The organism is Demequina sp. (assembly GCF_049841215.1).
Classification (GTDB): domain Bacteria; phylum Actinomycetota; class Actinomycetes; order Actinomycetales; family Demequinaceae; genus Demequina.
In genome coordinates this window covers 1-54,195 of sequence record NZ_JASGEO010000023.1, presented here as the reverse complement: position 1 = coordinate 54,195, position 54,195 = coordinate 1, and the positions used below count along the sequence as shown (strand labels likewise).

Genomic DNA, 54,195 nt, shown 5'->3' with positions numbered 1-54,195 from the left:
CCGCGCCGCCCGCGCCGCCCGCGCCCGACCCGTCCGGGTGCGCCCGGCCCGCGCCGCGCGGCTTACCTCCAGCGGTCGGCTGCGTTCCCTGAGTACCTGAGTGCCGGATATGGGCTGGATCCAGCACACACGTACTCAGGGAGCGGCTTTTCGCAGGCAGCGGGGTTGCCGTTTCGGGGTGGCCGCGATGCGAATCGCAAGACCCCGGAGATGGCACCAGGTGCGGGGCGCTAACAATTGTCGGGTTCGTCACTCCGCCGTGCGTCAGCGCTCACCGCCGGATCCGGGGCCCTACCGCCCGGTCGGAGAGTCTTACCCCTGGTAAGGAGCGTGATTGGGACCGGTCACAGTCTCTCCCGGCCCCAGCGTCGGGCCGTTTTTGTTCACGCCAAACATGGCTCAGACCAGGCACTTTACTAACCGTAATCAAAGCGTGACCTGCTGTATTTGACTGAGAATGTGAACGCAAACATACTGACAAGTACTGGTACGCAGGGACGCGTGCCATCTCTCAAGGAGGAGAAATGAAGTCAAGGAAGTTCCTTGCGGCCGCAGCCGGTGCCCTCATGGCACTCACGCTCGCGGCATGCTCCGGCGGCGGAGCAGGCACCGACGACCCGTCGGACGCCCCCACTGGCGGCACCGCAACCGAGGGTGGCCTCGTTGGTGTCGCTATGCCCACGCAGACGTCCGAGCGCTGGATCGCTGACGGCGAAGCCGTCAAGGCCGGCCTTGAAGAGCTCGGCTTTGACGTTGACCTGCAGTACGCGAACGACGACATCCCCACGCAGTCGCAGCAGGTTGACCAGATGATCACGAACGGCGCCAAGGTGCTGATCATCGCCGCGATCGACGGCACCGCGCTGTCCTCTCAGCTGCAGTCCGCTGCGGACAAGGGCATCAAGGTCATCGCGTATGACCGCCTCATCCGTGACAGCGCGAACGTTGACTTCTACGTCACGTTCGACAACTACAAGGTTGGCGTCCAGCAGGCCACCTCGCTGCTCGTTGGCCTTGGCGTTCTCAACGCTGACGGCTCCGAGGGCACGGCCACCGGTCCGTTCAACATCGAGCTGTTCGCCGGTTCGCCCGACGACAACAACGCCGGATTCTTCTTCAACGGCGCGATGGACACGCTCCAGCCCTTCATCGACAGCGGCGTGCTCGTCGTGAAGTCGGGTCAGACGGACTTCGAGCAGGTTGCCATCCTTCGTTGGCAGCAGGACGTCGCTCAGAAGCGCATGGAGGACCTGCTTACCTCCACCTACACGGGTGGCGACAAGGTCCAGGGCGTGCTGTCGCCCTACGACGGTCTGTCTCGCGGCATCATCACCGCCCTGCAGAACGCTGGCTACCCCGCCACGATCTCCGACGGCTTCCCGATCGTTTCCGGTCAGGACGCCGAGATCGCCTCCGTCAAGCTGATCAACGACGACGTTCAGTTCGCCACGATCTTCAAGGACACCCGCAAGCTCGCCGCTCAGGCGATCACGAGCGCCGAGTCCCTGCTTGCTGGCGAGGAGCCCGAGGCGAACGACACGACCACGTACGACAACGGCGTGAAGGTTGTGCCGTCGTACCTCCTCGAGTCGGACATCGTCTACAAGGACAACATCCAGTCCCTGCTCATTGACTCGGGCTACTGGACCGCTGACGAGGTTGCGGCTGGCGTCGCCAGCTAGTCTCAGAAGCACAAGGAAGTCGGCCCCCCCCCGCTAGCGGGCGGGGGCCGACGACCCCGGTCGAGTCATCAACGGAGAAGGACCAATGGCCAGCAACATCCTGGAGATGCGCAGCATCACCAAGACTTTCCCTGGCGTGAAGGCACTGTCTGACGTAGACCTCGAGGTCCGTCAGGGCGAGATTCATGCCATCTGCGGCGAAAACGGCGCAGGAAAATCAACCCTCATGAAGGTGCTGTCGGGCGTGTACCCGCACGGCACCTACGAGGGCGAGATTCACTACAACGGTGAACTCGCGCAGTTCAGTAACATCAACGACTCTGAAGCCGCAGGCATCGTCATCATCCACCAGGAGCTCGCCCTGGTGCCCCACCTGACTGTCGCCGAGAACATCTTCCTGGGAAACGAGCGCCGCGGCTTCCTTGGGCTGATCGACTGGAATCAGGCCAACCACGAAGCGAACGAGCTCATGCACAGGGTGGGCCTCAACGAGAACTCAGCCACACCCGTCGGGCAGCTTGGTGTTGGCAAGCAGCAGCTCATCGAGATCGCGAAGGCGCTCTCCAAGGACGTGAAGCTGCTCATCCTCGACGAGCCAACCGCGGCCCTCAACGACAACGACTCCGAGCACCTGCTGAACCTCCTCAAGGGGCTCAAGGAGCACGGCATCACGTCGATCATGATTTCGCACAAGCTCAACGAGATTGAGTACGTCGCCGACCGCACCACGATCATCCGTGACGGCCGCACCATCGAGACCATCGACATGAGCGACCCCGCGTCCACCCAAGACCGCATCATCCGCGGCATGGTGGGCCGGGACCTCGAGCACCGCTACCCCGAGCGCATCGATCACACCATCGGCGATGAGATCTTCCGGGTCGAGAACTGGACGGTTCACCACCCCACCCAGCCAGAGCGGGTGGTGGTCGACAATGCGGAGCTGTTCGTCCGCGCGGGCGAAGTGGTCGGCATCGCCGGCCTCATGGGCGCCGGCCGCACGGAGCTCGCGATGAGCGTCTTCGGCCACACCTACGGCCGCGGCATCAGCGGCGAGGTCTACATGCACGGCGAGCAGATCAATACGAGTACCGTCTCGCGCGCGATCGACGCGGGCCTCGCCTATGCCACGGAAGACCGCAAGCGCTACGGCCTCAACCTCATCGAGGACGTCAAGCGCAACATCAGTGCCGCGGCGCTGGGCAAGCTGTCGAAGAACGGCTTTGTCAACGGCAACGAGGAAACGGTGGTCGCCGAGGAGTACCGCGCTGCGATGAACATCAAGACGCCTACTGTGCTGCAGAAGGCGGGCAACCTCTCTGGTGGAAACCAGCAGAAGGTGGTGCTCTCCAAGTGGCTGTACACGGACCCCGAGGTGATGATCCTCGATGAGCCCACGCGCGGTATCGACGTTGGTGCAAAGTTTGAGATCTACACGCTGATCAACAAGGTGGCGGCGGAGGGCAAGGCGATCATCCTGATCTCCTCAGAGTTGCCGGAACTGCTAGGCACGTGTGACCGCATCTACACCCTCGCCTTTGGGCGCATCACTGGCGTCATGGACGTCAAGGACGCGACGCCAGAGGCACTCATGACACTCATGACGCAAGAGCGTCGTACCTCCGCCTCGGCGGGAAGGGAAGGCACGGCCGCATGACCGGCATCGCAAACGTGAAGGAACTCTTCACTCGCAACCTCCGCCAGAGCGGAATCTTCATCGCCTTTGTCGCGATCGTGCTGCTCTTCACGATCCTCACGGACGGGAAGCTGCTCGGGCCCGAGAACCTGAACAACATCGTCCTGCAGTACTCCTACATCCTGGTCCTCGCCATCGGCATGGTGATCGTGATCATCGGCGGCCACATCGACCTGTCGGTGGGATCTGTTGCAGCGCTCGCGGGCGCGGTGTCCGCAGTGGTGGTCATCAAGGACCAGCATCCGTGGTGGCTTGGCGTCATTGCCGGCTTGGCTGTTGGCCTGCTGGTGGGCGCATGGCAGGGCTTCTGGGTGGCTTTCGTTGGCATTCCGGCGTTTATTGTCACGCTCGCCGGCATGCTCATCTTCCGTGGAGCGACGTGGCAGGTACTGAAGAACACCTCGCTGTCGAATTTCCCCGAGCAGTACCAGAGCCTGGCAAACGGCCATATCAACGGGTGGCTCGGCGGCGACGGCTACGACGTGTTCACACTCGTGGTCTTTGCACTCGGCGTCGCGGGCTACGTGTTCAGCCAGTTCCGAGCTCGCCGCAAGGCCATTCAGTACAAGCAGGTTGTGGCGGCGCTACCGCTTTTCATCATCAAGCTCGTCGCCATTGGCGCGGTGGTGATGTGGCTCGGATGGCGCTTGGCTAACTTCAAGGGTCTGCCGATCGTGCTCGTCATCCTAGGCGTCCTCGTGCTGGTCTACTCGGTGGTCACGGCGCGAACGGTGTTCGGCCGACACGTGTACGCGATCGGTGGCAACCTCACCGCCGCGACGCTCTCCGGCGTCAAGGTCAAGTGGGTCAACTTCGGCATCATGCTCAATATGGGCTTCCTCGCCGGTGTGGCGGGCATCCTGTTCTCGGCTCGCCTCAACAGTGCAACCCCTCAGGCTGGTAACTTCTTCGAGCTCGACGCCATTTCCGCGGCGTTCATCGGCGGAGCGGCCGTCACGGGTGGTGTGGGCAAGGTTTCCGGCGCGATCGTTGGTGGTCTGATCATGGCCACGATGTCGAACGGCATGCAGTTGCTCGGTTACCCGCAGCAGTGGCAGTACATCGTCAAGGGCCTCGTGCTGCTGCTCGCCGTGGCGTTCGACGTCTACAACAAGCGCAGGGCTGGCTCCCGCTAAGTCATTAACAAGGGCAACGGGCCCCGCTCAATTCGGTGGGCGGGGCCTTGTGCTGCCTTAGGGCAGCGTGAGGCCGGTGATGCGGTGGAGCTCCTCGACGAGTTCCGCTCGCGCGGCCACGTCGCGCACAACGGCGTTGGGTTCTTGGCTCTCGCGTCGCTTCACATAGCGGCCCGACGCTGTGGCCGCCTTCTCGTCTGACGTCACCAGCCACACTTGAGTCTCGGCGCCGTCTGCGACCTCGTCCCACGCGTTGGGCCCGCCAAGTTGCGTCTTGATCCAGCCCGGATCCACCGAGTTGACAATCGCCTCCGGGTGCCGAGCGGCGAGCTCGAACGCGAGCATCGAGTCGTGCAGTTTGGAGTCGCTGTAGGCTTGCATCCCGTCCCACTCGCGCCTGGCCCATTGCAGATCGTCCGGCCGCCATACGCCTTGGCCCTCAAGACCGGAGGTCAAGTAGACCATCCGCGGGCTCACGGGCATGAGCGCGGTGACCACGTAGGGACCAACCACGTTTGTGTGGAAAATGAGCTCGAGCCCGTCCTCGGTGAGCGTCCTCTCGCGCAGCCCGCCACCGATACCCGCGTTGTGAATCACGGCATCGAAGGGCCCCAGGGCGTTGGCCCGTTCAGCTACCGAGGTGGCGCCAGAGATCGAGGCGAGGTCGCCCGCTACGGCGCCCACAGCGTCGGGCAGGAGTGCGAGCGCCGCCGCGGCCCGCTCCTCATTGCGACCGTGGAGCACCACGTCGTGGCCCATATCTATGAGTTGGCGGGCGCTCTCTGCGCCGATGCCTTGGGCGGAGCCGGTGATGAAGATGCGAGACATGGGTCCATCCTCGCATCGGGCGGGCCCGTAGTCTTTCCCCATGGGAATTGCCGACGAGCTCATCGCGAACAACAAGGCTTACGCCGCGAAGTACACCCCGGACCGCCCACTCCCCCCAAGGAGGCAGCTCGCCGTGGTGAGCTGCATGGACTCTCGCCTCGACATCTTCGCTGCGCTCGGCCTTGAGGTTGGCGATGCCCACGTCATGCGCAACGCGGGCGGCGTGGTGACCGATGACGTCATCCGCTCGCTCACGATTTCCCAGCGCAAGCTCGGCACCCGTGAGGTCATCCTCATTCACCACACGGACTGCGGCGCGCTCACGTTCACCGACGATCAGTTGCGTAACCAACTGCTCGACGAGACGGGCCTCAAGCCCGCGTGGAGCCCGGAATCCTTCACGGACCTCGACGCGGATCTGCGCCAGTCGATGGAGCGCGTGCGCCGCTCACCATTCCTCGTCGACACCACCCAGGTGCGCGGCTTTGTGTTCGACGTCCACACGGGCGAGTTGCGCGAAGTGGTATAAACCCGGCAGGCTTCGTCACCAGAACCCCTTGGCACCACGCTGCGGGGGCGCCTGGGGAGGGCTTCCACGTGAGCGAGTTCGGTGTAGACCTGCGCGGGGTCATTGACCTGTTGTCGCGGCATATTTACTCCGGGCCAGAGGTCTACCTGCGCGAACTCCTGCAGAATTCGCGGGACGCGATCATCGCACGCGCGGACCACCACGAGCCCAATCCCGACTGGGCTATTCGCATCCGCCCGGCCACCGCGGACAACCCGTTCGTCATGATCGACGACGGCATCGGCCTCGCCGCCGACGAGGTCGCGGACCTGCTCGCAACGGTTGGCCGCTCCTCGAAGCGCGACATGCTCGACCTCCCCAACGAGGACTTCCTTGGCCACTTCGGCATCGGCCTGCTGAGCTGCTTCATGGTCGCGGACACGATCGAGATCCTCAGCCGCAAGGACGGCCGCCCCGCGTGCGTGTGGCGCGGCAGCGCGGACGGCACCTACGCCGTGGAAGAGCTGCCGGCACACCAAAGCGACGCCGTGCCCATCGGCACTCGCGTTACCCTGCGGCCGTCCTTTGACAGAGGTGAACTTCTTGGGCCCGACGCTGTGGCAAGGCTTGCTCGCATGTATGCCGAGTTCCTTCCAGTGCCCGTGGTGCTCGAGCGCGATGGCGAGAGCGAGCGCATCAGCGGTGATGCGCCCTTCTTGCTCAACGCTGTCACGCACCGCGCGCAGGTGCTCGCGTACGGCCACGAGCTCATCGGGCACGAGCCGCTTGACGCGATCCCCTTGCGCGTACCCGGCACCGCGACAACGGGAGTTGGGTACGTACTGCGTGGAGCGTCGGGCCTGAAAACGCGGGGCGCGCGCGTGTACGTGGGGCGCATGCTGCTAAGCCCTGACGAGCCGCAACTGGTGCCGGATTGGGCGTTCTTCTTGCGGCCGGTGGTGACGTCCGATGTGCTGACGCCAACGGCGAGCCGCGAGTCGTTGGTGCGCGACGACGCCCTTAAGGCCACGCGGGACGGCATTGCTGACGCCGTGCGCGCGTGGGTGCGGGACCTCGCGGAGCGCAACCAGCCGCGTCTGCGGGAGTTCCTGAGCGTCCACGACCTCGCGATTCGCGCGGCGTGCCGCGAGGACGAGGAACTGTTCCGCATCGTGGGGCCGTACCTCACATTTGAGACTGCTGCCGGGCCGCGTGAGCTCAGGGAGCTCGCGCAGGACGGCGACGTGCAGTTTGCGCCGTCGCTCGACGAGTTCCGCATGCTGAGCGGGCTCGGGACCACGGGCACGCTCGTCAATGGCTCGTACGTGCATCACGAGGAGCTGTTGACGATCGCGCCGCAGATCTTTGCCGGGCTGAACGTGTCCCGCGCGGATGTGGTGGCGTGGCTTGCGGAGCTCGACGAGCCCGCGGTGGAGGATCTCGCGAGGACGTCCGCGCTCGCTGCGCGCGCAACGGCGGCGCTCACGGACGTGGACGTGGAGGCCGTGGTGAAGGTGCTTCCCGGCGCCGAGGTGCCATCGCTGTACGTGGCAGACGCCCGAGTGCTGACGCGCGTGGATCTCACGCGCGCGAGCGAGATCGCCAAGGGCCCGTGGGCGGCCGTGTTGCGCACCGCGGCCACGCGCGTTGACGAAACCGCAGAGGCGCAAGGGCGCACGGCTACGCGCGCGCAGATCTGCCTCAACTGGGCATCGCCCCTGGTGCAGCGCCTCGCGTCGCTAGACGACGGCGCGGTGCTCGATCGCGGTGTGCGCCTGCTGTACGTGCAGGCGTTGCTTGCCGGAAGACGTCCGTTGACGGAGCGCGACCGCGCGCTCATGAGCCAATCGCTCGACGACCTCATCACCTTGAGCGTTGGGCTTAACAGGGAGGGAACCCATGACTGACGACACCACACAGATCGACCTCGACGAGCAGGCGGAGATGCTGCGCTACATGCCATGGGGGCCGGCGCACCGCGAGGCCGCCACCGCAGTGGTGGCGCAAGCGCAAGAAGTGGGAGACCTCGACGCGGAGTTCTCCGGCCGCATGCGCCTCACGGCGGAGGGCGTCATGAGCGGCATCAGCGATCTCGCGCTCGCGAACTTCGCGTGGTGTGCGGCAAAGCACGCCGAGGACCCCGCCCGGTTCGTCGGCCCCGCGGATGACTCGAGCGACACGATCTTCTGGCAGTACAAGTGGATGCCGGGACTGCTGATGGGTTCGCCCGCGTTCAGCGCCGAACAGGTCGATGCGGTGCTCGCCGACTTCGAGGCGACGTACCGCAACGCGGGTCTGCCACTGTCCGCCGTTGCTGGCGCCAAGTTTGAGACGGCGATTGGGCGCGGGCGCGTGGCCCAGGCAACCGAGTTGGGTGCCATCTCGGCCGCGACACCGCGCGACGACTTCTCCTCGTGCGCGGCGTGCACCCCGGCCAACTACGTCGACTTGGCCCTGCTCCAGGGCGACGAGGCGGAGGCGATCCGCGTTGCGATCAAGACCTGGCGCGACGGCGAAGGATGTGCCGAAGAGCCGGAGAGCATGCTCGCTCGCGTGCTGATCCCGCTGCTGCGCGCTGGCCGCTCCGACGAGGCAGTGGAGGCGTACGAGTTGGTGCTTGAGGCGTCTCGCGGCGAGGCAGAGCAGGTGGAGAATCAGAGCTTCGTCGCGCTCTTCGCGTCGCTCACCGGCAACCACGAGCTGGCTTTGAGCACCGTCGAGCGCCACCTCGCGGGCCTTGGCCACGGCGCGCTCCGCGAGCGGGATCAGCTCAAGGCAAGCCTGAACTTTGCGGTGGCGCTTGACCGCTTTGCCGCCGCGATTCGAGAGGATGCCGCCGTTCGCGCGTCCACGAACGCCGCACTAGCAGGCATCCTGCCCGAGGCCGAGCGCCCCCTTCGCGTCACGGAGGTGGCCGAGGTGCTGTGGGCCTTCGCCGATGATCTGGCGGCACGCTTCGACGAGCGCAACGGCAATGACTACTGGGCCGGCCGCGTTGCGGAAGCGCGCGCCCTGCGGGGCGAAGAGCACCCGCTCGAGCTGGACCAGGATCAGGACTTCGCCGCGATCATGGTGCTTCCGAACGAGCCGTCGACGCCCAGCGACTGGGTGTGGCGCGCCGTCGATTGCCTGTGGGCTGGTGACATTGACGCCGCGGAGTCTGCCGCCCGTACCGCGCTCGTCAGTGAAGCGCAGCTCACGCCGATTCTGCGGGTTCGTGCGTACGGCGCACTCACCCAGGCGGCAGAGATCACGGGTGACGTCGCTCGCCTCGACCAGGCCTTCGCCGCCTACGTCGACGCTCTCAACGAGCGCTACGGGCCAGACACCGCCGCCTTCGCGCGCGAGACTGGCCCCGACGCTACCCAGCCCCAGATCGAGGCGGCGCTTGCCGCCTACCCTGACGCGGCCGTCGGGCTGCGGCTGCGTTCCGCAGCGCTTGAGCTGCGCGCCCAACTGGGCGGCGAGGGAGAGCCGGATGGCGAGGTGCTCGCGGCGCTAGGCGATCGTTTCGCCGAGGGGATCGCGAAATTGGAGGCTGAGCTCGCAGGGCAGGGCGACGATGACGAGCGGTATGGCACCGCGCTGTCGCTTGCCTCCTCGCTACAGCAGTTGGGGCAGTTGCGCTTTGCCCAGCAGCAGCCGGAGGCCGCGGTGAATGCCGTTGCTGCGGGTGTTGAGGCGTCGCCGTCGCGAGTGATCCGCGCGTCGCTGCTCACGATGCAGGCGAACATGCTGGGCAGGCTGGGAGCCACGGACGCCGCGGCCGAACTGTTCGACGAGGCGGCAACGCTGTACTCGGCCGCTGGCTTTGTGCGCAGCGCCGTATTCGCGTCGCTCGACGCCGGCACCGCCTGGGCGAATGCGGGCAACCCGGGCGCCGCTGGTGTGCGCTTCGAGTATGCCCAGAGCCTGTTGCGCGGCGACGAGAGCCTGCCCATGGGCATTCAATGGACGTGGGCGCTCGCGCTCATCGACACGGGCGAGGCCGACCGCGCGGTGCCGATGCTCGAGGGCATCCTCGCGGTCGAGAGCGCGGATCCTGACACGCAGCCGGGCGCGCTCGCGCAGACGCACTTCCGGCTTGGGCGGGCCTACGACGACTCGTACGACCGCCGCGCCGGTGAGCACTATCGCGAGGCCGTCACCCAGTTCATCAGGGACGACGCTCCGCTCGCCGCCGCGCAGGCGGCCACGTATGCGGTGCGCGAGTTCCGCTTCCAGGAACGCTGGGACGCGGCGGTGGAGGCCGCGGAGGCCGGGCTTGGGCAGCTGGCCGCGAACCCGGAGCCTGCCCTCGAGTTTGAACTCACCAAGCAGCTCGCCACGGTGCTCGCCGAGATGGGCGTGGACTCGTGGCGCGCTCGCGCGGACCACCTCGTCGACGTCTCGCGTCAGATCGAGGATCCCGAGGCGTACGTCGACGCGATGGGCACCAGGGTTGCTCTCGAATACGACCACGGTGAGCCGCAGACGGTGGAGCCCCTTGCTCGCGACGCGCTCGCTGTTGCCCTCGCCGCGGAGAACTACGAGACGGCCGCGCCCTCGCTGTGGTACCTCGCCAACGCGTTGGTCTCGCTCGACAGGGCCGACGAAGCGATCGCCCTGCTTGAGACCTACCGCGACCGGGCCGGCGAGTTCGGCGAGCAGCGCGACCTGTTCGCGAGCCTCGCGATCGACGTCTTCCGCCGCCTCGAGCGCGACGACCTCATTGCCCAGTGGGAGGCGTTCTTCGACATCGCCTAGCGCCCTGGTGTTCCCTGAGTGCCTCAGTGCTACTTTCCTGCGCGGATCGACACTGAGGCACTCAGGGGATGTGGGCTAGGCGGGGGTTAGGTGCTTTTCCTGCCCGACGCTGCGGCTGGCTTCCGCGTGCGCGTCACCTTCCCCGTCAATATCGAGGTGGGGGAGGATCCGGTCGAGCCACGCTGGCATCCACCAGTTAGCGCGGCCAAGCAACCGCATGATCGCCGGGACGAGCACCACGCGCACCACGAACGCGTCGATGAACACCGCCACCGCCAGGCCAAGGCCAAGCAGCTTCATGATCCGCGACTCGGACGTCACGAACGATCCAAACACCACCACCATGATCGACGCTGCGGCGATGATCACGCGCGAGACCTCCGCGAGCCCGCGGCGTATGGCCACGGAGTTGGAGCGCCCGCCGTGGTACAGCTCGGCGATCCGGGACACGAGGAACACCTGGTAATCCATCGAGAGCCCAAAGAGCAGCGCGAACAGGATGAGGGGAACGAACGGCTCGATGGGGCCACCCTCTCCAACCCCGATGAGCTGGTGACCCCAGCCCCACTGGAACACCGCCACGATCACGCCGAACGCGGCAAGCGCGGACAGCAGGTTCATCGCCGCGCCCACAAGCGGTAGCACCACCGAGCGGAACGCGACCATGAGCACCAGCACGGACAGCCCAATCACGATCGCGAAGAACAGCGGTAGCGAGTCCGCGATCGCATCCGTGAAGTCGGCCTGGCTGGCCACGGACCCGCCCACGTGAGCGTCAACGCCAGCGTCCGGGATGTAGGTGTCGCGGATGCGTTCCACGAGCTGCTCGGTTTCCACCGCTTGCGGCGAGGTTGCGGGCACCACCACGAGCATCTGCGCCGTTCCGCCAGCGTTCGGAATAGGCCCGCGCACGGCCGCTACGTCGGCGTCCGACGCGATGGTGCCGGCGAGCGCGGTGGTATCCCCAGCGTCGGCCACTACTACCAAGGTGCCGTTGGCGCCCGGCCCAAAGCCCTCGGATACCAGGTCGTATGCCGTGCGCGTTGGCGAGCCGGCGGGGTCGTTGCCTTGGTCCGCGTTCCCCAGGCGCAGCGAGAACGCCGGGATGGCGACCACCGCGAGAAGGGCGAGCGCGGCGAGGCTCGTGATCAAGGGCCGACGCTCCACCAGGTTGGCGAACCGTCCTGGCTGGGGAACGGCGTTGGGGATGGCGCCGTGCTGGTCGAGGGCCGCGCGCTCGCGGCGGCTCAGCACGCGGTGACCGTAGAGCGTGAGCAGTGCGGGCACCAGAGTGATGGAGGCGGCGACGGAGAACACCACGGTGATGGCGGCGGCGATCGCGAGCGAGGACAAGAAGGCGATCTGCGGAACGAACATTCCGGCGAGCGAGATGAACACCGTGATTCCGGCGAACACCACCGCGCGGCCTGAGGTGGTGACGGACGCGCGGACGGACTCGCGCACCTCGCGGCCCGCCTTGAGGCCGAGGCGGTGGCGGTTGACGATGAACAGGGCGTAGTCGATGCCGATGCCGAGTCCAAGCAGCACCGCGAGCGTTGGCGCGGAGGTGGACGCAGGCGTGAGGTTGGAGAACAGGCTCAGCGCGGCGAGCGATCCCGTGAGCGCGATGATCGCGCTGATGAGCGGCACGGTTGTTGCCATGAGGGATCCGAAGGCGACGAACAGGATCACGGCGGCGATCGCGAGCCCAATGAGTTCACCCGCCCCCACCTCGGGGTTGCTAAGGCGGCTCGCGGCCTGGCCCGCCTGGCCAACGGTGAGGCTCTCGGAGTTTGCCGCGCCCACGATCTCGCCAACCTTCTCGATGTCGGCAAGCGGGAGGTTGTAGGCCTGGTCGTCGTACGTGACTGTCGCGAAGGCGATGGTGCCGTCGGGGGAGACTTGGCCGGCGCCGTCGGGCTGGAAGGGGCTGGTGATGGAGGTGACCGACGGCACGGCGGCGATCTCGTCGAGCACCTCGGTGATCTCGCCGCGCGCTCCCTCGACCGTCCCGGACGCCACCTTGAACGCGATCGTGTCCGAGTCGCCCGCGGTGCTGGGGAAGCGTTCCTCGAGGAGGTCATAGGCGGCTTGAGAGTCGCTGCCTTTGAGCGCGTAGGTGTCGCGCATGTCTTGGCCTACGGTCGCCACGAGCACTTGGAGGCCGATGACGAGGGCGATCCACCCCAGCAGCACGGCGAGCGGCCTGCGGGTGGAGAGTCGGGCGATGGCTTTCATGATTTTCTCCCCTTGGATGTTTTACTGAACGACCGTTAAGATGGTTGCAGGGCCGATACTGGCACGATAACTAAACGTTCGTCAAGCGAATTCTTGGTGACGTGCGATGGAGGATGAGGGCATGAGCACGGATACTTTCGCGGATGCTCGGCGAACCGACACGCGCGACCGCATCATCAGGGTGGCCGCGGGCCTATTCGCGGACCGCGGCTTCGCAGGCACGTCCATCCGCGACATCTCCGACGCTCTTGGAGTGACCAAGGCCGCGCTGTACTACCACTTCGCGTCGAAGGACGACATTCTCCGGGCCATCGTGGACCAGCCCATCACGAGTGTGCGCAGCGTCATGGACAAGCAACCCCCTCTCGCCAGTGAGAGCGACCGCAGGGCATTCGTGCGGGACATCATCGCGTCCATGGCCGAATGCGATCCCGAGTCCATCGCCGTGTTCAAGGACCCGCAAATCCAGGCCCTGGTCAGCGCGGAGATCTCCGCCTCCGGCATCACCAACGTGTTGGCGATCACGCTTGCGTCGGCCCTTTCGGGAACCACCGACCCCGCCCAGATTCAACCAGAGCATCTGGTACGAGCCACAGCGGCGGTCGCTGCTGGCCTCGCGGTCATCGACAGCTGGCACCTCGCCTTCCCCGATGAGCCCAAGTTCTCGCCAACCTCCATCGACTACATTGCGGATACGGTGTCAGCCGTCTTGGAGCGCTAACCCCAGCGCGGGGTTAACCTGGAAGCGCCAGATTCACCCCGGGAGGTACTCATGAGCTGGTGGAACTTCACTAAGGCCGTGTTCCACGGCGAGCACAAGTTGGCGCCCATGACGTGGGTGGCGGCCGTGGCCACGGTTGTCTACACGATCTCGCCGCTCGACTTCATCCCCGAACTGTTCCTTGGGCCGCTTGGCCTCGCGGACGATCTTGGCTTGTGGGCGGTGCTCATTGCTCTCGCCGCCAAAGAGAAGAGTCGGTACGAGGTGAGCGTCCACGGCGGCGAGTACGTCAAGGCGACGCGACTTTCCTAGTTTCCGCTAGTCCCGCGGGTCATACGCGGCCCCGCGCTTGATGAGTTCGGCGAGCAGTCTTCGCGACCGTCCCGCCTGCCCTTGATACGCAGTCTGCGCGGGCACCGCGGTCCCAGGCCGTTGCGCGAGCGCGCGGATTCGCACAATGCCCATGTTCGGGACCTCAAGTTCCACCCCATTGTGGGGAGGCGCGAAACGGCGCTTTCGCGTCCGCACGGTGAGCGATGCGATCGGCACCGCCCAGTCGTCACCTTCGCGCGGCACCCACCGCAGCCTGTCCGTCAGCTCCACGAAGCCCACGCGCTGGGGGTCGTCTCGCTGCAGCCCCATCCCGTGGTCGCCAAGGTCTAGCCTCGCCCACGTCTCCCAACGGCTCACCGTCCCAGCATGGCACGGCCCGACGCTGCGTGCCCTAGCGCTTGCCCCAGGCTTTGGGGGTGGTGAGGTTGAGGATGCGGACTAGTCGCTTGGCCGACGTCAGCGAGACCTTGCCGTCCGACATCATCGACAGCCCGCGCACAGGGAGCTCCTCGAGGATCGAGGCGAACATTCCCGCTTGCGCATCATCCGGTGCGGCGTCCGCGAGGTTGAACTGTTTCTCCACCTGCTTCTTCACGGCCGCGACCACGCGACGACCAACCGGGCTGATCGTGAGGTCACCCAACGTGGAGTCGAGCGTGAACGGCAAAACCGGCCGGGCCGTCGGGATGGCGTGCCCAAGCATCGCCGCGAACTCCTCGTCGGTGGCAACAAAGTCCACCGGCCCCGCGGAGGGGGCGAGCACGTCATCGGACGCCACCTTGACGATCTTGCGCTCGCGAATGTCCACCGACGACGAGCCAACCAGCAGCTCGAACTCGCCCACCTCCACGAGCCACGCATGTGCGGCCACGTCCCACACGGCGAACGCGCGGCGGTCAAGCCGCAGCGTGACCTTCTGCGACTCACCTGGCGCAAGTGCCACCTTCGCGAAGGCCCTCAGCTCCTTCGCGGGGCGGTACACCGTGGACTCGACGTCGCGCACATAGAGCTGCACCACCTCTGACCCGGCACGCTTGCCGGTGTTGGTGACGGTCACGGTGACGGTGTAGCCGTCGCCGCTCTTGCGGGCGCTGAGGCCGCTGTAGCCAAAGCTCGTGTAGCTGAGGCCATGGCCAAACGGGAAGCGCGCGGGAACGCCGGCGCTGTCGTGGAAGCGGTAGCCAACGTAGAGCCCCTCGCGATACTCCACCTGCGTGAGGCCGCCGGGGAAGTTGCGGTCCGCGGCCACGTCCTGTTGGGCGACCGGGAAGGATTCCGCGAGCCGCCCGCCCGGCTCGGCCACGCCAAGCAGCACGTCAGCGATCGCGCCGCCGCCGGCTTGTCCACCAAGGTACGCCTCGAGGATCGCGGCGGGCTTGTCGGCCCATGGCGTGACCACGGCGCCGCCGTTGAGCATCACCACAACGGTCTTGGGGTTCGCCTCGGTGACGGCCGCGATGAGGGCCTCGTGGCCGTCGGGAAGGCGCAGTGTGGTGCGGTCAAAGCCCTCGGATTCCAGGGCGGATGGCAAGCCAACGAGCAGCACAACGGTGTCGGCGCCCGACGCTGCGGCACGGGCCTCGTCGAGCTGCTCCTTGGTCGCGGCGCCCGTTCGTGCGTCGTAGCCGGGCGCGTACGTCACCGTGGCTTTGGCGCCGAGAGCGTCGCGGAAGAGCGGCAGGAACGCGTCCACCTTGGTGGCTGTGACGAGAGACGATCCGGCGCCCTGGTAGCGGGGCGCCTCGGCGAAGGCGCCGATGACCGCGATGGTGCCTTTGGGCTTCAGGGGGAGGATCCCATCGTTGGTGAGGAGCACGGAGCCCGCGGCCGCCGCACGGCGGGCGAGGGCGTGGTGAGCGTCGAAGTCTGCCGGGCCAGCGTCGGGCACTTGCGCACGCAGCGCCATGTCGAGCACGCGTACGGCAGCCAGGTCAACGTCGGCCTCGCTGAGGGTGCCGCTCGCGACTGCGTCCTTGACGGCCTCATCCCACGAGCCGTTGGAGCCTGGCATCTCGAGGTCGAGGCCCGCGTGAACGGCGGCGGGGCGGTCGTAGGTGGCGCCCCAGTCGGTCATGGCGAGGCCGTCGAAGCCGAACTCCTCGCGCAGGATCGTGGTCATGAGGGTGCGGCTTTCGCCAACGTGCTCGCCGTTGACGAGGTTGTAGGAGCTCATGATGGTCCAGGGCTTGGACTCGCGAACGGCGATCTCGAAGCCGGTGAGGTAGAGCTCACGGAAGGTGCGCTCGTCGATGATCGTGTCGATCGTCATACGGCGATGTTCCTGGTTGTTGGCCACATAGTGCTTGATGGACGTGCCGACGCCTTGGGACTGGACGCCCTTCACGAGCGCGGCGGCCATGTGACCGCTGAGGAACGGGTCCTCGCTGAAGTACTCGAAGGTGCGGCCGCCCGCGGCGTGGCGCTTGAGGTTGAGGCCGGGGCCAAGCAGCACGCCGACGTTCTCCGCGCGGCACTCGCGGCCGAGCGCCTCGCCCACCTCTTCGAGTAGCTCGGTGTCCCAGCTGGAGCCGAGCGCGGCGGCGGTGGGGAAGCACGTGGCGGGGGCGGACTTGCCAAGCTCCAAGGTGTCGCCAGTGGCGAGTTGCTTACGCAAGCCGTGTGGGCCGTCGGTCACCATGATGGAGGGGGCGCCGGGCGCCTCTTCCGTGGTCCACAGGTCCTTCCCGCTCAGCAGGCGGATCTTGTCGTCAAGGCTGAGGCCGGCGACGATCCGCTCGGCCGCGGCGGTGGTGTCGCGCATGGCTCCCTCTAGTGCGTCGTTGCGGGGAGGGGACGTCCCCAGGGCAAAGAAAAAGCGCGCGGGCGTTAAGGGGGGGAATCAAACGCCCGCGCGCTATCTAACAATGTTAGATAGGTTGATGTTAACTCGCAAGTAGGATGTGCGCAACCGCAACGAAGAGGTGATTTTTGGGCACTCGCATGGAGCGCGACGAGCGCCGAGCGGCCATCCTCTCGACGGCGATGGCGATCATCGACGAGCAAGGCCATCAGGGCCTCACGATGCGCGGTCTTGCCCGGGAATGCGGGCTGTCAGCGCCCGGGCTCATGCACTATTTCCCCGACATGCCCACCCTGGTAGTTGCCGTAGTTCAGTATCGCGAGGAGCGGGACGAGGAGCTGTTCTCCGCGATCGAACCCGGGCCCGGCATGAGCCGGCGCATGGTGGACGCGATGATCGACAACATCGTGGCGCGGCCCAAGGCGGCGGAGCTCTTTGCCATCGTGGAGGCGCAGGCGATCGATCCCCGGCACCCCGGGCATGAGTACTTCCTTGGGCGCGCAGAGGCGATCGTGACGCAGTTCGCGCCCATCGTGGCGGAGGAGTACGCGAATCCCGAGGAGCTAATCCGGCAGATTCTTGCGGTTGCCGACGGGCTGCAACTCAACTGGCTGCGCGACCCCACCGCGTTTGACCTGCGCGAGCGGTGGAAGGCGATTGCGGATCCACTGCTTGCTGCCGCCGAGAGGTGCCCGGAAGGGTAAGGGGTGCCGCGGAGCGGAACCTGGCCACAGCGTCGAGCTAATGCCTGAGCGTCACCAGAGCCACCCCGGGAGCCTCACCAGAGCCACCCCGGGAGCCTCACCTGAGCCACCCCCGGGAGCTTCACCTGAGCCGCCCCTTACCCAGATGCGCGCTGGCGGCAACCACCGCGTCCTAAGGGGCGTTTAGGACGCGCTACGTACCGCAGGCGCGCTTACATCTCCTCGTGGGTGTTGGGGTCGCCGCCAAACAGCCGCTCGTCGGCTGTCCCCCTGAGCCGGCTGTCCCCCTGAGCCGGCTGTCCCCCGGAACCTGCTGTCCCCCTGAGCCGGCTGTCCCCCGGAACCTGCGTCCGTACAACCCGGCACGAGTGCGGCGCGATTCGTGCCGCAATGTACGGACAGCGAGCACAGCGTCGGGCTAATGCCTGAGCCTCACCAGAGCCACCCCTTACCCAGATGCGCGCTGGCGGCAACCACCGCGCCGTAAGGGGCGTTTAGGACGCGCTACGTACCGCAGGCGCGCTTACATCTCCTCGTGGGTGTTGGGGTCGCCACCAAACAGCCGCCCGTCCGCGCGGGTGAGCGCGGAGATCGCCTCCACCTCGTCCGGCGTGAGCTCAAACCCAAACACGTCGAGGTTCTCCGCCTGACGCTCCGGCCGCCCCGACTTGGGAAGCGGCACCGCGCCCAACTCGATGTGCCATCGCAGAATCACCTGCGCGGGCGTGACGTTGTGCCGCGTGGCCGCCTCCACCACCGGCGGCTGCTCGTATGGCGCGCTCGCCTTGCCCAGCGGGCTCCACGACTCGGTGACGATGCCAAGGCGCTCGTGCTCCGCCCGCAACTCCTCTTGGATGAAGTAGGGGTGCAGCTCAACCTGGTTGATAGCAGGGGTGACGCCGGAGTCGTCGATGATCGCTGCCAGATGCTCCGCGGTGAAGTTGCTCACGCCGATGGATCGCGCAACGCCTTGCTCTCGCAGTTCCACAAGCCCGCGCCACGCCTCCTTGTACTTCCCGACGCTGGGGTTGGGCCAGTGGATAAGCACCACATCGATTCGGTCCAGACCCATGGTGGCCAGAGACTCGCGGCCCGCGCGCTTCGCCGCCTCGAACTCATGGGCGCGCCCCGGGATCTTGGTCTGCACCACGATCTCATCGCGGTCGGTGCCCGTGTCCTTCAGCCAGTCGCGAATGGCGCGGCCCACCTCCTCCTCGTTGCCGTAGTTCACGGCCGAGTCGATGAGCCGATAGCCGGCATCGAGCGCGGAGCGCACCGCGCGATACCCTTCGTCTCCGCGCAGCGGATAGGTGCCAAACCCAATCTCTGGAAGCGAGAGGCCGTCGTTGAGGATGAGGTGCTCAGTCATCTGTCCACCCTACGTCCGCGGCTAATGTTGAGCACATGACGACGGCGTTCGTGCTCGGTGGAGGCGGTGTCCGTGGCGCCGTGGAAGTGGGGATGCTGCGCGCGCTCTTCGCCGCGGGCATCACTCCGGGCCTCGTGGTGGGCACGTCGATCGGCGCCATCAACGGCGCCGCGGTTGCCGCGAATCCCACGGCGGACGTCGTGGACACGCTCGTCGATGCCTGGGCCTCACCCACCGCGAACGCGGTGTACGGAGACAGCTGGGCGCGGCAGATGCAGCGCCTCGCTCGTTCGCGTACGCACCTCAACGACCCCGCACCGCTACGGGAGCTGCTGGGCTCGATCATCGGGTCCGAGACCCAGTTCAGCGAACTCGCCGTGCCCCTCGCCGTCTGCGCGTCAAGCATCGAGCGTGCCGCGGAGGTGTGGTTCGACTCCGGCAACGTCATCGACGCAGTGATCGCCTCTGCGTCGGTTCCCGCTGCGCTGCCCCCGGCGCTCCTTAACGGTGAGCACTTCGTGGACGGCGGCATCGTTAACTCCATTCCCCTTGGCGAGGCGATCTCGCGCGGCGCAACTACCGTCTACGTCTTGCAAGTGGGCCGCATCGAGGAGCCGCTCACGGTTCCCACAAAGCCCTCCGAGGTGGCGCGCGTCGCCTTCGAGATCGCCCGGCGCCACCGCTTCGCGCGCGACATGGCTGCGGTGCCCGCTGCGGTGAGCGTGCATGTGCTTCCCTACGGCGGCTCCCACCCCGGCGACGACAAGTTCACCGCCTACCGCAACCTCGACGCAACCCATCGCCGCATCCAGGCGGCCTTCGAATCGAGCGCGGCCTACCTCGAGGAGCACGTCCGATGAGCCGCGTCTGGTCGCTCCCGCCGCTGTGGGTGCGGCGGGTAGTGCTTGCGCCGCTGATCGTGTTGCTCGCCTTCGTGTGGATGCCGGTTGCGTTGTGGCTCGGCATTGTTGCGGCGGGCGTGGTGGCCTGGGCGCTGCCGGGCAAGTTGCGAATCTTGCGCGTGGTCTTCATGGTGGGTCTGTACCTGCTGTGGGACGCGCTCGCGTTGGTCTGGATGTTCATCCTGTGGGTCGCGTCCGGCTTTGGTTGGGCCATCCATCGCGACTGGTTCCAGCGTCGACACTTCCGCCTGATGGCGGCGATGCTCGGCTCCCTGTTCTGGGCGGCGAAGTGGCTCTTGCGTCTCGAGATCGTGGTGGACGATGCGGACCTCCAGCCGGCCGGTCCCACGGTACCAACCATCGTGGTGAGCCGCCACGGCGGCCCCGCGGACTCGTTCATCATCGTGAACACCCTCATCAACCGCTTCAACCGCGAACCCGCGATCGTCATGAAGGACACCCTGCAATGGGACCCCGCGATCGACGTATTGCTCAACCGCGTGCCCACGCGGTTTGTCACCACGGGCCGACGCCGGAAGGGGCCGGGCGGTGCCCTCGCCATTGGGGAGCTTGCGGCCGGCCTCAAAGACAACGACACCCTGCTGATCTTCCCCGAGGGCGGCAACGTGACGCCGCGCCGCCGTGCGCGACGCATCGAGCAGTTGCGCGCGAAGGGGCAGGCGGACCTCGCGGCCAGATCCGAAGCGATGCAGCACGTCATGGCGCCGCACGCGGGAGGGCTCCTCGCCGCGATCGAGAACGCGCCGCAAGCGCGCATCGTCATGATGGGCCACACGGGGTTGGACCAGCTCGAGACCGTTGGCGATATCTGGCAGGCGCTCCCCGTCGACAAGCGCATCACACTCAAAATGTGGACGGTCCCGGCGGACGAGGTGCCGGCAACTCTCGAGGAGCGCGAAGTCTGGCTCTTTGATTGGTGGGAGAGGATCGACCGCTGGATCGGCGAGAACCGCACCGCGTAACCTGCCCGCCCAAGCCAACCCAGCCGTCGGGCAGGAGGAGCGATCAGGAGAACAGCACGCTTACCGATTCGCCGGAGTGAATGCGGCGCACCGCCTCCGCAAACGCGGGCGCTACGGACAGCACCGTGAGCTTGGGATGGGTGAAGGACAGCGTGTGGGGAACGGTGTCGGTGGTGACGATCTCGTGAACGCGGGGGTCGTCGCCGATGCGCTCCAAGGCGCCGTTGCTGAAGATGCCGTGGGTGCACGCGATGGAGATCTTGCGGGCGCCATGCTGCTCGAGCTTGTCGAGGATCGCGAGGATGGTGGTGCCGTTGGCGATCTCGTCGTCGAGCACGATGACGTCGCGATCCTTGACGTCGCCAATCAGGTGGCTGATCTCCACGCGGTCGCCCTCGAAGCGCTCCTTGGCGCCGGCAGCCACCGGGGTGTCGAGGAGCTTCGCGAACTTCGAGGCGGACTTGGCATTGCCGAGGTCGGGGGAGACCACCGTGGTGTTGGGCAGGCCGCCGTTGCGGAAGTGGTCGGCGAGCGTCGTGAGCGCGTGAAGCTGGTCAACGGGAACGCGGAAGAACGCGTGCACCTGAGGCGCGTGGAGCGTCATCGTGAGCACACGGCTCACGCCCGCCGCGCTCAACATGTCCGCCACCAGCCGGCCGCCAATCGAGATGCGAGACGCGTCCTTCTTGTCGCTGCGCGCATAGGCGAAATGCGGCATCACGGCGGTAACGCGCCTGGCAGACGCCCCACGCGCGGCATCGATCATGAGCAGCAACTCCACGAGGTTCTCTTGCGTTGGCGCCACGATGGGCTGCACCAGGTAGACGTCGCGCTCGCGGACGTTCTCCATGAGCTGCACCTGCAGGCAGTCGTTGGCGAAGCGCTGCAGGCGAGCCTCGCTGCGCGGCACCCCCAACTCCGCGCACATCGCATCGGCAAATTGGACGCCGCCGCTGCCGGCGAATACACGGATCGACTCCACGTTGAGAATCCTAACGGCGCCAGGAATGCCGCGCGGAGTGACAACGTTATTCGTTGACATGTCAAACATCACCGTCATCGGCGGCAACGGGTACACCGGCGCCGCAGTCGTCTCCGAGGCCGTCAAGCGCGGCCACTCCGTCACCGTCATCTCCCGCTCCGAGCCGTCCGCGCCCACGCCCGGCGTCACGTACGTGGCCGGCTCCGCGCTCGACAGCGCCATCCTCGACACCGCCTTTGAAGGGGCCGACGCTGTGGTCACCGCCGTCTCCTCGCGCGGCGAGGCTGCGCAGGCAGCTCCGCAGATTGCCGCCGCACTCGTTGAGCGCGCGGCCTCCTCTGGTGCGCGCGTGGTGTTCGTGGGGGGCTTCTCCTCGCTGCGCCCTGCTGCGGGTGAGCCACGCTTCATCGAGGGCGAGGTTCCGGAGCAGTACCGCGCCGAGGCAAATGCTGGGCACCAGTCCCTCGAGACGCTTTCCGCATCGGCAGAGGGAGTGGACTGGGTCTTCGTGAGCCCGCCGGCCCAGTACGGATCGTGGATCCCCGGCGAGCCCACCGGCACCTACCGCCTGAGCGACGACGTGGCGATTCTCGACGAGAACGGCACCTCCACGATCACCGGCGCGGACCTCGCGCTTGCGGTGCTGGACGTCATCGAGTCGGGCGACCATTCGCGTGAGCACATCTCGGTAGCCTCATAGGGTGACCTCCCCCCAACCTCTTTCCGGCCGCCCCGTGCGGCCCCATCACACCGCCGCGGTCGTGAGCCAGGAGTGGCTCACGCCCGCGATGGTGCGCGTGGTGTTCGACGTTCCGCTGGATGCGCCGGAGCTCTTCGCTGATTCCTACGTGAAGCTTCTCTTCGATGGAGTGCAGCGTGCGTACACGATCCGCTCTCTCGAGGGTGCGCGCATGACCATCGATTTCGTGGTTCACGGAGACGAGGGCCTCGCCGGTCCGTGGGCGGCGAATGCCGTTCCCGGCGACATACTCGAGTTCGTGGGGCCTGGGGGTGAATGGTCGCCGCGCCCCGACGCGGACTGGCACCTCTTCATTGGTGACGAGAGCGCTCTGCCGGCCATCGCTTCCGGGCTTGAGCTGATGCCGACGGGATCGAAGGCCCTGGTATTTGCCGAGGTGGGCGCTGCGGAGCAGGAGTATCCGCTCGCCGCCGGCGACGTCACGTGGGTACATCGCGACGGCGCCGAGTACGGGGAGAAGCTTGTGGCGGCGGTGCTGGCAGCCACCCTGCCGCAGGGGGACGCCGAGGTGTTCCTGCACGGCAACGCGGAGATGGTGCGGCCACTGCGGCGGTATCTGTTAGGAGAACTCGGCGTCCCCCGCCAACACCTGTCGGTCTCAGGCTACTGGCGTGCGGGTCACACGGACGAGGCGTGGCGCGCGTCCAAGCGCGAGTTCAACGCGCAGATGGAGCAGGACTAGCGCGGCTTAGCGACCCGCGAGGGCGTCGCACACCGGCGACTCGTCACGCACCTCGCCCACAATTCCGCACAGACTGGGATCGATGATGATGGTGACGGATGGCGCCCAGTTTTGGGCGACGGGCACCAGGTTGTCCTCGACGTTGGCGATCAGCGCTGTGTCTTCCGGATCGCCCTTGATGCGTACGGTGAGGCCGTCTGTGCCGGGCTCGTTCTCCACGCTGTAGACGAAGATCCCCTTGAGCGCGGCGGCCGCAACGATGCGCCGCTCCGCCTTGGTTGCCCAATCCTCTTGCCCGGTGTTCTTGGACGCGTCGCCGCCCTGGTAGATCTTGGTGAACGGCTCCGCGCTTGCCGGCAACGAGGGCTGCGGCACGTCCACGGGAACCTCGGCCACGAGCTCGCGCAGCGCCGCACAGCCACTCAGCATGAGCGCTGCCGCCGCAACCGCAACGGCGCTTGCGAGAACCCGCGACGCCCGGGTCACGGCAGCATCCCTGGCACGCCGGAGGCCGCGCGGTCGCGCTTTCGCGCCTCGAGGTAGCGGAACACCACCCACATCACGGCGTCGATCGCGGCAACCCCTGCCACCGCGAGCACCACCACACGATCCACGTCCACGAGCCACAGCAGTGCGGCGCAGAACACCATCATCACCGCCGCGAGCGCGAGCAGATCTGGGAACCGCGTGATGCGGACTATCAGGGGCGTGGCGTCGTTCATATGCCCAACCTAGTCGCAACGCTCAAAGACGTACTCGCTGTCCGACGGCGTGGCCAGGTTGCGATCGCGCCTCACCGTTTGCGGGGGAAGGGTGCCCGCCTCGCACAGTGCGCGGAATTCATCGGCAGTGCCGTACTCGATGTTCAGCACGGTCGCGTAATGCTCCTGGTAGACACCGCATTCGTCGTAGTGCCCGCATTCTTCGGTGACGGCGAAGTCGAACCCACGCGCGGCGCCCTCGGCGACGATCTCCGCCCCGTTCTTCTGCCCCGCGGCCAACCCAGCACGGTGGGCTATCTCCACGAACTCCGCTGCCAAGGCGAGGTTGTCGTCTTGGGTGAGCGCGCCGTCGGACCGTGTGTAGGAGTCCAAGTTGTCGAACTCCACGGCCTGGAAGCCCGCCTCTTGGCAGCCGATCATGAGCGGCTCCAGCGCCTCGGCGATGGCCTTGCGGTTCTGGGGAGTTGAGGTGTCGAGGAGGAACTCGTCGGGCCAGCCGGGGTCCGTGACGGGCCCGTTCGCGTCTTCGAGCAGCAGGCCGTCCCACTTGCCCGCCTCTCCCGGCTGCGACTGGAAGCCGTTGAGGTAGCAGATGTTGTACAGGCCGGGAGCTGGGGTGTCCGTGGAGTCGCGGGCGACGATCGCCGTGCCGTCTGGGGGCTCGTAGGCGCCGCCGAGCTGGTAATCGAGGCCGCCGTCTGGCGGGAGCTGAACTATGGCGGTGGGGGCGTCGGTAATGGTCACGTTGGGCTCCGGCGTCCAGGTGGGGAACTCCATGGTGGTGTAGTTCGCCACGCAGCCGCTGAGCAGCACCGCGCACCCGGCCACCGCGCCCGCCACCATCACCCGCATCCTCCCAGTATTGCGGAACGCCCGTTTAGCATGAAGGGGGAGGCGCGCGTGAAGGTTGTGGTCACGGGGGCGAGCGGCAACGTCGGCACGGCGCTGCTGCGCGCGCTTGGCGAGGCGCCGGATGTCACCGAGGTCACTGGTATTGCCCGACGGACCCCTCGCCGAGTCCCCCCGCCTCCTTACGATGTGGCTGGCTGGGTACGCGCGGATGTCGCGTCGCCGGCGTCGTTTGGCGCTTTGGCGGGCGCCATGGCGGGGGCCGACGCGGTGGTGCACCTGGCGTGGGTGATTCAGCCCAACCACGATCGGGAGTTCCTGCGCCAGGTCAACGTCGCTGGTACGCAGCGGGTGCTGGCCTCGGCGCGGGCGGCGGGGGTGGGGCACGTGGTGGTGGCGTCGTCGGTTGGCGCGTACTCGGCGAGCAGCAAGGACGTGGTGCGCGACGAGTCCTGGGCCACCGGCGGGATTCCCGGCAGCGAGTACAGCGTGGACAAGGCCGCGGTGGAGCGCGTGCTCGACGACCACGAGCGCGAACACCCGGAGGTGCTTATCACGCGATTGCGGCCCGCGCTGATCTTCCAGCGCGCGGCGGGCGCGGAGATTATTCGGTACTTCGTGGGGTCGTTGGCGCCCTCGGTGGCGTTCCGCGGCAACCTGCCAGCGCTGCCGTGGCCCGCGGGGACGCGGGTGCAGGCGCTTCATGCCGACGACGTCGCGGCCGCGTATCTGGCGTCCGTGCGGTTGAGGCGGGGTGGTGCGTTCAATGTGGCGGCCGATGACGTCTTGACGGGCTCTGTGGTTGCTGAGCTGATGGCGGGTGGACGGCTGGTAGAGACGCCAACGTCCGTGTTGCGCGGGGCGGTGTCCGCGGCGTGGAATGCGCGCGTGGTGCCGGTGAGCCCGGGGTGGGTGGACATGGCCGCGGGCTCGCCGATCATGTCTACGGCCCGTGCCAAGGACGTGCTGGGATGGGCGCCGCGGCGCAGCGCGTACTCCACCGTTGAGGAGGTGCTGGCTGGCATGGCCGACGGCGCGGGTACTGCGAGCCCGGTGCTGAGGCCGCGCTACAGGCCCAAGTAGATCCGGATTGCCTCGTCGACCTCTCGGGACACTCGCTCGGGTACCTTGCCGATGCGCTCCGTGAGGCGCTGGACGGACACCGTGCGCAGCTGCTCTGCCTGGGCCTTGGAGTCTTTGGTCAGACCGCCGGTGCCGGCAGGCAGGAGAACTTGGAAGTCGTGAATCGTGGATGTGTTGCTGGTGAGCGGAACTACTGTGACTGTCCCTGTGCCACGGCCCATTGAATAGTTGACCAACGCCTCGCGTCCGACGATCAGCACGGGTCTCCTACCCGCGGCCGCAGACCCTACCGAGGGGTCCAGATCTAGCCACCACAGGTCGCCCCGACTCACAAACCGTCTCCCACCGTGACGTCCCATGCGGGGTCGTAGTCTTCCTCAAGGGCGGCGGCGAACTGTTGAGCCAACCGGGCTTCAACGACACTCTCACGCACGCGCGCGATCGCCAGTTGCACAGCATCGGACCGTCCGGTGGCGAGCCCTCCGGTGACCAGCGCGTCTAGGGTTTCCACATCCGCGTCCGGCAAACTGATGCTGATCTTTACGGTCATACCGCGATGCTACCGCAGTAGTACCGCCCGCTGACGTGGTGCGCACGTCGATGTCCGCCGCTGGTGAGACGATTCCAGTGGCGGAACGTGAGGACAGGAGGCGAAGTGCGCGGCGAAGCGACGGTGCTGCATGCCGACCTCGACGCCTTCTACGCCTCGGTTGAGCAACGGGACGATCCCTCCCTACGGGGCCGGCCGGTCATCGTGGGCGGCGGCGTCGTCACCGCCGCGAGTTATGAAGCGAAGATCCGCGGGGTGCGCACGGCAACAGGGGTGCGCCAGGCGCTGGCTCGGTGCCCGGAAGCCATCGTGGTGCCGCCACGAATGGAGGCATACAGCGCGGCCAGTCGAGCGGTCTTCGACATCTTCCACGACACCACGCCGTACGTAGAGGGAATCTCGATCGACGAGGCCTTCCTCGAGGTGGGCGGGCTGCGCCACATCGCCGGCACGCCAGAAGAGATCGCAGTGCGGTTGCGGGCGCGCGTGCGCGCAGAGGTTGGTCTCCCGATTTCGGTGGGCATCGCTCGCACCAAGTTCCTGGCAAAGGTCGCCAGTGCAGTCAGCAAGCCCGACGGCCTGCTCGTGGTCCCGCCCGACGGTGAGGAGGCCTTCCTGCACCCACTTCCGGTGGAACGGTTGTGGGGGGTTGGTGCCGTGACCGCCGAGAAGCTTCACGCTCGGGGGATCCACACCGTGGGCCAATTGGCTGAGCTTGAATCGGCGACGGCCGAGCGGATGCTGGGCAAGGCTGCCGGCGCCCACCTGCACGCGCTGGCGCGGCTCCGCGACCCGCGCCCGGTCGAGGCGACCACGCGGCACGGATCGATCGGCTCGCAGCGCGCGCTGGGAGAGAGACCGCGGTCAAGCACTGAACTGGGCCTCATCCTCACCCAGATCGTTGACGGGCTCGCCAAGCGCCTGCGCGATCGAGGGTCGTCGTGCAGCACCGTGGTGCTCCGCTTGCGCTTTGGCGACTATGCGAGGGCCACCCGGTCCCGCACGCTCACGGCCCCAACGGACCGCACCGACATTCTGCTGGGCGTGGCCCAGGGGCTCCTGGCCAGTGCGGACGCGGAGATCGCCGATCGCGGCATCACGCTCCTCGGCGTGTCGCTGGCGCAACTCTCCGGGGCCAACTCCGTGCAGCCGGAACTGCCCATCGATTGGCACGACGGCGCGCGCCTGGACACGGCGCTGGACGCGGTGCGCGACAAGTTCGGTGCGCGCGCTGTGACGCGCGCGGCGCTCATCGGCAGGGATCAGGGAGTGAGCGCGCCTCGGTTGCCGGAACACGAATAAGTGGGCCCCGTGGGGCTCGAACCCACGACCCGCGGATTAAAAGTCCGCTGCTCTACCAACTGAGCTAGAGGCCCGCGGCGACCAGCCTAGTCGCTCGCGTCGGCCACCAAATCGACGTCAGGCTGTCCGCGCCGCTCCGCGGCTCGCGCTACTCACCCGGCAGCGGCGCCCAGCCCCATTTCGGTTCCTTGCTCATCCCGCGGCCGTACCAACGCGCGCCACGTCACGGCCAGCACGGCGCCAATCAGCGCGCCCGCGGTGTTGAGGATGACGTCGTCGATGTCGCCAACGCGCCCAAGGCTGAGTTGGGCGAGCTCAATGCCAACAGACAGCCCGACGCTGACAACAGTCGCGCTCACCACTCGCCATCGCGGGAGGAGCCACGCCAGCAGGGCCCCCACCGGCACGAACATCGCGACGTTGCCCACCACATTGAGGTACTGCCGTTCGCCAGGCGAGTCCAGCACCCGGCGGATCTCCTGGAACGGCGTCAGGTTGAGCCCCGTTCCCCCCGCGTCGCCAAACGACAGCGCGAGCGTGAGCCAGAGGATCATCCCCACTACTGCCGTGAGGCACAGCCACAGCAGCCACCGCCACGGCCGCCGAGGCACCACCGCGATCGCGCCCAGCACCAAGGCGGTGCCGGCCGCGGCCACGATGGGGCCAACGTAGAAGTGGGTAGTCATGGTCTGGACAACGTACAGCGCTTGGGCCACGTGCCCGCGATTCCTGTGAGTGCGTCAGTGTCGGATGAGAGCCCGGATCCTGCACTCAGGCACTCAGGGGGTGGCGCGGTTCGCACGCGGCGGCGGTGTGCCCGGGATCCCGCGGCTCACTAGATGCCGCGACTTCGCGCGGCATGACATCACGTCCGCGCAGGAAGGCACAAGCCCAGTGCGTCGAGCGCCCGCCATCCCATCGCGAGCGTCTCCGGCTTCGCATTCATCGCGATCCCCACGGCCTTCGCCAGCCCAATCCCACGAGCTCGCGCCACGAACGCGTCGTCCACGCGCCCCGTCGCCTCGCCGTAGGCCGCCATCAGAGACGCAACGCCCTCACCCGGCATCAGCGAGTACGCGAAGCCCACGTCCACGGCCGGATCGCACGCCGCCATCGACCCCCAGTCCACGATGCCGGCAAACCGCCCGTCCATCGACAACACGTTCGCGCCGTGGAGGTCGGCATGGCTCCACACAAACTCGCTACGGTCCGGATCAGGTATGCCCGACGCTGTGGCCCAGAGAGCAAGGGCCGCGTCAGTATCGAGCCGCTCACCATTGGGCCCGCCGCGCTCGCCGAGCACCGCGACCCTCCGCAGCACCTTCTCGGATCGCGCGGTCATGGGGATCGACTGCTCCACATTGATGGGGGCCTCGAGCGGCGCCACCTGGTGCACTTCGGCGAGAGCCAGCCCCAGCGTCGGGCCCTCCGAGGCGAGCAACGGCACGTCAACCGCCATGTCACCCGGGAGCCACGAAACGATCGCCCACGGAAACGGGAACCCCGCGCCGGGCACGCCAACGAAGGGGAAGTGCGGGAAGGGGAAGGACCACCCGGCAGAGAGCTCTGGCACCCAGCGCGTCTCCGCGAGCAGGAAGCGCACGGCGTCCGCGGTGCGGGGCAGGCGCACGGCCAACACGCCGCCGAGGCGGTACATGGCGCAGTCCCAGCCCTCGTAGTGCTGGCCAAGCGGCAGGTGCGCGTACTCGGGAGCCTGGGACTCGACGAGTGCCCGCGCGGCCTCCACCGAGATCGACGAATGCGCCGGCGGCGGGACGGTGTCGAAGCTCACGCGCGCGGACCAATCACGCGCCAGCGCGTGGCCCGGAACAGCAACGACCCAATCGCAATCCCCGCCACGAAGATCCCCACGATCACCACGGCGATGGAGCCGTAGCCGTTGGCCGGATCAAGGAACGGGTACGGGAACCAGCCGTCGGTGGCGCCGCGGATGAGCACCACCGCCAGCCACACGGTGGGGTACGCCATCACCACCCACACCGTGCGCAGGGGCAAGGGCGAACGCGGCCCTTCCACGAGCCAGTCCACCACCAGTGCTACACCCGAGACACCGTGCACCACCAGGTTGGTCCACGTCCAGGGGCTGTCCTCGCTCACGGGAGCGAGCAATATCCAGTAGACGGTCACGACGATGGCCAGGTACGTAGCGGCGCACGCGCGCAGGTACTCCACCCAGGCCGGGCGCGCGCCCCCCGTGAACGCGGCCGCCACCAACAAAGCGGTGGCGCCGATCAAGTTGTTCTGGATGGTGAAGTATCCAAAGAAGTTCCAGAAGAGAAAGTCGCCGCTGTCGAAGCCGTCCAGCATGAGCCGGATCACCGCGGCCAGCATGAGCAGCGCCACCACCACGCGCCCAGCGCGCCACACCCTTGTCATGGGCCGACGCTATCAGCGGTTACGTACCAGCCCTAGGGAGGCGAGGCCTCGCCAACCCGTGGCGCGCGTGAGTTCCTCGTGCCACGCTGCGAGCCGCGCGGCCTTCTGCAGGCCGATGCCGTGAGCGCGGGCGCGCAGGGCTGCATCGACGGGGTGGGTCTCTGAGTACGCGTCGAACATCGCCTCGAGGCCTTCCGCGCTGGTGAGCATGCACGCAAAGCCGAGGTCTACGGCTGGGTCGCACGCGGCCATGTCGCCCCAGTCGATGATGCCCGCGAGTGCGCCATCGTCCCTAGTAAGGGCATTGAAGGCGTGGAGATCGGCGTGGGCCCACACCTGCTCTTGGGGGCCCGGCGCGCCCAGGGCACGCTCCCAAACCGACCGTGCCAGCCCTAGATCAAGCTGCTCGCCACGCGGGCCACCGGTAACGGCCGCCGCCTCCATGGCGCTCACCGTGACATCGTTGCGGGCTTCCATCTCCACGGACTGCTCACTGTTGAGAGGCGCATTCGGGTCCGCCGGCACATGCACCTGCGCGAGCGCCCGCCCCAAGTCCCCGGCGCCGTCAGCGCTCAGGGGCCGCTCGGCAGCGATCGATCCGGGCAGCCACGTGATGATGCTCCACGGCCACGGATACCCGTGACCGGGCGAACCATCGCCCACGATGCGCGGGAACGGAAAGGTCCACGCCTCGCCCAGGCGATGCAGCAGATCGCGCTCTTTGAGCAGGGAACCCACGGACTCGGGGATGCGGGGCATGCGCACCGCGAGCGAGTCGCCCAGACGCACCATCGCGTTGTCCCAGCCAAACGTCATGTCCCCTAATGGCAGTTCTGCGAACTGCGGAAACTGTGAGTCGACGAGCGCCCGCGCCGTCTCCGCGCTCACCGCCGGGTGGGCATCGGGGAGGTTGCTCACCGCGCCTTGCCCTCGAGGAACTCGCGCTCGGCGTCCGTGGGCGCCAGTTCAGCGCCCGCGAGATACGCGGCGCGCGCCTCCTCCGTGCGCCCAAGCCGGTCAAGGAGATTCCCGCGCGTCGCGTGCCACAAGTGGTACCTCTCGAGCGGCAGGCCGTCCACGAGCTCCAGGGCCTTCTCCGGGCCGGCGAGCTCCGCGACCACCACGGCGCGGTTGAGTTCCACCACCGCGGTGGGCTGCAGCGCAAAGAGCTGGTCATACAGCGCCAGGATCTGCATCCATGCGGTGCGCTCGTAGGACGGCGCCATGGAATGCACTGCCGCGATCGCGGCCTGGAGCTGATACGGCCCCGGCTGGCGCTTGACCATGCAGTCAGCGATGATGCCGCGCCCCTCGCGAGCAAGCGCCGCGTTCCAGAGCGAGCGGTCCTGCGAGGCGAGCACCACGATCTCGCCGTCGGCGCCAAAGCGAGCCGCGCGTCGGGCCTCTGTGAGCAACTCGAGCGCGAGCAAACCGCGCGCTTCAAGGTTCTCTGGCAACAGCGCGACCACGGCCCGCGTCAGGCGAATCGCCTCGCGCGAGAGGTCAGGCACGTCCGTGCGCGCCTCGCCATATCCCTGGTTAAACACCAAATAGAGCACGGCGAGCACGGCCTCCACGCGCTCGGGAAGCTCCTCCGCCGACGGCACGCGGTAAGGGATTTTCGCCGCCGAGATCTTGCGCTTGGCACGCGTGAGCCGCTGCGCCATGGTCGCCTCTGGCGTGAGGAACGCGCGCGCAATGTCCCGCGTCTCGAGCCCCGCGATGAGCCGCAGCGTCAGCGCCACCTGGCTTTCCATCCCCAACGCGGGGTGGCAGCACGTGAACATCAGGCGCAGTTGGTCGTCGTCAACGGGCTCGTCCAAACGCTCCGCAATGCCCGACGCTGGGTCGGCTTCCGTGCCGTCCCCGGCAAGGCGGTGGGCGGCTTCGTGGCGTGGTTGCCGCGTTCCCTCTCGGCGAGCCACATCGATGGCGCGGTGCTTAGCCGTGATGATGATCCAGCCCGCCGGATTGGGTGGGATGCCGTCGCGCGGCCACACCTCGAGCGCGCGCACGAAGGCGTCCTGGACGGCCTCCTCCGCGGAGTCGATGTCGCCGAGCATGCGCACGAGCGTGGCCACGGCGCGGCCGCGCTCCAGTTGGAACGCCTCCGCAACTGCGTCCTGCTCAGCGGTCACTGCTGCTCCGGAATTGCTTGGAATGCGCGAACCTCCACGGGAACCCCGCACGCCGCTGTGGCGCGCTTGGCGAGTTCGCGGGCCTCGTCGTCGCTTGCGGCCTCGATGACCCACAGGCCGCCGATCATCTCATTGGTCTCGACGTGCGGGCCATCCGTGACGATTGCCTGGCCGTCGCGCACCTGGGCGGTGAAGGCGGATGTCGGTGCGTGGAGCCCTCCGAGGAACACGATCTGGTCCCAGATGGACTCGTTGAAGGCGCCAACTCGCGCGTACATCTCGGCGTCCTTGTCTGGATCCGCGATGGGCGGGTTGTTGACGTAGTCGTGCATCACGCTGAACAGGTACTGGGTCATGACTTACTCCGATTCAAAGGGGCGCACCTCAATGGGCGCGCGGCACGCGGTGGTGGCGCGGCCGGCGATCTCCAGAGCCGCGTCGAGATCAGGGACGTCGATGACCCAGAAGCCGCCAAGCGCCTCTTTGGTCTCGGCGAAGGGGCCGTCGGTGACAACGATCTGGCCGTCGTGATTGGCCACCGTGGTGGCCGTGTGGGGCGCCTCGAGGCCGCCGCCAAAGACCTGCACGTCAGCGATGGTCTGGTTGAAGGCGTCGACGTCGGCGAAGATCTGCTCCATGTCCGGGCGAAAGGGGGCGTCGTAGTCGTGGTGCACGGACAACAGGTATTGGGTCATGGGGTGTCCTCTCCTAGGTCCACTGTGTCATGACCACGAATGGCGCGCGCCGGATTCGACAGGCGTTGCACGTCATGCTGCGCACCGTCGCAGTATCTCGCTCCTACAGCGCGGTCGCGATCAGGGCAGCGAACGTCAGCGCGCCGGCAAGCATTGACCAGCCCTGGCTGCGGCGCCACAGGGCAACGCCAATCGCCACGGCCGCGGCGATGTGCCACGCGCCAAATGCGCGCCACTCGCCGTGGTCAAGAAACAGCGAGTTGACGATAATCGCGCCCATGGCGGCTGGGCCCACCATGGTGAGGGCGCGCCTGATGGGGGCCGGAATCCTCTCCGGATCCCTCAGCAGCACCACGCCGCTGATGCGGATCAGGTAGGTGCCGATAGCGGCGAAGAGGAAAATCCACCAGATGTTCACGCCGGGTCACCTGCCCTGCGCCGCTCCTGCCACGTTTCGAAGAGGGCGCCCGCCGTCATGCCCGCGATGATTCCGATGAAGACGTTGAGCCCAAAGGGCCAGCCGCGGCCCAACAGCACCATCACGGCCGCGCCGGCGATCGTGATGAGCTCCGCGGGCTTGCGCAGCCCCGGCACCAGCACGGCAATGAACATGAGCGGCACGATGAAGCCCACCTCCCATGCCTCGGGAATCACCGGCCCTAGCACCAGCCCAATCACGGTGCCCACCACGTAGATGAGCACAAACGGGAGCGCGGCGCCCATCGCGAACCAGCGTCGGCGCACGGGATCCGGCTCGTCGGCCTCGCGGAGCGACACCACCGCGGCTTGGTCCGTCATGAGGTAGGCGAGCGCGAGCCGCCAGCGCAGCGGAAACACCGTCCACAGCGGAGCCAGTGCGGCGGAATACAGCGCGAAGCGCGCGTTGATCAGCACGGCCGTGAGGATTGCGACGATCGCGGGTGCGTCTGCGCGCACGGACTCAATGATCGCAATCTGGGACGCGCCAGCAACTACGGAGACCGAGCCGAACAGGCCCGCCCAGGGGTCTATCCCCACGTCGCGAACGAGCGCGCGATAGGCAAGCCCAAAAATCCCCGACCCAATCATCAAGGGGCCGATCGCCCTCAGCCCGGCCCAAGCGTCGGCCCATTGCTTGGGCGCGATGCCAAGCACGGTGCGGCGCGTCATGCGCGCCAGTCTGTCACCTGGTGGTGACTAGCGATTCACTCAGGCCGTGGCGAAGGTGAGGCAGTGCGCGGTGTCGAAGTCCGCGCCCACCTGGATTTCGGTGGCGTTGCACACCATCGCGTCGTTGAATTTGCAGTCCGTGCGGGAGCACGCGCCAACGGCGGCGAGGGCCTCGCGACCGGCGGGGGTGTCCGTGTGGGTGGCCGTCACGCAGTGCGTGCCATCCGCCGTCGCGGAGACGTTGATTGCGCCTGCGTGGCAGTTGGCGTCGTGGTTGAAGCCACACGTGTCAACGGAGCAGGTGCTGACGATGGGGAGTCCGATAGAGACCGGCATGATTCCTCCTTAGGAAGCCTGATGCATCCAGAATAACGCTCAAGAATTCATTTGTGGTGCATTTCTGATAAATGCAAAATCAACATTTCCTATTTGCATTAATGCAACGCTCCTGTTTCCATAAAGCCAGCCCGACGCTGTGGCGGCTTGGGCGCGAGGGTGACCACAGCGTCGGGCCGGGAACAAACGGGCGGCCGATCGCGTACTACATGGTGTGACCGCCGGCACCTAGTCACGGTGGCCACTCGGGTGAAGTACGCGAGCCGCCTGGCGCCCAACCCCCCGGGGCTGCCGGGCGGCTCGTTCCCGGCTTAGGCTGGATCCGTAAAGGAGTGGACATGTCCCCCAACAAGATCATCAAGACCGATGCCGAGTGGCGCGCGCAGCTCAACGACTTTGAGTTCGCGGTGCTGCGCGAGGCGGCGACCGAGCGTCCGTGGACGGGCGCCCTGCTAGACGAGAAGCGGCCCGGCGTGTTCAAGTGCCGCGCGTGCGGCGCGGAGCTGTTCGGCTCGGGCACCAAGTTCGATTCGCACTGCGGCTGGCCGTCGTTCTACGAGGCCGCAAACAGCGACGCGGTGACCCTCATCGAGGACCGTACTCACGGAATGGTGCGCACCGAGGTGCGCTGCGCCACGTGCGACTCGCACCTTGGCCACGTGTTCCCCGACGCTCCGCAGACACCCACAGGCGACCGGTTCTGCATCAACTCGGTGTCGCTGACGTTCGACGAAGCGGTCGAGTAGGTGGTGGAACACCGCTTCCGCCGGCCGGCGATGCTCGACATGGAGCTCGCCGACGAACTCGTCGGCGACATTGACCCCGCGGACCGTGCGCTGATCGCGCACGAGACCGCCGCGGCGATCGTTGGCCAGGCGCGCGAGTCCGAAGATCCGGAACTCATCGCGCGGCTGGTGCGGCTGGTGGACGAGGAGGGCGTGGACACCGTCGCGATGATGTGGTCCAAGGCCGACGCCCTCACCCTGCCCGGCGCGTTGTGGCGGCTCTACATGCTGCGCGAGTGGGTGTCGCAAGACGCGGAGGCCGTGGCGCGCTCGTATCACGAGGGCGTCCACGCGGCGCACGTGCGGCATGCGATTGCCGGCGTGGAGGACCCGCCAGGGCCCGACGAGGTGCGCCGGCTCGCGGACACGATCCTGCGAGGGGTGTTCGCGGGAGACCTCGCCGTTGCGCTGGAGCGGGCCGGGGCGTTCTGCCGGGTGGTCGCGACCGGCTCCGCGTTTGAGGCCGCGACCGATGAGGGTCACGCCGACGCTCGCGCCCACAAGACCACGCTGCGCGCGGCCCAGTTGCTGCGCACGGGCGAAGACCTGGAGCGGTGCGCCGCGCTCTGGCGAGACGACAAGCTGGACTGAACCGGGCCGTCGGGCCGTTCGGCAGACAATCAAGGGTCACGGGTACTGGAGTGACAGTTGTGACGTCCATGGAAGGGCTCTGGTGTCACTTCATGCACATGTGTCACTGACACCCTTGATTTTCTACACGCAACGTGACGTACCCTTGTTAGCGACGCCGGGCTGCGTAGCCCCGGGCTCCAAATTCAGCCGCTTCGAGCGGCCTTCGCGCCGTCAGGTGCAACCGGCCCGGCGTCGCTCCTCAGGAGCAAACCCTACGGATGCACTTGCAGCAGGTGCGTCTCCACCGCCACGGCCCGCGGCCCGGACTCGGTATCCACCACATGCGCCACGAGCACCCCACCCGCCGGCAGGTACGGGTTCTTGCGCGGCAGCGCGCCCCGCGTATACGGCCTGGTAGCGGCCCTGACCATCTCCACAATCGTGGGCAGCGTTGGCCGGTGCACGCAGACCGCGCGATTACCGCCCTTGGCCAGCAGGTTGATCATCACCTCGGCGGTGCGAAGCGGCGCCTCGGCGTGCCCGGGCTCTGTGAGCGCGGGATACGACTTGATGTCGAGCTTCGCCGCCTTCGCGTACGGCTTCAGCGTCTCGACGCACCGCGTCGCGGGCGACGAGCCCACGTGGGTCACCCCAAACGCGGAGATCAGCGGCACAAGTTGTCGTGCCCGACGCTGCCCCGCCTTGGTTAGCGGCCTCTCCTCATCTGTGCCCGCCCAGGAGCGTCGGCGTCGGGCACGCGCGTGCCTCACCAACACGAAAGCGCGGGTATCGAGGCGGTCGTTAGCGAACGCTTCGACGAGCACCTCGAGGGGGCGGAGGTCGTCGGGAAAGGTGATCTTGGCTTGGGCCTGCTCCACGGTGAGCCAGCGCACGCGATCCACCTCGTGCTTTGGTGCGGTCTTCACGGACGGCCGCGCCTTCACCGCGCGCCCCTCGTTGCCCGCGACCTGCGCGGCCCAGTAGCGCACCACCTTCTGGCGTCCGGCGCCAATGGGGTAGCGAAGCGTGGGAAGCGGCTGACCAAGGACAATCTGCTTGCCGGTCTCCTCTGCCACCTCGCGAATCGCGCACTGCGGCAGGGTCTCGCCCTTGGAGATCTTTCCCTTAGGCCACGACCAGTCGTTATACCTGGGGCGATGCACGGCGAGCACTTGCAGCTCGCCATCGCGGACGCGCCACACGAGCGCGCCTGCGGCCACCTGCGTCATGGGCGCGGGAACCTTGGTCACTTGCGGTTGGCCCTGCGCTTGGGTTGACGCGTGATGTAGATAGTCTGCAGGTCCGCGAGGTGCTTGCCGTTCGCGTCCCACGCCTTGCGTTCCCACTCACCGTCGGCGCCTAGCTCCCAGGCGGCCACCTCCTCGGACATCGCCAGGTCGATGTTCTCGATGAGGAACGCCACTTGCGAGGGGTCGCTGATGGAGACGAGCGTCTCGATGCGGCGATCGAGGTTGCGGTGCATGAGGTCGGCGGAGCCGATGAACACCTCGGGCTCGCCATCGTTCGCGAAAGCGTAGATGCGGGAGTGCTCAAGGAATCGGCCAAGGATGGACCGCACCCGAATGTTCTCTGACAGCCCGGGCACTCCTGGACGAATGGCGGTGGTGCCGCGCACCACAAGGGACACGTGCACACCAGCCTGAGACGCGCGGTACAGCGCGTCGATGGTGCGCTCGTCCACCACGGAGTTGACCTTGAATTTCACCCACGCGGGCTTGCCGGCCCGCGCGCGATCAGCCTCGGCGTCGATGCGCTCGATGAGGCCGGAGCGCAGCCCAGTAGGAGCCACTAGCAGGCGGCGGAACTTCGCCTTTGGCGCGTATCCGGAGAGCTGGTTGAAGAGCTTCGCGATGTCGGAGCCCACCTCAGGGTCGCGAGTCAGCAACCCGTAGTCCTCGTACAGTCGCGCGGTGCGTGGGTGGTAGTTGCCGGTGCCGATGTGGCAGTAGCGAACAAGGCCGTCGTCCTCTTGGCGCACCACCATGGAGAGCTTGCAGTGCGTCTTGAGCCCCACGAGTCCGTACACCACGTGCACGCCCGCCTCCTCAAGCTTGCGGGCCCACGAGATATTGCGCTGTTCGTCGAACCGCGCCTTGATCTCCACGAGGGCCAGCACCTGCTTGCCGTTGCGCGCGGCCTCGATGAGGGCGTCGACGATGGGGGAGTCGCCAGACGTGCGGTACAGCGTCTGCTTGATGGCGAGCACGCGCGGGTCCACGGACGCCTGCGACAGGAAGGTCTGCACGGACGTCGAGAACGAGTCGTATGGGTGGTGCAGCAGCACGTCTCCGCGAGACACGGCCTCGAAGATGGACTGCTGTTGCGCGGACTCCACGGGAGCCAGCGCATGGTTGGTGGTTGGCCGGAAGGCGGGGAACTGCAACGACGGCCGGTCAAGGTCCGCGATGAGGTTCAGCCCCGTGAGGTCAAGTGGCGCGGGCAGCCGGAACACATCCAGATCCGTGATCCCCAACTCACGCGCGAGAAGTTCACCGGTGGCCTGGGACGAGCCCTCCGCGATCTCAAGCCGCACGGCGGGCCCAAAGCGGCGGCGCAGCAGTTCGCGCTCCATCGCTTTGAGGAGGTTCTCTGCGTCGTCCTCTTCTACCTCCACGTCCTCGTTGCGCGTGACGCGGAACGTGAAATGGTCCACCACGTTCATGCCAGGGAACAGGTAGTCGAGGTGAGCGGCGATGACGTCCTCGAGCGGCACAAACGAGCGCGGCTCGTCGGACAGCGCGGAGGCGTCAACCACCTGGAGCGCGTGCCCCTCCGCATCCACGGCAAGGAAGCGCGGCAGCGTCTCCGGCACCTTCACGCGTGCGAAGTACTCCTTGCCCGTATCCGGATCCTGCACCTGCACGGCAAGGTTGAGCGACAGCCCGGAAATGTACGGAAAAGGGTGCGCAGGGTCCACGGCAAGCGGGGTCAGCACCGGGAAGATGTCCGATCGGTACAGCTTGCGGAGGCGATCCCTCTCCCCGCCGCTCAACTCGTCAAACCGCACAATGTGGATGCCCTCTTCGGCAAGCGCGGGCCGCACCTGGTTCATAAACACATCCGCGTGCTCGTCCATAAGCGCGTGGGCACGCTCGGTGAGCACCTCTACCAGGCGCGTTGGGCTCATTCCGGTGGCCGACGGCACCGCGAACCCCGCAGCAATGCGCCGCTTCAGCCCGGCCACCCGCACCATGAAGAACTCGTCGAGGTTGGACGCGAAGATCGACAGGAACCGCGCGCGCTCCAGCAGCGGCGTCGCGGGGTCCTGAGCAAGCTCGAGCACGCGCTGGTTGAACGCGAGCCACTGCAGCTCGCGATCAAGGAAGCGGTCCTCGTCGAGAGTGGTCGCCACGACAGTTCCGCCCACCTCTACGGTGGGCATGGCGTACGTCTCCTCGGACTCGTAGACGGGTGTCTCGTCGGTGGCCGGCTTGGGGACGGGCGCGACGTTCGAGACGTCGATGCTCTCGGACATGCGCCCATCGTGGCATGGCAACGCGCCCTCTCGCGACCCCGTTTACCCGCCCGACGCTTTGGTGACTTTCGTACGTGCCTTGCCACAGCGTCGGGGCGGCAGGAAAACGCCGCCAAAGGGGAGTAGAAACGAGGGGTAAGGAGGCGCGATATGACCGACGCACCTGCCATCGAGGTGGATGGGCTCACTAAGAAGTTTGGCGACTTCACGGCCGTGGATGACCTCTCGCTGACGATCGAGCGCGGCGAGATCTTTGGCTTCCTTGGGCCAAACGGCGCGGGCAAGTCCACCACCATTCGCTGCATCCTGGATTTGATTCGCCCGACGGCGGGGCACTGTCGCGTACTCGGGCTCGACTCGCGTACGGATTCCGTGGAGATTCGGCGGTCGCTTGGGTTCTTGCCAGCTGATCTCGCGCTCTACCCGAACCTCACGGGGCGGCGGACGATCGAGTACCTCGCGAACCTGCGCGGGGGCGTGGACATGGGGGTGGTAGACGGGCTGGCCGAGCGCTTTGGTGCGGAGCTGGACCGCAAGGTGGGCGAGTACTCGAGCGGTAATCGGCAGAAGATCGGGCTGATCCTTGCCTTCATGCACAACCCGCGAGTGGTGGTGCTCGACGAGCCGATCACGGGCCTGGACCCGCTGGTGCAGCTCGAGTTCCACACGCTCATGCGCGAGCACGTCACCGCTGGTAACACTGTGTTTCTGAGTTCCCACACGCTGAGCGAGGTGGAGCGCGTGGCGGACCGCGTGGGGTTCATCCGAAGCGGGCGGCTGGTGGCCGTGGAGCGCATGAGCGAGCTGCAAGAGAAGTCGCTGCGGCGGGTGACTCTGGAGTTCCCTGCGCCGGTTCCGGCGAGCGCGTTTGACGGCGTGGAGGGCGTGCACGATGCGGTTGCCGAGGGCAATCAAGTCACCGCGCGCTACGAGGGCGCGATGGCGCCGCTGCTCGCCGTGGCCACCGCGAACGGGGTGCTGTCGCTCACCACGGCTTCCGTGGATCTCGACGAACTGTTCCTCGAGTACTACCGCGAGGGCGCGGACCCAGAAGCCGCCTGATGCTCCGCACCGTCTACCTCAAGAGCCTGCGCGATCACGTGATCGGCGTGAGCATTGGCGTGCTGTCGCTGTTCGCGGTGGCGTGGATGGGCATCTGGGCGTACTCGGGCGTGGACGACGCGGACACGTACTTCGCCTCGCTCCCCGACGCCTACGTAGATCTGCTCGGCATCACGCGCGATTCGGGGACCGCGGGCCTGATGATGTCGATGATGTTCGGGTTCATGGGGGCGTTCGTGTTCGGCGGGCTCGCGATCTCGATGGGGGCCAGCGCCATCGCGGGCGAGGAGCGCGACGGCACGCTCGACGTGCTCGCGACCGTGCCGCGCTCGCGGGAGCGCCTCCACGCCTCCAAGGCCGCCGCGTATCTGACGCTGTTGGTGGGTGGCTCGATCCTTGCGAGCGCGAGCTACTACTTGGCAGCGGCAATCGTGGGCGCCGACATTTCTTCGCTCGACATCGCCGCCGCAACCGCGCACATGACGTCAGTGATCCTCGTCTACGGGGTGCTGGCCTTCGCCATAGGTGCGGCAACCGGAAACCGGTCGCTAGCGTCGGGCATCTCTACCGGCTTCTTGGTTGTGTCCTTCCTTGGCGCGGGCCTGCTGCCGCTCGTCGACGGGTGGGAGAACGTTGCCAAGGTCTTCCCCTGGTACTACATCGACGGCGCATCGCCGCTGGTAGACGGGCCAGATACGCTGCAGCTCGCGTGCCTCACCGCGGCGTGGGCCGTGATGCTTGGGGTTGGCGGAGCGGCCTTCGCGCGGCGCGACCTTCACGCGGGCGGCGCCACCCGCTCGCTCGCGGATCGCCTCCGCGCCAATCCGCGCATGGCCTCGCTCATGGACAAGTGGCGCGGCTCCGGCTCCACACGCAGCCTCGCGGCCAAGGCGCTCAGCGACAAGCAGGGCGTGGCCATGCTCGGCGCGTACGGGCTGTTCTTCCTGACGATCGTCATGGGGCCCATGTACAACGCGCTCGCGGACACCATCGGCGACGTGGTGGCGTCCATGCCCGACGCTCTGCTCGCCATGGTCGGTTTCGCCGACTACTCCACCCCAACCGGTTGGTATCACGGCGAGGTGCTCTCCATCACGGGCCCTGCGGTGTTCGCGATCGTCACCATTGGAGCTGGCGTCGCGCTTGCGACGGAGGAGCGGTGGCGCACCATTTCCGTGGTGTTGAGTGCGCCGGTGTCGCGCGGGCGTGTCGCCGGCGGCAAGCTCGCCGCCTTGCTTGAGCTCACCCTGCTATGCGGCGTGCTGCTGTTCGGTGGGATCTGGCTGGGCTCCGTGATTGCCGGGCTCGGCATCTCGGTGGCGAATATCGCCGCGGCCGCCACACTCCAAGCCGGGCTCGGCCTCGTCTTTGGCGCGGCGGCGTTCGCCGTCGCGGGCTGTACCGGCAACTCCAAAGCCGCCGCGTGGGCCGGTACAGGGGTGGCGCTGGGAGGCTGGGCGCTCAATACGTTCGTTGGCGTGAACGACTCACTGGAGTGGCTCGCCAGGCTGTCACCCTTCCACTGGGCCGTATCCAACTACCCACTGGACCACGGCATGAACTGGGGTGGGTTGGTGGCGCTGGCCGTAGCGTCGGGCGTGCTTATTGTTGTTGGCTGGCTGGGGTATCAGCGCAGAGACCTGCGGGGCTGACTAGTCTTGGCGCATGTCCGGCCGCCTGATTCTTCGCGCATGGTGGCCGGCGCTTGTGCTGGTGGTCATCGGCGGCGTCGGGTACGCCGAGTTGCTGGATTCGGTAGAGGACCAGGAGTGGCTGTGGTCGCTCGACGACCCCATCTTGGAGTTCTTCGCTGCGCATCGCAGTGGCGCGTTGACGACGTTCATGGTGGCGGTGTCGTGGGTGTTTGGGCCGGTGGTGCTGCCGATTCTGGTGGCCCTCGGTGGCGCGGTGTGGGGGTGGCGCACGCGGCAGTGGTTCAACGTGTGCGTCTTGGTGGGGTCCATGGCGTTCGCGGGGCTGCTGTCGCTGGTGCTCAAGTACACGGTGGACCGGCCGCGGCCGCCCGAGGAGTTTTGGCAAGAGCCCGGCGGCACCCACACGCCTTCCTTTCCTTCCGGGCACACCCTGTGCGCGGCAACCTTTGTGCTGGTGACGGGGTACCTCGCGTGGCGCACGGACCGCTCGCTGAAGGTGCTGCTGTGGTGGTCACTTGTGTCCGTTGTGGTGATTGGGATGGTGGCGCTTTCCCGCCTTTACCTGGGGTATCACTTCCTGACCGACGTTGTGGCCGGCTTCTTCGCCGCCCTCACCGTGCTTGGGGTTGCGGTGGGCGTTGTGCGGACTCATGACTTCCGGGATGACGGGCCGCACGGGGAGTCCGCTGCGGCGCACGGGGAGTCCGCTGCGCCCGCCGCGCCCGCCGCGCCCGCTGCGCCCACTGGCGAATAGCGTCCTGGCGGCACTGAGCGCGTCCTAAACGCCCCATGCGACCTGTTGCTTGCCGCCAGGGCGCATACGGGTGCGGGTGCGGGTGCGGGTGATCAGGTGCGGGTGCGGGTGCGGGTGCGGGTGCGGGTGATCAGGTGCGGGCACGGCTGATCAGGTGAGGCGGCGGAGCCAGCGCAGCGCTGGCGCCGCCTGCGCGCGCTGAAACTCTCGCAGCCCAGGCAGCGCCGGATGCGGCGGCTCCGTGGACATCACCGTGAAGTAGCCCGCGAGCGCGGCAACGATGCCGCGCTCGTGCCGCAGCTCAACCCCGCGGCTCAGCGGGTGCGCGTGGAAGACGTCCCAGCACGCGTCGCCGCCGTTCATCTCGTGCGACGGCAGGTAGCCCGCGAGGTCCAGCCACGCAGCGCCCCGCGTTGCCCACGGCCAGTCCACGATGAAGGCGCGGCCACCCGCCAACAGGATGTTGTCGGCTCGCAGGTCGCCGTGGACCAGGGCATCGCCCTCGCTCGCCTCGGCGCCGTCCGCGCCCCACTCCACGAGCCGGTCAAGATTGGCGAGAGCCCACTTGCCCGCCTCACCGTGGGAAGACAGCCGCTCTACGCAGCCAGGATCCTCCGCGATCGTGCGCCACAGGGTGAAGAAGCTCTCGTCTGACTCGTGAAAGGCCTGCAACCCGGCGGGCGCCGGAGCAGACGCCAGCTCCTCGAACACCGCCCACAACGCCTCGGAGTGCTCGGCGTTCGTCGCCACCGGGTGCTCGCCATCGATCACATCGGTCGCCAGCACAAACCAGTCCCCCACCTCGAGCGTCCACTCAAGCCGCGGCACCGGCAGCTCGCCCGGCAGCTCCGCAAGCACCTCCGCCTCTCGGCGGTTGAGGTGGATGGACCACGGGTCGCGATCGCCGCTCATCACCTTGAGAAACAGCCGCGAGCCGTCACTAAATCGAACCACCCCAGCAAACCCGGGGCTGAACCCCAAAGCCGCCGCTTCAACGGAACCAACCACTGACCCGGCGCGCGCGCCGATGGCCGCAACCACAGCGTCGGGCACCTCGCTCCACGGCATGCGACGCGGATTTCGCGGCTGAGGCAGAGCAGACATTTCGCCAGTGTGCCAGGCTCAACGTATGCGAGCGATGATCCTCAAGGAGTTCCGCGAACTTAGGCGCGACAAGCGCACCATGGCGATGCTCATCATGTTGCCGATCGTGCTGCTGGTGATCTTCGGCTACGCCGCCAACTTCACCATCGACGAGCTCCACACTCAGGTGGTGGGCCCCAACGCAGAAGCGGTGGCGGACCAACTCCCGCCACTCTTCGTCGTTGACGGAACGCTCCCAGACGGCACCACCCAAGACGCAAAGGACCTGGTAAAGGACAACAAGGCCGACGTCGTCATCGACACCACCACCACCCCACCCACCGCATTTGTGGACGGCTCCAGCCTCTTCGCCGCCCAAACCGCGGTGGGCGCTTTCAACGCAATCCCCGACGACCAGCTGAAAGTCGAGGTGCTCTACAACCCCAACCTCACCACCTCGTGGGTCATGGTCCCGGCGCTCGTTGGCCTCATCCTCACGTTCATCGGCACCATCATCACGAGCATCGGCCTGGTGAAGGAGCGCCAGACCGGCACGCTCGAGCAGCTCGCGGTGATGCCGCTCAAACCAAGCGACGTGATCGTCGGCAAGATCGCGCCCTACTTCATCCTTGCGGCCGTGGACATGGCGGTCGTGACGCTGCTCGGCATCTGGATCTTCGACGTCCCGTTCAACGGCAACCCCTGGATCTTCGCGCTCGGCGCCGCGATCTTCCTCTTCGTCGTGCTGGGAATCGGCGTGCTCATCTCGACCGCGTCCCAGACGCAGGCGCAGGCGATTCAGCTCGCGATCATGATCCTGCTGCCGCAGATCCTGCTCTCCGGCTTCATCTTCCCGCTCAGCGCCATGCCCGCCGCGATCTCGTGGATCGGCTATTGCCTGCCGCTCACCTACTTTGTGCAGATCTCCCAGGGCATCATGCTGCGCGGCGCGGGCCTTGACTCGCTGTGGCCTGCGTTCGCGGTGCTCGCCTTCATGGCCGTGCTCATCTTCTCGCTCGCGGTGCTGCGCTTTCGCCGCGACCTCGCCCCTTCTGCCCGACGCTCCCGCAAGGAGGCGTGAACGTGACCTGGGGCGTCAGTTCAGTAAGCGTCCGGTACGGCAACGTCGCGGCCCTCACCGACGTCTCGGTGGAGGTGGTGCCGGGCGAGGTTCTCGCGCTCGCCGGGGGAGACGGCGCGGGGAAGACCACGCTGCTGCGGGTGCTCGCCGGGGCCGTGCGGCCGTCTGGCGGAACGGTGGATGCGCCGCCCGTGAACCGCCTCGGCTTCATGCCGACGCAGGCCGGGGTGTGGCGAGAGCTCACCGTTGACGAGAACATCGCCTTCGTGGCTGCTGCCCAGAACGTCACGGGCGCGGACCTGACCCAACGCAGGGCAGAGCTGCTTGAGGCGACCGGCCTCACGGACGCGACCGACCGCCTTGCAGGCCAGTTATCAGGGGGAATGCGCCAGAAGCTCGCGTTCTCTTTGGCAATGCTGCACCGCCCGCCGCTGCTCCTCCTCGACGAGCCGAGCACCGGCGTGGACCCCGTGAGCCGCGTTGACCTGTGGCGGATGATCGCGCAAGCCGCCGCGGACGGCGCGGCGATCGCGATGGCCACCACCTATCTCGACGAGGCCGAGCGCGCCGCCCAGGTGGTGGTGCTCGACGCCGGGGAGGTACTGCTGCGCGGCACCCCCGAAGAGGTGCTCGAGGCGATTCCAGGGCACGTGGTCTCGTCCTTGGCTCGCGGCGCCGGCGCGAACACCTGGCGACGCGGCCACGAGTTCCGGGAATGGCTCCCCGGAGATCCGCCTCCCGGTACTCCGCGCGCCGCCGACCTCGAGGACGCCGTGGTAGCAGCCTCGCTCGCGAAGGAGGCAGCGCGTGTCTGAGCCGCTGCTGAGCGCCCGGAACGTGACCCGTCGCTTTGGTGACTTCGTGGCCGTAGACGACGTCTCGCTGTCCGTAGCACCCGGCGAAATCGTTGGCCTCCTAGGTGCCAACGGTGCTGGTAAAACCACACTTATTCGCATGATTCTTGGGTTGCTCGGAGCCAGCGACGGAGAGGTCGCGCTGTTCGGTGAGACACCGTCGCGCGCCACCCGCGCCCGGCTCGGCTACGTGCCGCAAGGCCTTGGGCTGTGGGACTCGCTCACGGTCGAGGAGAACCTCGCCTTCGTTGGCGAGACCTACGGCGACCGCCCCATCCCCGTGCCCGACGGTCTGGCCGGGCTCTCGGGAAGCCTCGCCGGGGGAATTGGGCTTGGCAGGCAGCGGCAGCTCGCCTTCGCGGCGGCGCTTGGGCACTCGCCGGAGTTGCTGGTGCTCGACGAGCCCACGTCCGGCGTGGATCCGTTGAGCCGCGCGAGGCTCTGGGACGCGATCCACGAGGCCGCGGATTCCGGCGTCGGCGTGCTCGTCACCACTCACTACATGCAAGAGGCGCAACAGTGCGATCGGCTGCTGCTGATGTCGCAAGGCAGGGCGGTTGCCGAGGGTGGCGAGGCCGACATCGTGGGGAGCACCACCACCATCGCGATCCACGCGGAACGTTGGCAAGACGCCTTCGCGGCCCTCGACACGGCAGGCATCATGACCATGCTTGCGGGCACCCACGTGAGGGCCGTCGACGTGTCGGAAGAGGCCGTGCGGCGGGCGCTGGGCGACATTCCCGCGAAAGTTTCAGCGGTCAAATCCACGCTTGAAGAGGCCATGGTGGCGCGCGAAAGAGGCCGGTGACCACATCGTCGGGCCGTATTTGGCCTTGAACGTCCCGCGTGTGACCCCTACGTTTGGCGCGAGCCAAAAGGGAGGGCCAATCATGAAGAAAGCAATCATCATCCCCGTCGCCACGGCGGGCCTCATCGTGTTGGGCGCCACGGGCGCATTCGCGGCCGCGCGGGCGTTTGGGCGAGCGGACGCCGACGCGCAAGTGACGGCAGGCACCAACACCTGCCTGGGAAAGAAGCCGACTATCAAGAGCGCCGCGGCCGTGGTGATGGGCACCGAGGGCAATGACGTCATCGTGTCCGGCTACGCGAACGCAGAGGTGTACGGCCTTGGCGGCGACGACACCATCTGCGTGTACAACGTGGGCGGTTCTGCCTACGGCGGCGCGGGGCGCGACGTCATCTGGGTGGACGGCAACGAGGGCCACGTGGTGGTGGGCGGGCCGGGCTCCGACGTGATCTTGGCGAGCAACACGTTTGTGCGCGGGCTCGGTGCCGGCGGCAACAACTTCTTCGCGGGCAGCGACGGTGACGACGTCATCTACGGCGGCGGCGGTGACGACGTCATTAGCGGGCAGGCCGGTAACGACTCGCTCTATGGCGGCGACGGCGAGGACTGGCTGTGGGGCGGCCTTGGGGGCGCGGACACGGTGCGCGGCGCGCATGCGTACGACGATTAGGCGCTGAGCTCCAGCGTGTAGAAGCGCGAGAACGGATCTTCCGCGTAGGTGCCGAAGGGCTCGCACTCGGTGAAGCCGGAGCGCTCGTAGAGCCGGTGCGCGGCAGCGAAATACTGCTGCGTGCCGGTCTCGAGGCTCACGCGCTCGTACCCGCGTTCGCTCGCGATCGCGAGGAGCTGAGAAAGGACCGACGCTGCCACGCCCTGACCTCGGAAGGCCCGGTTGGTGCGCATGGACTTGAGCTCCGCGTGGTCTGCGGTGAGTTCGGCGAGGGCGCCCACGCCGAGCAACCGGCCCTCGTCATCGCGAGCGGCAAGGAAGGTCACGTGTGGTTCCCGTAGCCGTTGGACGTCGAGGGCGTGCACGGACTCCGGAGGGGACTCCGCGTGCATGTCCGCGAGGTGTTCCTCAAGGAGCGCGACGATGTCAGCGGTTGCGGGGTCTTCGCGGGAGATGAGCACGCGTCAGTGTGGCACGTGGGGGCTCATGACACCGTGAAGGTGAACTCCATGCCTTGCGCGCGGTGGTTGCCCACCGAGCAGTACAGCGTGTAGGTGCCCGGCTCGAGCGTCACCGTGAAGGAGTCCGTCTCGCCGGAGCCAATGATCTCCGTGTTGCCGCCGGGGTCGCCCTCGAGCACGAGGTCATGCTCCATCATCCCGTCGTTCGTGAGCTCAAAAGTGATAGCTCCCGCGGGGGCGGTTGTTGCGCTCACCTCGTAGGTGTATTCGGTGGCGGAGACCGCGATGGTGGTGGCGTCCGCTGGCTGGCCGGTGGAGCCTGTCTGCGCTGGCTCGGAGTCGCCGCAGGCCGCGAGGGTTGCGGCGACGAACGTCACGGCAAGTGTGGTGCGCAGAGCGCGTGTGAGTGCGTTCATGATTCCTCCCTTACGCCCTCACCGTACGCCTCTACTCTCCCTTGCCGCTGTCCAATCCAGACTTGATGGCGTCCATCACGGAGCTGTCCGCGAGGGTGGTGACGTCTCCGATCGCGCGGTGCTCGGCCACGTCGCGCAAGAGCCGCCGCATGATCTTTCCGCTGCGAGTCTTGGGGACCTCACTCACCACGAGAATCGTGCGGGGCTTAGCGAGCGCGCCAATCTGTTGCCGCACCTGCTCACGCAACGCCGCTGCCACGTCGTGCCCTGACGCTTGGGCGCCCTCGCCGTCGGACTTCACGACGACAAAGGCGACCACCGCCTGGCCTGTCGTTTCATCGCTGGCCCCCACCACCGCGGCCTCCGCGACCCACGGGTGTGAGACGAGCGCGTGCTCAATCTCGGTGGTGGAGAGGCGGTGGCCGGAGACGTTCATGACGTCGTCCACGCGGCCGAGCAGCCAGATGTCGCCATCGATGTCACGCTTAGCGCCGTCGCCCGCGAAGTACAGGCCGTCGAACTGGTTCCAGTACGTCTTCGCGTAGCGCTTGCGGTCGCCCCAAATCCCCCGCAGCATCGACGGCCACGGCTCGCGAATGACCAGGTACCCGCCCTCGCCGTTGGCGACGCTGCGGCCCGTGTCGTCCACAACGTCGGCCACGATGCCGGGAAGTGGGGTCTGGGCGCTGCCCGGCTTGGTGGCCGTCACGCCTGGTAGGGGGCTAATCATGATGGCGCCGGTCTCGGTCTGCCACCACGTGTCCACCACGGGGCAGCGGTTGCCGCCGATGTGTTCGCGGTACCACATCCAGGCCTCTGGATTGATGGGTTCGCCGACGCTGCCGAGGAGCCTCAGGGAGCTCAGGTCATAGGCGGCAGGGATCGCCTCTCCCCACTTCATGACCGTGCGGATGGCGGTGGGGGCGGTGTAGAAGATCGAGACCTTGTACTTCTGGATGATGTCCCACCAGCGGCCCTCGTTGGGGGTGTTGGGCGTGCCTTCGTAGAGCACCTGGGTGGCGCCGTTGGTCATGGGGCCGTAGACGATGTAGCTGTGACCGGTGATCCAGCCCACGTCTGCGGTGCACCAATAGACGTCAGTTTCTGGCTTGAGGTCAAAGACGAGGCGGTGGGTGGTGGCCGCGCCCGTGAGGTAGCCGCCTGTGGTGTGGAAGAGGCCCTTGGGCTTTCCCGTGGTGCCGGACGTGTAGAGGATGAAGAGCGGGTGCTCCGCGTCCACCCACTCGGGCTCGTGCTCGGCGGGCTGCGGGTCCACGACCTCGTGCCACCACACGTCGCGGCCTTCGACCCAGGCCGTGTCCTGGCCCGTGCGCTTGACGACGAGGACGTTGGTGACTGTCTTGGCAGGGGTGTCGTGCTCGCCGATCGGGGCGAGGCTCTCATCTACCAGGGGCTTCAAGGCGAGATGGGCGCCTCGCCGGTTACCGCCGTCGGCCGTAATGACGAGCTTTGCCTCCGCGTCGTCGATGCGCTGGCGGAGGGATTCAGCGGAGAACCCGCCAAAGACAACCGAGTGCACGGCGCCGATGCGCGCGCACGCGAGCATCGCGACCACGGCCTCCGGGATTTGGGGGAGGTAGATGGCGACGCGGTCGCCCTTGCCGATGCCGAGAGAGAGGAGGCCGTTGGCGGCCTTCTGGACCCGCTGGTGGATGTCTGAATAGGTGAGGGTTTGGGTGTCGCCGGGCTCGCCCTCGAAGTGGAAGGCGACGCGATCGCCGCGGCCCTCGCGGATGTGGCGGTCAACGGCGTTGTCGCACGCGTTGAGGGTGCCGTCGTAGAACCACTTGGCTACCGGGGCGTCCGACCAGTCGAGGATCTGGGTGAAGGGCTCATGCCACGCGAGGCGCAGGGCCTCCTCGCGCCAGTACTCGAGGCGGTCAACAGCCGCCTTCTTGTACTCGTACGCGGTGGCGTTTGCGTGCGCCGCAAAGCCCACGAGAGGTGGGAAAGTGCGCGTCTCGGTGAACAGGTTCTCGAGGGTTGGGGACCCATGGGCAGCGTTGACCATGGGGTCAGACTAGACAGGTTCTGCCTGGTATTTCCAACCGTTGCCAGGGGGTTTGTTAGGGGGCCTGGTAAAACCGGGGTGGGCGGCGACACGCCGGTGACGCATCCGTCGCATACGTCTGAACCACTGAACGCTGGCTTTCGCCTTCCACCGAGCCAAAACCGCCGCTGAGTGGTTCAGACGTCGTTGCGAGCCGTGGGATGTCGGGCCTTGAAAGGACAACCCTTGGGTTGCTACTCGAACTGCTCCCAGTCGGGGCAGCCAGTGGTGACGAAGGTGTCGGCCTCATTGATGTCGGTGAGGAATGCGTAGGAGCCTTGGTTCTCTGCCACGACCTCGCCGTCGTCACCGACGATGGACCACGTGCAGCCGTCGGGCTGGCTCGCGGGCTCTCCCTGCAGCTGGAAGCCGCCGAAGGGGATGTCGGTGCCGATCGCGTACTCGCCGGTTCCGGAGACGGTGACGAAGGACGAGTCGCCCTCGCCGTCGTCCGTCTCTGGAGCCTCGGTGGCATCCGAGGTGGGGCCGGCAGCGTCGGCCGTGGTGCCCTCGCCCGCTGGCTCGGTGGGATCGTCGCCACCTCCGCATGCGGTGAGGCCCATGAGCATCACCGCGGTGATGGCGAATGTCGAAAGCGCGGTGCGCGCGCGAGGCTTGGTCATGTCGCTCCCTCCAGCTGCGCCGCGGATCGCGGCGTTGATGTCATCTTCGTCTGCGCTGTGACACGCGACCATGGGGGTTATCGCGTATTCGCGGCGACGCCGGTTTGCGGGGGGGTACTGCGGCGTGGCCCCAACTCGCGCTAACGCCCCTGGCATGTTTCGATGGACTCATGCCAGCCGACTATCGATACGCCACCCGCACCAACGGCGAGGTGGTGATCTTCCACCACGGCAAACTCGCCAAAATGCTGCGCGACGAGCCCGCTCAAGAGTTCCTCAAGTCCATCAAGGACCTCCCGGAAGGCGAGGACCAGGGCGTCATGGCCGCCGCAGTAGGCAACGACGGGCAGGTCGCCCGGCCTACCTCCGGCACCGGCCCCTCGGGCAAGGCGGTGCACGGTGACGGTGCCGCGCACGGTCACAAGGAGTTCCGCCGCAAGTCCGGCGGTTAGCCGCTCCGTAACACGGCCCGACGCTGTGGCTGAGCCCTACTCCTCCGTCGCCTCCACCACCTGCTCCAGCGGCTCGCTGATGCCGAGCCCGGACGGGGTGTCGTCCACTGTTGACGGGTCCACCTCGCGCGTCAGCACTTCTTTGAGCACGTCCGCCGGGGGATCGCATTTGAAGTCGCCCACGTATTTGTCGCCCGTGCAGTACGGCGAGACCCGTGGGTCTTGCGCCAGGTTAGTCCACGAGATGTCGTAGGTGAGGCTGGCAAGATCGGTCAGTTGTTCGCTCGCGAACACCTTGCCAAGAGCCAACTGCTCGCCGAAGACGATAGGCGAGATTTGGTACACCTTGTACGTTCCTGCGGGGAAGTCGCCGAGGCTCTCATCGAAGTCGTTCCACGCCTCGGAGTAGGCCTCGATTTCTTCCTCGGTGGCGGTGGCCCAGTCCGGCTCCTCGAGCGTCTTCTCGAACTCCACGCGCTCGTCTTGCACATCGCACATGCGCGCCCGCGAAAAACCCATGCCGCCGTAACTGGCGCTGCCCATGGGGTTGTTGACGGTGTAAAGGTCCAGGTAAACGTCATAATCTTCGGTGGTAAACACCACTTTGTCGTCCAACGTGATCACGTACGTGGACCCGCCCGCGAGCACCTGTGTGGGATCAGGATCCTCGCTCACGAATCCGGGGGTCACCATCACGAAGGTCTCGTACTCGGGGTCGGACTCGATCGTCACGTATGGCTGCGGCGTGATCCCGTTGACCGCTTGCGAGGCCGGCGTGTACGTCTCGCCGCACTCCGGGAACGTGAAGTCGTCGAGCACCTTCTTGCTCTCGGGAAGCGGGTTCCACGTCACCGAAAGCGCGGTTGCACTGGGGCTCGCACTGCCCGACGGCGTGGTTCCGTTCGCACTCGTCAGCAGGTTGGGGAGGTGGTTCAGTCCAAACCACCCGGCGACTGCGACGGCGCCAACGGCCGCCACCGTGCCGACCCCGGCGGACAGCATCGCGGATCGGTGCTTGGCCTGTGCGGGGGCCATCACGGAGTTCACGCCGGCACCAGGGACGGCATAGGCCGAGGCGGTGGCGGCGAATCGCGTGCGCAGCGCCGTGATGTCTTCCGCGCTCGGCTCTGGGAGGTGCTGGGGGGTGGACTTCTTGAGGATCGCCCTCACGCCGTCGGCGTCCTTGCCGTCGATGGCCATGAGTACCGTGGCGGCGGGGCCAGCGGCGCCAGGGTCTTGGGCTGCGTGTGCGGCCATCCATTCCCGGCACGCAATCTCCGCGACGCGGGTGTCTCGCGGCGCTTTGCGCCGCGAGAAGACCGCCACCGTCGCGGACTGCGCCAGCTCGCGGGCCGCCCCGCGATCGTCCTCGAGCAACTCCGCGTATGCGACGAGCGCGCTGAACCTTGTCCTCAGTAGGTTCGCGTATGTCGAATGCCATGCCCCCATGCGTGGCCCCCTTCCGGCTAACACCTTAGCCACCTCCACCGCCCGGAATGGGTTCTGAGTGGGGCTATTTCGCCTGATAGTCGCACTCAGAACCCATTCGGGGGCGGTGCGCGCCGGCTCGGCCAGGGGTGCGTCCCGTTGTGAGGCAGCCCGGCGCGCTAGTGTTCCGAGCGTGTCATCGACGACCCTTGCCGTGCCCGACGCCGCTGAAGGCTCCCAACGTGTAGACCACCGCATCGCTGGCGCCGACGGCCTGCGCGCCGCCGCCGCTCTCGGCGTGGTGTTCTCGCACCTCTTCCAGCGCCTCGCCTTTGACCAGCACGGCGCCCTCATCGCCGACCTCCAAGGCATCGCGATGAAGGGAGCCTACGGAGTCTCCATCTTCTTTGTGCTGTCCGGAACGCTACTCAGCTACCCCTTCTGGACCGCCTACTTAACCGGCGCAAAGCTGCCGTCGCTACGGCACTATGCGAAGCGTCGGGCAGCCAGAATTGTCCCTGGCTTCTACGTGGCCCTGACGGTGAGCTTCCTCGCCGTGCTCGCCTGGTACCCCGACACCCAGAGCCCGCTCACGCGGTACCTCGCGGGGCTGAGTTTCATGAGCGGTTGGCACTGGCTGACGTTCTTCCCGGTCGAGTCCAACGGGCCGCTGTGGTCCATTTCCCTCGAGGTGATGAGCTACATCCTGATGCCGCTCGCGATGCTCGGCATGTTCGTGTTGGGGCGCCGCCGCGCGTGGAAGGGAGCGGGCTACTGGGTGGGCGTGCTGATTGTGGTGCTCCTGGTAAACCAGTGGATTGTCACGACGTTCATCCCCTCGGACGAGGGCAAGGGCTGGCAGTACGGTGACGTGGGCGGCGCCAAGGAGTGGATGCCGTTCTTCAATCCCGTCGGCTTCTTCGCTCACTTTTTGGTGGGCATTGCGGCGGCCGGTTTCATCGCCTGGTGGCGTGTGCGTTCCGGTGCCCGACGCTGGGGTTTCGACCTCTTGGGCCTCGCCGGGATCTTGGGGCTGGCTGGGCTCGTGTGGTTCACGCGTTTCCCGTACGAGCCCGGCTTCATGGGCAACTTCCAGAACCAGCCGTACCTGTGGCCGTGGCTCGCGGTGAGTGCGGGGGTGGCGCTGGTGGGGGCGGCGCACTCGCGGGTGCTGGGGCGGATCATGGACAACCGGTTCGCGCGCTACACGGCCACCGTGTCCTTCGGTATCTACGTGTGGCACTACCTGATGGTGGGGCTCGTGGAGTTGCTCACGAACGGGGAGTTCACGTACGGGTCCGTGCAGGACTTGGGGCGCTTTGCGCTGATGTCCGCGACGGTGCTGGTGCTGTCCTACGCGATCGCCACTGCCAGCTGGCATCTCATGGAGAAGCCGATCCTGCAGTCCAAGTGGGCGCGGCGCTAGGACGGGCGCGGCCACGGGCTGAACTGGCGCGGCCCCGGACTGCGCGGCTCTCCCTGAGTGTCTCAGTGCTGGTTCCAGTCGGCGGATTCAATGGGTCATTGCAACAGGGTCTCTTGCATTGTCTCGTAGGGGGTGGCGAAGTCGAGGCGTTTGCGGGGTCTGCGGTTCATTTGGTCTGCGACGTAGTCGAGGTCGTCTTGGGAGTG

The 54,195-nt window shown here is 67.0% G+C and carries 55 protein-coding genes, 1 tRNA gene and 1 pseudogene; 26 read left to right on the top strand and 31 right to left on the bottom strand.

Going from position 1 to position 54,195, the window contains the following annotated elements; translation table 11 throughout:
• Nucleotides 1-524 precede the first annotated feature (524 nt).
• The 3 genes from chvE (at nucleotide 525) to mmsB (ending at nucleotide 4,514) form a co-directional block, all read left to right on the top strand.
• Nucleotides 525-1,682 (top strand): multiple monosaccharide ABC transporter substrate-binding protein, encoded by a 1,158-nt coding sequence (gene chvE, locus QM618_RS11250; RefSeq protein ID WP_428098997.1) that lies wholly within the window; start codon nucleotides 525-527, stop codon nucleotides 1,680-1,682.
• A gap of 85 nt (nucleotides 1,683-1,767) precedes the next feature.
• Nucleotides 1,768-3,339: a multiple monosaccharide ABC transporter ATP-binding protein gene (gene mmsA, locus QM618_RS11245; RefSeq protein ID WP_428098992.1), complete on the top strand. Its 1,572-nt coding sequence runs from the start codon at nucleotides 1,768-1,770 to the stop codon at nucleotides 3,337-3,339.
• On the top strand, nucleotides 3,336-4,514 hold the full coding sequence (gene mmsB, locus QM618_RS11240) for a multiple monosaccharide ABC transporter permease (RefSeq protein WP_428098989.1): 1,179 nt from the start codon (nucleotides 3,336-3,338) through the stop codon (nucleotides 4,512-4,514). The genes mmsA and mmsB overlap by 4 nt, the downstream gene beginning before the upstream one ends.
• Before the next feature lie 57 nt (nucleotides 4,515-4,571).
• On the opposite strand, the gene QM618_RS11235 is transcribed toward mmsB, so the two are convergent.
• Complete coding sequence (locus QM618_RS11235) at nucleotides 4,572-5,342, bottom strand: SDR family NAD(P)-dependent oxidoreductase (protein WP_428098984.1); 771 nt, start codon at nucleotides 5,340-5,342, stop codon at nucleotides 4,572-4,574.
• A gap of 40 nt (nucleotides 5,343-5,382) precedes the next feature.
• Here QM618_RS11235 and QM618_RS11230 point away from each other — a divergent pair, with 40 nt between their 5' ends.
• From QM618_RS11230 to QM618_RS11220, 3 genes are all read left to right on the top strand, one after another.
• A complete protein-coding gene (locus QM618_RS11230) occupies nucleotides 5,383-5,871 on the top strand; it encodes a beta-class carbonic anhydrase (protein WP_428098981.1) in 489 nt (162 codons plus the stop codon).
• Nucleotides 5,872-5,939: 68 nt separating this feature from the next.
• The gene (locus QM618_RS11225) at nucleotides 5,940-7,757 is read left to right on the top strand and encodes an HSP90 family protein (RefSeq protein ID WP_428098977.1); all 1,818 of its coding nucleotides are present in this window, start codon (nucleotides 5,940-5,942) and stop codon (nucleotides 7,755-7,757) included.
• Entirely contained in the window at nucleotides 7,750-10,596 is a 2,847-nt protein-coding gene (locus QM618_RS11220; RefSeq protein WP_428098974.1) for a hypothetical protein, read from the top strand. The genes QM618_RS11225 and QM618_RS11220 overlap by 8 nt, the downstream gene beginning before the upstream one ends.
• Before the next feature lie 75 nt (nucleotides 10,597-10,671).
• On the opposite strand, the gene QM618_RS11215 is transcribed toward QM618_RS11220, so the two are convergent.
• Nucleotides 10,672-12,834 (bottom strand): MMPL family transporter, encoded by a 2,163-nt coding sequence (locus tag QM618_RS11215; protein WP_428098971.1) that lies wholly within the window; start codon nucleotides 12,832-12,834, stop codon nucleotides 10,672-10,674.
• 121 nt (nucleotides 12,835-12,955) lie between these two features.
• Between QM618_RS11215 and QM618_RS11210 the strand changes: the two genes are divergently transcribed.
• Nucleotides 12,956-13,555: a TetR/AcrR family transcriptional regulator gene (locus tag QM618_RS11210; protein ID WP_428098968.1), complete on the top strand. Its 600-nt coding sequence runs from the start codon at nucleotides 12,956-12,958 to the stop codon at nucleotides 13,553-13,555.
• A gap of 51 nt (nucleotides 13,556-13,606) precedes the next feature.
• Nucleotides 13,607-13,867 (top strand): YkvA family protein, encoded by a 261-nt coding sequence (locus tag QM618_RS11205; protein ID WP_428098965.1) that lies wholly within the window; start codon nucleotides 13,607-13,609, stop codon nucleotides 13,865-13,867.
• Between the two features lie 6 nt (nucleotides 13,868-13,873).
• On the opposite strand, the gene QM618_RS11200 is transcribed toward QM618_RS11205, so the two are convergent.
• Both QM618_RS11200 and QM618_RS11195 read right to left on the bottom strand, forming a co-directional pair.
• A complete protein-coding gene (locus tag QM618_RS11200) occupies nucleotides 13,874-14,245 on the bottom strand; it encodes a hypothetical protein (RefSeq protein WP_428098962.1) in 372 nt (123 codons plus the stop codon).
• Between the two features lie 34 nt (nucleotides 14,246-14,279).
• Nucleotides 14,280-16,649, bottom strand: a complete 2,370-nt coding sequence (locus QM618_RS11195; protein WP_428098956.1) for a glycoside hydrolase family 3 C-terminal domain-containing protein — start codon at nucleotides 16,647-16,649, stop codon at nucleotides 14,280-14,282.
• Nucleotides 16,650-16,828: 179 nt separating this feature from the next.
• Here QM618_RS11195 and QM618_RS11190 point away from each other — a divergent pair, with 179 nt between their 5' ends.
• On the top strand, nucleotides 16,829-17,392 hold the full coding sequence (locus QM618_RS11190) for a TetR/AcrR family transcriptional regulator (RefSeq protein WP_428098953.1): 564 nt from the start codon (nucleotides 16,829-16,831) through the stop codon (nucleotides 17,390-17,392).
• A 523-nt stretch (nucleotides 17,393-17,915) separates the two neighbouring features.
• Here QM618_RS11190 and QM618_RS11185 read toward each other — a convergent pair.
• Nucleotides 17,916-18,761, bottom strand: a complete 846-nt coding sequence (locus QM618_RS11185; RefSeq protein WP_428098950.1) for an aldo/keto reductase — start codon at nucleotides 18,759-18,761, stop codon at nucleotides 17,916-17,918.
• Between the two features lie 35 nt (nucleotides 18,762-18,796).
• Here QM618_RS11185 and QM618_RS11180 point away from each other — a divergent pair, with 35 nt between their 5' ends.
• Together QM618_RS11180 and QM618_RS11175 are read left to right on the top strand one after the other, a co-directional pair.
• Nucleotides 18,797-19,621: a patatin-like phospholipase family protein gene (locus tag QM618_RS11180; protein ID WP_428098945.1), complete on the top strand. Its 825-nt coding sequence runs from the start codon at nucleotides 18,797-18,799 to the stop codon at nucleotides 19,619-19,621.
• The gene (locus QM618_RS11175; protein ID WP_428098942.1) at nucleotides 19,618-20,646 is read left to right on the top strand and encodes a 1-acyl-sn-glycerol-3-phosphate acyltransferase; all 1,029 of its coding nucleotides are present in this window, start codon (nucleotides 19,618-19,620) and stop codon (nucleotides 20,644-20,646) included. Before QM618_RS11180 ends, QM618_RS11175 begins: the two co-directional genes overlap by 4 nt.
• Nucleotides 20,647-20,689: 43 nt before the next feature.
• Here QM618_RS11175 and QM618_RS11170 read toward each other — a convergent pair whose 3' ends face one another.
• Nucleotides 20,690-21,688 (bottom strand): ribose-phosphate diphosphokinase, encoded by a 999-nt coding sequence (locus QM618_RS11170; RefSeq protein ID WP_428098938.1) that lies wholly within the window; start codon nucleotides 21,686-21,688, stop codon nucleotides 20,690-20,692.
• Between QM618_RS11170 and QM618_RS11165 the strand changes: the two genes are divergently transcribed.
• A complete protein-coding gene (locus tag QM618_RS11165; RefSeq protein ID WP_428098931.1) occupies nucleotides 21,687-22,328 on the top strand; it encodes an NAD(P)-dependent oxidoreductase in 642 nt (213 codons plus the stop codon). The genes QM618_RS11170 and QM618_RS11165 overlap by 2 nt on opposite strands.
• Before the next feature lies 1 nt (nucleotide 22,329).
• Nucleotides 22,330-23,070, top strand: a complete 741-nt coding sequence (locus tag QM618_RS11160) for a siderophore-interacting protein (RefSeq protein WP_428098926.1) — start codon at nucleotides 22,330-22,332, stop codon at nucleotides 23,068-23,070.
• 6 nt (nucleotides 23,071-23,076) lie between these two features.
• On the opposite strand, the gene QM618_RS11155 is transcribed toward QM618_RS11160, so the two are convergent.
• From QM618_RS11155 to QM618_RS11145, 3 genes are read right to left on the bottom strand one after another with little or no spacing between them, the layout of a single operon-like run.
• Complete coding sequence (locus QM618_RS11155) at nucleotides 23,077-23,556, bottom strand: hypothetical protein (RefSeq protein WP_428098923.1); 480 nt, start codon at nucleotides 23,554-23,556, stop codon at nucleotides 23,077-23,079.
• Nucleotides 23,553-23,792: a hypothetical protein gene (locus QM618_RS11150; protein ID WP_428098920.1), complete on the bottom strand. Its 240-nt coding sequence runs from the start codon at nucleotides 23,790-23,792 to the stop codon at nucleotides 23,553-23,555. The genes QM618_RS11155 and QM618_RS11150 overlap by 4 nt, the downstream gene beginning before the upstream one ends.
• A 9-nt stretch (nucleotides 23,793-23,801) precedes the next feature.
• Complete coding sequence (locus QM618_RS11145) at nucleotides 23,802-24,644, bottom strand: endo alpha-1,4 polygalactosaminidase (protein WP_428098916.1); 843 nt, start codon at nucleotides 24,642-24,644, stop codon at nucleotides 23,802-23,804.
• 48 nt (nucleotides 24,645-24,692) lie between these two features.
• Between QM618_RS11145 and QM618_RS11140 the strand changes: the two genes are divergently transcribed.
• Nucleotides 24,693-25,724 carry an NAD-dependent epimerase/dehydratase family protein gene (locus tag QM618_RS11140; protein ID WP_428098911.1) on the top strand — a complete coding sequence of 344 codons (1,032 nt, stop codon included), beginning with the start codon at nucleotides 24,693-24,695 and terminating at the stop codon, nucleotides 25,722-25,724.
• On the opposite strand, the gene QM618_RS11135 is transcribed toward QM618_RS11140, so the two are convergent.
• Nucleotides 25,709-26,083 carry a type II toxin-antitoxin system PemK/MazF family toxin gene (locus tag QM618_RS11135; protein ID WP_428098908.1) on the bottom strand — a complete coding sequence of 125 codons (375 nt, stop codon included), beginning with the start codon at nucleotides 26,081-26,083 and terminating at the stop codon, nucleotides 25,709-25,711. The two genes, QM618_RS11140 and QM618_RS11135, sit on opposite strands and share 16 nt — an antisense overlap.
• Nucleotides 26,053-26,274: a hypothetical protein gene (locus QM618_RS11130; protein WP_428098905.1), complete on the bottom strand. Its 222-nt coding sequence runs from the start codon at nucleotides 26,272-26,274 to the stop codon at nucleotides 26,053-26,055. The genes QM618_RS11135 and QM618_RS11130 overlap by 31 nt, the downstream gene beginning before the upstream one ends.
• A 105-nt stretch (nucleotides 26,275-26,379) precedes the next feature.
• Here QM618_RS11130 and dinB point away from each other — a divergent pair, with 105 nt between their 5' ends.
• Complete coding sequence (gene dinB, locus QM618_RS11125; protein WP_428098902.1) at nucleotides 26,380-27,576, top strand: DNA polymerase IV; 1,197 nt, start codon at nucleotides 26,380-26,382, stop codon at nucleotides 27,574-27,576.
• Between the two features lies 1 nt (nucleotide 27,577).
• Here the strand turns inward: dinB and QM618_RS11120 are convergent.
• From QM618_RS11120 to QM618_RS11070, 11 genes are all read right to left on the bottom strand, one after another.
• Nucleotides 27,578-27,650: transfer RNA gene (locus QM618_RS11120), tRNA-Lys, on the bottom strand.
• Nucleotides 27,651-27,728: 78 nt separating this feature from the next.
• Complete coding sequence (locus tag QM618_RS11115) at nucleotides 27,729-28,262, bottom strand: VanZ family protein (RefSeq protein ID WP_428098897.1); 534 nt, start codon at nucleotides 28,260-28,262, stop codon at nucleotides 27,729-27,731.
• A gap of 179 nt (nucleotides 28,263-28,441) precedes the next feature.
• Nucleotides 28,442-29,368 (bottom strand): phosphotransferase, encoded by a 927-nt coding sequence (locus QM618_RS11110; RefSeq protein ID WP_428098892.1) that lies wholly within the window; start codon nucleotides 29,366-29,368, stop codon nucleotides 28,442-28,444.
• A complete protein-coding gene (locus QM618_RS11105; RefSeq protein WP_428098888.1) occupies nucleotides 29,365-29,973 on the bottom strand; it encodes a Pr6Pr family membrane protein in 609 nt (202 codons plus the stop codon). The genes QM618_RS11110 and QM618_RS11105 overlap by 4 nt, the downstream gene beginning before the upstream one ends.
• Nucleotides 29,974-29,985: 12 nt before the next feature.
• Nucleotides 29,986-30,891, bottom strand: coding sequence for a phosphotransferase (locus QM618_RS11100; protein ID WP_428098885.1), 906 nt, complete (start codon nucleotides 30,889-30,891; stop codon nucleotides 29,986-29,988).
• Nucleotides 30,888-32,111 carry an RNA polymerase sigma factor gene (locus QM618_RS11095; RefSeq protein WP_428098880.1) on the bottom strand — a complete coding sequence of 408 codons (1,224 nt, stop codon included), beginning with the start codon at nucleotides 32,109-32,111 and terminating at the stop codon, nucleotides 30,888-30,890. The genes QM618_RS11100 and QM618_RS11095 overlap by 4 nt, the downstream gene beginning before the upstream one ends.
• The gene (locus tag QM618_RS11090; protein ID WP_428098877.1) at nucleotides 32,108-32,467 is read right to left on the bottom strand and encodes a YciI family protein; all 360 of its coding nucleotides are present in this window, start codon (nucleotides 32,465-32,467) and stop codon (nucleotides 32,108-32,110) included. Before QM618_RS11090 ends, QM618_RS11095 begins: the two co-directional genes overlap by 4 nt.
• A gap of 3 nt (nucleotides 32,468-32,470) precedes the next feature.
• A complete protein-coding gene (locus tag QM618_RS11085) occupies nucleotides 32,471-32,806 on the bottom strand; it encodes a YciI family protein (RefSeq protein ID WP_428098871.1) in 336 nt (111 codons plus the stop codon).
• Between the two features lie 103 nt (nucleotides 32,807-32,909).
• The gene (locus QM618_RS11080; RefSeq protein ID WP_428098867.1) at nucleotides 32,910-33,224 is read right to left on the bottom strand and encodes an AzlD domain-containing protein; all 315 of its coding nucleotides are present in this window, start codon (nucleotides 33,222-33,224) and stop codon (nucleotides 32,910-32,912) included.
• Complete coding sequence (locus QM618_RS11075) at nucleotides 33,221-33,955, bottom strand: AzlC family ABC transporter permease (RefSeq protein WP_428098862.1); 735 nt, start codon at nucleotides 33,953-33,955, stop codon at nucleotides 33,221-33,223. Before QM618_RS11075 ends, QM618_RS11080 begins: the two co-directional genes overlap by 4 nt.
• A gap of 39 nt (nucleotides 33,956-33,994) precedes the next feature.
• Nucleotides 33,995-34,291 carry a DUF1540 domain-containing protein gene (locus tag QM618_RS11070; protein WP_428098857.1) on the bottom strand — a complete coding sequence of 99 codons (297 nt, stop codon included), beginning with the start codon at nucleotides 34,289-34,291 and terminating at the stop codon, nucleotides 33,995-33,997.
• Nucleotides 34,292-34,629: 338 nt separating this feature from the next.
• On the opposite strand from QM618_RS11070, the gene msrB reads away from it, so the two are divergent.
• The gene (gene msrB, locus QM618_RS11065; RefSeq protein ID WP_428098850.1) at nucleotides 34,630-35,037 is read left to right on the top strand and encodes a peptide-methionine (R)-S-oxide reductase MsrB; all 408 of its coding nucleotides are present in this window, start codon (nucleotides 34,630-34,632) and stop codon (nucleotides 35,035-35,037) included.
• A gap of 3 nt (nucleotides 35,038-35,040) precedes the next feature.
• Nucleotides 35,041-35,667: a hypothetical protein gene (locus QM618_RS11060; protein WP_428098843.1), complete on the top strand. Its 627-nt coding sequence runs from the start codon at nucleotides 35,041-35,043 to the stop codon at nucleotides 35,665-35,667.
• A gap of 254 nt (nucleotides 35,668-35,921) precedes the next feature.
• On the opposite strand, the gene QM618_RS11055 is transcribed toward QM618_RS11060, so the two are convergent.
• On the bottom strand, nucleotides 35,922-36,878 hold the full coding sequence (locus tag QM618_RS11055) for an NUDIX hydrolase (protein ID WP_428098837.1): 957 nt from the start codon (nucleotides 36,876-36,878) through the stop codon (nucleotides 35,922-35,924).
• Between the two features lie 17 nt (nucleotides 36,879-36,895).
• Nucleotides 36,896-39,052: an RNA degradosome polyphosphate kinase gene (locus QM618_RS11050; protein WP_428099000.1), complete on the bottom strand. Its 2,157-nt coding sequence runs from the start codon at nucleotides 39,050-39,052 to the stop codon at nucleotides 36,896-36,898.
• 243 nt (nucleotides 39,053-39,295) lie between these two features.
• On the opposite strand from QM618_RS11050, the gene QM618_RS11045 reads away from it, so the two are divergent.
• Genes QM618_RS11045 through QM618_RS11035 form a run of 3 tightly spaced genes read left to right on the top strand, consistent with a single transcriptional unit; the run spans nucleotide 39,296 to nucleotide 42,616 of the window.
• Complete coding sequence (locus tag QM618_RS11045) at nucleotides 39,296-40,207, top strand: ABC transporter ATP-binding protein (protein ID WP_428098832.1); 912 nt, start codon at nucleotides 39,296-39,298, stop codon at nucleotides 40,205-40,207.
• Nucleotides 40,207-41,859, top strand: a complete 1,653-nt coding sequence (locus QM618_RS11040) for an ABC transporter permease subunit (RefSeq protein ID WP_428098829.1) — start codon at nucleotides 40,207-40,209, stop codon at nucleotides 41,857-41,859. Before QM618_RS11045 ends, QM618_RS11040 begins: the two co-directional genes overlap by 1 nt.
• A 13-nt stretch (nucleotides 41,860-41,872) precedes the next feature.
• Entirely contained in the window at nucleotides 41,873-42,616 is a 744-nt protein-coding gene (locus QM618_RS11035) for a phosphatase PAP2 family protein (protein WP_428098825.1), read from the top strand.
• A 150-nt stretch (nucleotides 42,617-42,766) separates the two neighbouring features.
• Here the strand turns inward: QM618_RS11035 and QM618_RS11030 are convergent, their stop codons facing one another.
• Nucleotides 42,767-43,720, bottom strand: coding sequence for a phosphotransferase family protein (locus tag QM618_RS11030; protein WP_428098822.1), 954 nt, complete (start codon nucleotides 43,718-43,720; stop codon nucleotides 42,767-42,769).
• A gap of 25 nt (nucleotides 43,721-43,745) precedes the next feature.
• Between QM618_RS11030 and QM618_RS11025 the strand changes: the two genes are divergently transcribed.
• From QM618_RS11025 to QM618_RS11010, 4 genes are all read left to right on the top strand, one after another.
• Entirely contained in the window at nucleotides 43,746-44,780 is a 1,035-nt protein-coding gene (locus QM618_RS11025; protein ID WP_428098819.1) for an ABC transporter permease, read from the top strand.
• A gap of 2 nt (nucleotides 44,781-44,782) precedes the next feature.
• A complete protein-coding gene (locus tag QM618_RS11020; RefSeq protein ID WP_428098814.1) occupies nucleotides 44,783-45,595 on the top strand; it encodes an ABC transporter ATP-binding protein in 813 nt (270 codons plus the stop codon).
• Nucleotides 45,588-46,442 (top strand): ABC transporter ATP-binding protein, encoded by an 855-nt coding sequence (locus QM618_RS11015; RefSeq protein WP_428098808.1) that lies wholly within the window; start codon nucleotides 45,588-45,590, stop codon nucleotides 46,440-46,442. Before QM618_RS11020 ends, QM618_RS11015 begins: the two co-directional genes overlap by 8 nt.
• Nucleotides 46,443-46,524: 82 nt before the next feature.
• Nucleotides 46,525-47,112, top strand: a complete 588-nt coding sequence (locus QM618_RS11010; protein ID WP_428098803.1) for a calcium-binding protein — start codon at nucleotides 46,525-46,527, stop codon at nucleotides 47,110-47,112.
• Here the strand turns inward: QM618_RS11010 and QM618_RS11005 are convergent.
• The 4 genes from QM618_RS11005 to QM618_RS10990 form a co-directional block, all read right to left on the bottom strand.
• Nucleotides 47,109-47,573, bottom strand: a complete 465-nt coding sequence (locus QM618_RS11005) for a GNAT family N-acetyltransferase (RefSeq protein WP_428098800.1) — start codon at nucleotides 47,571-47,573, stop codon at nucleotides 47,109-47,111. The genes QM618_RS11010 and QM618_RS11005 overlap by 4 nt on opposite strands.
• A 23-nt stretch (nucleotides 47,574-47,596) precedes the next feature.
• Nucleotides 47,597-47,989 (bottom strand): cupredoxin domain-containing protein, encoded by a 393-nt coding sequence (locus QM618_RS11000; RefSeq protein ID WP_428098796.1) that lies wholly within the window; start codon nucleotides 47,987-47,989, stop codon nucleotides 47,597-47,599.
• Nucleotides 47,990-48,020: 31 nt separating this feature from the next.
• Nucleotides 48,021-50,021, bottom strand: a complete 2,001-nt coding sequence (gene acs / locus QM618_RS10995) for an acetate--CoA ligase (RefSeq protein ID WP_428098793.1) — start codon at nucleotides 50,019-50,021, stop codon at nucleotides 48,021-48,023.
• Nucleotides 50,022-50,254: 233 nt separating this feature from the next.
• Nucleotides 50,255-50,683 (bottom strand): hypothetical protein, encoded by a 429-nt coding sequence (locus QM618_RS10990; protein ID WP_428098789.1) that lies wholly within the window; start codon nucleotides 50,681-50,683, stop codon nucleotides 50,255-50,257.
• Between the two features lie 170 nt (nucleotides 50,684-50,853).
• On the opposite strand from QM618_RS10990, the gene QM618_RS10985 reads away from it, so the two are divergent.
• On the top strand, nucleotides 50,854-51,135 hold the full coding sequence (locus QM618_RS10985; protein WP_428098785.1) for a hypothetical protein: 282 nt from the start codon (nucleotides 50,854-50,856) through the stop codon (nucleotides 51,133-51,135).
• A gap of 36 nt (nucleotides 51,136-51,171) precedes the next feature.
• Here QM618_RS10985 and QM618_RS10980 read toward each other — a convergent pair whose 3' ends face one another.
• Nucleotides 51,172-52,584 carry a hypothetical protein gene (locus QM618_RS10980; RefSeq protein WP_428098782.1) on the bottom strand — a complete coding sequence of 471 codons (1,413 nt, stop codon included), beginning with the start codon at nucleotides 52,582-52,584 and terminating at the stop codon, nucleotides 51,172-51,174.
• A 172-nt stretch (nucleotides 52,585-52,756) separates the two neighbouring features.
• Between QM618_RS10980 and QM618_RS10975 the strand changes: the two genes are divergently transcribed.
• The gene (locus QM618_RS10975; protein WP_428098779.1) at nucleotides 52,757-53,989 is read left to right on the top strand and encodes an acyltransferase family protein; all 1,233 of its coding nucleotides are present in this window, start codon (nucleotides 52,757-52,759) and stop codon (nucleotides 53,987-53,989) included.
• 95 nt (nucleotides 53,990-54,084) lie between these two features.
• On the opposite strand, the pseudogene QM618_RS10970 reads toward QM618_RS10975, so the two are convergent.
• Nucleotides 54,085-54,195: pseudogene (locus QM618_RS10970) on the bottom strand (IS30 family transposase); the annotation flags it as partial.

Coding starts and splice junctions, on each gene's coding strand:
- QM618_RS11035 (WP_428098825.1), top strand. CDS start 41,873: ATGTCCGGCCGCCTGATTCTTCGCGCATGGTGGCCGGCGCTTGTGCTG.
- QM618_RS11210 (WP_428098968.1), top strand. CDS start 12,956: ATGAGCACGGATACTTTCGCGGATGCTCGGCGAACCGACACGCGCGAC.
- QM618_RS11145 (WP_428098916.1), bottom strand. CDS start 24,644: ATGCGGGTGATGGTGGCGGGCGCGGTGGCCGGGTGCGCGGTGCTGCTC.
- mmsB (WP_428098989.1), top strand. CDS start 3,336: ATGACCGGCATCGCAAACGTGAAGGAACTCTTCACTCGCAACCTCCGC.
- QM618_RS11070 (WP_428098857.1), bottom strand. CDS start 34,291: ATGCCGGTCTCTATCGGACTCCCCATCGTCAGCACCTGCTCCGTTGAC.
- QM618_RS11135 (WP_428098908.1), bottom strand. CDS start 26,083: ATGGGACGTCACGGTGGGAGACGGTTTGTGAGTCGGGGCGACCTGTGG.
- QM618_RS11000 (WP_428098796.1), bottom strand. CDS start 47,989: ATGAACGCACTCACACGCGCTCTGCGCACCACACTTGCCGTGACGTTC.
- QM618_RS11045 (WP_428098832.1), top strand. CDS start 39,296: ATGACCGACGCACCTGCCATCGAGGTGGATGGGCTCACTAAGAAGTTT.
- QM618_RS10985 (WP_428098785.1), top strand. CDS start 50,854: ATGCCAGCCGACTATCGATACGCCACCCGCACCAACGGCGAGGTGGTG.
- msrB (WP_428098850.1), top strand. CDS start 34,630: ATGTCCCCCAACAAGATCATCAAGACCGATGCCGAGTGGCGCGCGCAG.
- QM618_RS10980 (WP_428098782.1), bottom strand. CDS start 52,584: ATGGGGGCATGGCATTCGACATACGCGAACCTACTGAGGACAAGGTTC.
- QM618_RS11025 (WP_428098819.1), top strand. CDS start 43,746: ATGCGAGCGATGATCCTCAAGGAGTTCCGCGAACTTAGGCGCGACAAG.
- QM618_RS11165 (WP_428098931.1), top strand. CDS start 21,687: ATGTCAAACATCACCGTCATCGGCGGCAACGGGTACACCGGCGCCGCA.
- QM618_RS11075 (WP_428098862.1), bottom strand. CDS start 33,955: ATGACGCGCCGCACCGTGCTTGGCATCGCGCCCAAGCAATGGGCCGAC.
- mmsA (WP_428098992.1), top strand. CDS start 1,768: ATGGCCAGCAACATCCTGGAGATGCGCAGCATCACCAAGACTTTCCCT.
- QM618_RS11050 (WP_428099000.1), bottom strand. CDS start 39,052: ATGCCCACCGTAGAGGTGGGCGGAACTGTCGTGGCGACCACTCTCGAC.
- QM618_RS11215 (WP_428098971.1), bottom strand. CDS start 12,834: ATGAAAGCCATCGCCCGACTCTCCACCCGCAGGCCGCTCGCCGTGCTG.
- QM618_RS11175 (WP_428098942.1), top strand. CDS start 19,618: ATGAGCCGCGTCTGGTCGCTCCCGCCGCTGTGGGTGCGGCGGGTAGTG.
- acs (WP_428098793.1), bottom strand. CDS start 50,021: ATGGTCAACGCTGCCCATGGGTCCCCAACCCTCGAGAACCTGTTCACC.
- QM618_RS11115 (WP_428098897.1), bottom strand. CDS start 28,262: ATGACTACCCACTTCTACGTTGGCCCCATCGTGGCCGCGGCCGGCACC.
- QM618_RS11220 (WP_428098974.1), top strand. CDS start 7,750: ATGACTGACGACACCACACAGATCGACCTCGACGAGCAGGCGGAGATG.
- QM618_RS11185 (WP_428098950.1), bottom strand. CDS start 18,761: ATGACTGAGCACCTCATCCTCAACGACGGCCTCTCGCTTCCAGAGATT.
- QM618_RS11055 (WP_428098837.1), bottom strand. CDS start 36,878: ATGACGCAGGTGGCCGCAGGCGCGCTCGTGTGGCGCGTCCGCGATGGC.
- QM618_RS11130 (WP_428098905.1), bottom strand. CDS start 26,274: ATGACCGTAAAGATCAGCATCAGTTTGCCGGACGCGGATGTGGAAACC.
- QM618_RS11105 (WP_428098888.1), bottom strand. CDS start 29,973: ATGACAAGGGTGTGGCGCGCTGGGCGCGTGGTGGTGGCGCTGCTCATG.
- QM618_RS11030 (WP_428098822.1), bottom strand. CDS start 43,720: ATGTCTGCTCTGCCTCAGCCGCGAAATCCGCGTCGCATGCCGTGGAGC.
- QM618_RS11150 (WP_428098920.1), bottom strand. CDS start 23,792: ATGAACGACGCCACGCCCCTGATAGTCCGCATCACGCGGTTCCCAGAT.
- QM618_RS11090 (WP_428098877.1), bottom strand. CDS start 32,467: ATGACCCAGTACCTGTTCAGCGTGATGCACGACTACGTCAACAACCCG.
- QM618_RS11230 (WP_428098981.1), top strand. CDS start 5,383: ATGGGAATTGCCGACGAGCTCATCGCGAACAACAAGGCTTACGCCGCG.
- QM618_RS11195 (WP_428098956.1), bottom strand. CDS start 16,649: ATGCGCGACACCACCGCCGCGGCCGAGCGGATCGTCGCCGGCCTCAGC.
- chvE (WP_428098997.1), top strand. CDS start 525: ATGAAGTCAAGGAAGTTCCTTGCGGCCGCAGCCGGTGCCCTCATGGCA.
- QM618_RS11180 (WP_428098945.1), top strand. CDS start 18,797: ATGACGACGGCGTTCGTGCTCGGTGGAGGCGGTGTCCGTGGCGCCGTG.
- QM618_RS11085 (WP_428098871.1), bottom strand. CDS start 32,806: ATGACCCAATACCTGTTGTCCGTGCACCACGACTACGACGCCCCCTTT.
- QM618_RS11170 (WP_428098938.1), bottom strand. CDS start 21,688: ATGTCAACGAATAACGTTGTCACTCCGCGCGGCATTCCTGGCGCCGTT.
- QM618_RS11010 (WP_428098803.1), top strand. CDS start 46,525: ATGAAGAAAGCAATCATCATCCCCGTCGCCACGGCGGGCCTCATCGTG.
- QM618_RS11205 (WP_428098965.1), top strand. CDS start 13,607: ATGAGCTGGTGGAACTTCACTAAGGCCGTGTTCCACGGCGAGCACAAG.
- QM618_RS11190 (WP_428098953.1), top strand. CDS start 16,829: ATGGAGCGCGACGAGCGCCGAGCGGCCATCCTCTCGACGGCGATGGCG.
- QM618_RS10990 (WP_428098789.1), bottom strand. CDS start 50,683: ATGACCAAGCCTCGCGCGCGCACCGCGCTTTCGACATTCGCCATCACC.
- QM618_RS11040 (WP_428098829.1), top strand. CDS start 40,207: ATGCTCCGCACCGTCTACCTCAAGAGCCTGCGCGATCACGTGATCGGC.
- QM618_RS11235 (WP_428098984.1), bottom strand. CDS start 5,342: ATGTCTCGCATCTTCATCACCGGCTCCGCCCAAGGCATCGGCGCAGAG.